Raw genomic sequence first — 55,163 nt, 5'->3', positions numbered from 1 at the left:
GGTGATCCGGTGATCGTCGCCGACGCGGCACGCCTGAGGCAGGCTCTCGGCAACCTGGTGTCGAACGCGCTGCGGCACACTCCCGTCACCGGCGAGGTGACGGTGACCGCGTTCGTTGAGGGCAGCGAAGCGGTGATCACGGTGCGCGACACCGGCCCCGGTATCGACCCCGGCGACCTGCCGCACGTCTTCGACCGGTTCTGGCGAGCGGATCGATCGCGGGCACGGCACACTGGCGGCAGCGGACTCGGCCTGCCCGTCGTGCGGCACCTCGTCGAGGCCCACGGCGGCAGCGTGACCGCCGAGTCGCCGGGCGGGGCGCTGTTCACCGTTCGTCTCCCAGGAGCGGCGGAGCTGTGAGCACGACCCAACGTCGTGATCATGACGCATGAGGTCGGTAGCCGGCGACAATCTATGTTCCCTTGCCAATCCACCGCACGTGCAGCTCGATCTGGGACCGTCTTGCTGCCAGTGGTGCGAGCTCGCGCTCATGGCGCCGGGCAAGAAGATCCGATTCCGAGTGTGACCGCGAGATACCGGTGTAGCGGCCGAGGTGAGCCAGGGCCCAGTCGCAACCTCGTGTCGCTCTGGTCTGAAGGCTCCACGGCCTCTCGGGCTGAGCACGGACGCGTCGAACACCCACACCGCCTGGCGGCAGGTGAGTGCCGCCCCTGCCGCAGGCCGACGTCGGCCGCTTCGACCACTGCGGAGAAGTGCCGACTGGAATCGGTGGCACTGTTCGAGGAACTGGGCGAGCCCAAGCCGGACGAGGTTTGCGCCCGGCTCCGGCCCTTGATCAAGTGGAGCGCGATCCCTGCCCGCCCAGCGCTCCCACCACGGCCCGAACCACCAGCTCGGCCTTGGACCTCCCGGCCTCGACCAGATCGGCGGCGTCCTCCGGCAGCTGGTCGGCCTCCTGAAGCAGCGCCAGGTAGACCTGGCGGCACCAGTCCGCGCCCGTCGCGGTGATCTCACCCGCCTCGCGCAGCAGGGCGAAGACCTCCTCGAGCCCGTCCGCGACCTCGGGGGTCAGCCCGCCGTGGCATCCGGCTTCGTCACTCATGAGCTCCATGGCGAACCGGTGGCCGGCCTTGAGCTCGAAGACGATCTCGGTGAGGCGCCGGAAGACCACGAGTGGAGGTGCCCCGTCCGCCCGCGACTGGTCGAGTGCCGTGAGGTAGCGCTGGTTGAGCTGCTCGGTCAACGCCTCCAGCAACGCCCGGCGCGAGGCGAACCGCCGGTGCACGGTGGCACGGGTGAGCCCGGCCGCCTCACCGATGCGTTCCAGCGACGCCGCCGGATCGGCGGCCAGCACCTCCTCGGCGGCAGCGAGAATCCGCGCGGTGTTGTGCTCCGCGTCCGCTCGCAATCGCCGCCCTGTGTCTCTGTCCACCGTAGCCACTCGGAAATGATACACCCCAGTATCACTTATTGCGCTAACTGTGACAGGTGTGTATCACTTAAGGGGAGGAGGTACCACAACATGGACCTGCAGTTGGAAGGCAAGCGAGTGCTGGTCACCGGAGCCAGCAAGGGAATCGGACTGGCGATCGTCAAGGCCTTCATCGCGGAGGGCGCGTCGGTCGTGGCCACCGCCCGCCGCTCGACGTCCGAACTGGAGCACACCGGGGCCGTCTTCATCCCGGCCGATCTGTCCACACCAGACGGACCGTCGCAGGTGGTCGAGACCGCGCTGGCCCAGAACCCGCAGCTCGACGTGCTGGTGAACAACGCGGGAGGGGGCAACCCGTCGGACGAACTTCCCGAAGATCCGTTCAGCGGCGACGACGACACCTGGGCGACCGTGTTCGCGTTGAACCTCAACGCGGCTGTCCGCACCACGCGGGCCGCGCTGCCGGCGCTCGCGAAGGCGCGGGGCGCCGTGGTGAACATCAGCTCCAGCAGTGCCCGCGACCCGCACAACGCGCCGTTGCCCTACGCGGCGGCCAAAGCCGCGCTCAACACCTTCACCCGCGGCCTCGCCGAGGCGACGGCACGGATGGGTGTTCGGGTCAACGCCGTCACCCCCAGTGGCACGCGGACCGAACTGCTGGTGGGCGAGGACGGGTACGTCGCACAGATGGCGGCACAGATGGGCGTGGAGTTCAGCGACCTGGTCGCGACACTGCCCCAGCAGATCGGCATGCTGACCGACGAGCTGATCGACCCGGACGAGATCGCCCGTGCGGTGGTGCTGCTCGCCTCTCCCACCATGCCGAGTGCCATCGGGTCGAACTGGACCGTCCACGGTGGAGCGATGAAGACCGCCTGACTCCGGCAGGGGAGGCCGGGCCCCGGCCTCCCCGCACGATGCCGCGTCCGCTGTGCATGGGATGGATTCGTCGCATGTGGACTGTCAGGTTCGGGCCGTCGCCAGGGTGCGTTGCCGGCTGGTGTGGGCCTCGCGCAGTTCGGCCAGGTGGTGCAGGCCGGTCAGCACCGCGTCCGCGTCGGGCACGAAGTCGATGAGACAGGCGACTTCGTCGACCTCGATCTCCGTCAGGCGCTCCAGCACCTTGAGGCCTTCGTCGACCGTGCCGAACAGCCCACCGGTGCGGTAGTAGCGGTCGAACGAGTGGTCCACGAGGAAGTCGATGTCCTCCGGGTCCAGGGTGTCCGGGTCGATACCGGGCAGCAGCTCCCGAGCCGCCTGGGTGATCAGGCCTATCGAGGATCGCAGATAGGCGCGGAACGGCTCGCGCACCACCTCCAGGACCGTGTCGCTGTCGGGGCCGATGAAGGTGTGCAGCATCAGCACCACGTGGCCGCGGGTTCCGTGGCACCGTTCGTGGTTCGCCCGGTAGTCCGCGATCTTGCCGGCGAGCTCGTCCAGCGACTGCCCGAGCAGGTGCGTCAGAACGCCGGTGCCGAGCTCGCCCGCCTGCTTGAACGTTCCCGCGCTGCCGGAGCTGGTGAGCCAGATCGGCAGCTCCGGTTGCACCGGCCTCGGATGGATGCGCACGGACGACAGGTCGCCGTTGCCGTCGGGCAGTTCGATCGACTCGCCCCGCCACAGCTTCCGGATGGTGTGCAGGCTCTCGGTGAGCACCTCGCGCCGCGACTGGTAGTTCTCCGGGCACAGCGTGAAGTCGACGACGTGCCAGCCGGGGGCCAGTGACACGCCTGCCCGGCCGCCGGACAGGTTGTCCACCACGGACCACTCCTCGGCGACCCGCACCGGGTTGTGCAACGGCGCCACCACGCTGCCGGCGCGCACCGCCACGTTGCGGGTGGTCGCGGCCACGGCCGCGCCGGTCAGCGACGGGTTGGGGTAACGGCCGCCGAAAGCGTGGAAGTGCCGTTCGGGTGTCCACACGGCCGTGAAGCCGTGCGTGTCCGCGAAGCGCGCGCCTTCCAGCAGCAACCGGTAACCGTCCTCCGCGGCGTCGTCCGCGAAGTAGAAGAGACTCATGTCCATCAGGCTGCACCCAGCTTCTGGTCGACCGCGGTCGCGAGGTCCGCGAGCACGGGAGTGTGGAACAGGGTTCGAATGCCGAGCTTCACGCCGAGCACCGTCTGGATCTCCCGCATGACCCTGATGGCCAGCAGCGAATGCCCGCCGGACTGGAAGAAGTGGGATCCGGGGCCGATGTCGTCGCAGCCGAGCACGCTTTCCCAGATCTGGCACAGCGCTCGCTGGGTCGCCGTCCGCGGGCCTTCCTCGGCACGCGGGACGGCCGCAGGTGCCGGCAGTGCGGAGCGGTCCACCTTTCCGGTAGGGGACAACGGGATGGTGTCGATCCGCATGAACACCGACGGCACGAGGAAGCTCGGCAGGCGGTCCTGGGCGTGCGCCCGCAGCAGGTCCAGGTCCAGCGCCTCGGTGCGGCCCACGACGTGGGCGACCAGCTCCTGGCGTTCGGTCACCGACACCACGACCGCTGCGACGCCGTGGTGTTCGCCGAGCGTCGCCTCGATCTCGCCGAGCTCGATGCGCACGCCGCGCACCTTCACCTGGTTGTCCTTGCGGCCGAGGAACTCGATCTCGCCGTCGAAGTTCCACCTGCCGATGTCGCCGCTGCGGTACATCAGCTCACCCGGCACGAGCGCGTACGGATTGGGCAGGAACCGTTCCGAGGTGAGCTCCGGCCGGTCGAGGTAGCCGTCGGCCACGCCGGGACCGCCGATGTGGATCTCGCCGGGCGCACCGACCGGCACCCGAGCGCCGTGCTCGTCGAGGATGTCGATGCGGCTGCTGTGGATCGCGCGTCCCAGCGTCACGTGCTGCCCGTCGCCGCGCACGAGGTGCTGCGCGGTGACGAACACCGTGGTCTCGGTGGGGCCGTAGAGGTGGAAGACGTCGCGGACCTCGGAACGCTCGAACAGGTCGGCCACGAGCTTCGGGCTGAGCTGCTCGCCGCCGATCGTGACGGTGTGCACCGACGCGGGCAACCGGTTGGCCCGCAGGTACTCGGCGAGCACCGACGGGACGAGGTTCATCATCGTGACGTCCCGCAGCTCCGGCGAGCCTTCCGGCACCGCGAGCAGACCGTCGCTGAACCGGACCGTGCCGCCGGTGAGCAGCGGTGGCCAGATGTCCATCGCGGACACGTCGAACGAGAACGCGATCGTGGCGAACACCGTCGTGAACGCCTCGTTCGGCACCGTGTCGAGGAACCAGTCGAGGTACCAGTTCAGGTTGCGGTGCAGGGTCCGCACGCCCTTGGGCCGGCCGGTGGAGCCGGAGGTGTACATGAGGTAGACGAGGTTCTCCGGCGTGACACCGGACTCCACGGGCGTCGCCGGCGCCCGTGCGATCAACTCGCGGTCGCGGTCCATCAGCACGACGGGGATCGTCGGTGAGTCGAAGAGCTCCGCCTGAGCCCGTGCCGTCACCAGCGCCCGCGCACCGGAGTCGGTGAGCACGTACCGCAGCCGCTCCTGCGGATAGGTCGGGTCGAGCGGAACGTAGGCACCGCCGGCCTTCAGCACGCCCAGCACCGCCGTGACCGCGTCGATGCCGCGTTCCAGCGCGACGCCCACCGGGACGTCCGGTCCGACGCCGAGGCCGCGCAGGTGGTGCGCGAGCCGCGTGGACAGCTCGTCCAGCTCGGCGAAGGTGACTCGGCGCCGCGGTTCCTCGACGGCGATCGCGTCCGGTGTGCGGGACGCCTGCCGGGCGAACCGCTCGTGCATCATCGCCGGGTCGACCGGCCGCGGCTCGCCCTGCCACTCGACGTCGAGCGCGCGCAGCTCCCGTTCGCCGAGCATCGCGAGCTCTTCCGGGTGCCGCTCCGGGTGCGCGAGGAGGTCCGCCAGCAACGTGGTCACGTGCTCGGCGAGGTGCTCGATCCGGCGCCGGTCGAACAGGTCGGCCGCGTAGTCCAGCCGCAGCTCGATCCCCTCGTCCCGGCAGATGAACCGGAAGCACAGGTCGAGCCGCTGGTCGACGCCCGTGAAGTCGAGCGGGACCACGTCGAGGTCGCCCACCCGCTGACCCGCTGGGGCCGTGATCACCTCGACCGCGTGCTGGAACACCGGATGCCTGCTGGCTTCGCGGGCCAGCCCGAGCCGTTCCACCAGCTGCGCGACGGACAGGCTCCCGTGCGCCACCGAGGTCTCGATCGCCTGCCGGCAGTGTTCGACGACGGCCGCCGCGGGCATCCCGGCGAGATCGAGCACGACCGGCACGGTGTCCGCGTGGGCTCCGATGGCCCGCTCGTGGCCGGCGGGCCTGCCGGAGTGACCCAGGCCCAGCACCATCCGGTGCGTGGCGCCGTGCCTGCCCAGCACCAGGGCCACCGCCGCCAGCAGCACGGCCTCGACGCCGGCCGGTTCACGCCGCGCCGCCGTGACGACATCGGCCGGCAGCACCGAGATCACCCGATCGCTGCGGAACGACATGGTGGTCGGCCGCACCGCGTCGGCGGGCAGGTCGAGCAGCGGCACGCCGTCGAGCATCCGCCGCCAGTGTTCGAGCGCCGCCGCCGTCTGCGGTTCCCAGTCGACCGGTGGCGGAGCGAGCATGCCGCCCCGGTAGGCGACCACGAGCTTGTCCAGCAGCAGCACCAGTGATCGTTCGTCGGCCACGCAGCGGTGGGCGACGAACTCGAGCATGTGCTCCCGCGGACCGATCCGCCGCAGCAGCACCGTGAAGAGGTCGCCGTGCTCGCGCCGGACCTGCTGGGCCACGTCGAGTGCCGCGACCTCGGGGCCGACGACGACGAGCACGTCCTCCCTGGGCGGCAGGACGAACCGGCACACCCGGCCGCGTTGCAGCTCGAACCTGCTCCGCAGCACGTCGTGGAGGGCCAGCACCGTGTCGGCCGCGGCCCGCAGCCGGTCGACGTCGAGCGGCCCGCTCAACCGCACCGGCAGGGTGACGAAGGTGTTGGTGTGCTCAGCCGACCAGTGGTCGAGGAACCACCACTGCTCCTGCAGCGGTGTCGCCCACGTGCGCCGCACGTCCACGAGGTCGTTCGAAATGGTCATGGCAAGTCCTCCGGTGCGGAGATCGTTCGGGTTACGGCTGCCAGTACTCGAGGACGACGGTCGCGCGGTCGAACCGGCCGCCCGCGGTGACCTCGCCGATGCTGTGCCACGTCGACGCGTGCGGTGCGAACAGCACGCTCGTCCCGCCCAGCGGTGGGATGGAGAGCGCGGGCGCGGCCGCACTCTCGCTCTCCCACAGGTGCAGCTCGCCGCCGAAGCTGGGTCGCCAGTCCTCGTTGAGGTGCAGCACCCAGTGCAGTGCCTTGGTGGCTTTGGCGGTGTGCACCGTCTGGTGATCGCCCTCGCCGTAGCGGAAGACGCCCACCGTGACCGGCAACGACGTCACATCCCGATCCAGACCCTCGCTCGCCCACGCGGTGAACTCGGGTGACAGCAGGTCGTCCAGCAGCTCGGTCCACGGTTCGGACAGCAGGCCGGCGGCCGGAGTGCGCTCGCCGTGCTCGAACAGGGTGAGCAGCCACGCCCGGTAGTTCTTGACGTGCCAGGAGCCCTGCTTCACCAGCCGCCGGTAGAGCTCGGCGGCCGGTGGAGCAGCGGCGAGCCGCGCCAGGTCCGCGGACTCGATCATCTTGTCCACGGTGTGGTGGGTGAACGGCGTCCGGTGCCTGAGGAACTCGGCTTCAGTTCGGATCATCGCCGGGTTCAGGTCAATCGCCGTGGCGCGTGGCCCAGTCCTCGAACCAGTACTCGAGCTGGACCGTGAGCCGGGTGAGCGTTCCTCCGGTGTCCACCTTGGACACGGCGTGCCACGAGGTGTCGGTGGGAGGGAACGCGAGCAGCTGGCCGGGAGCCGGCGGGATGCGGCGCGCGGGCTCCTGCGCGGGATCCCCGCTCAGCCGCACCTCGTACTCGCCGCCGACACCGGCCGGCCACTCGGGGTTGAGGTAGAGGATCGCGGTCAGCTGCTTGTTCGGCTTGTCCTTGTGCACCGAGATGAAGTCGCCGTCGACGTGGGTGTAGACGCCCATGTCGAACGGCAGCCCCGCCAGCTTCAGACCCGTGCCCTCCTCCAGCCACCTGGTGAACTCGTCGGACATCAGGTCGGCGACGAGTGAGGACCACAGCCCGGACAGCCCCAGCGTGCCCTCGGCGAGAACACCGTCCCGCACCAGGTACAGCAGGTTCATCCGGTACTGCTTCTCGTGCGCCGGGTCGGTCCGCGCGATCTGCTGCGCGCCCAGCAGCGGGGCCTGCTCGAACAGCTTCTCCACCACGTCCGGCGCGACCACGCCGGTGGAGAGGTGGATCTCGAACGGGTCGGTGATGTGCTCGAAACCGGCTTCCTTGTTCGTCAACACGATGAACGTGCCCCCAATGATCAGTGAGCGGACATGACGTGCTTGATGCGGGTGTATTCCTCGACCGCGTATGCGGACAGGTCCTTGCCGTAGCCGGAGGCCTTGAACCCGCCGTGCGGCATCTCGGCGGCGAAACGCAGGTGCGTGTTGATCCACACGCACCCGAAGTCGAGTTCGGCGGTGATCGAGTTCGCCCTGGCGTGGTCGCGCGTCCACACGCTGGCGGCCAAGCCCTGCGGCACGCCGTTGGCGAGCCGCACCGCCTCCTCCTCCGTCGTGAACGACTGGACGGTGAGCACCGGTCCGAAGAGCTCCTCCTGCACGATCTCGTCGTCCTGGCGCACTCCGGTGATCACCGTCGGTGCGAAGAAGTAGCCGCGATCACCGACGCGCGTGCCGCCGGTGCGCACGACGGCGTGCGCGGGCAGCCGGTCCACCAGCCCGGTCAGCCGGGCGAGCTGGTCGGCGTTGTTGAGCGGGCCGTAGAAGGCGTTCTCGTCGTCGGGCGGTCCGGTCCGCGTGAGGTGCGCCTGTTTGACGAGTGCCTCGACGAGCTCGTCGGCGATGTCCTCGTGCGCCAGCACGCGGGCCGCCGCGACGCAGTCCTGGCCCGCGTTGAAGAACGCGGCCTCGGCGATTCCGGCGGCGGCCGCCGTCACGTCGGTGTCGGGAAAGACCAGAACCGGCGCGTTGCCGCCGAGTTCCAGGTGCAGGCGCTTGAGCGAGGCACCCGCGGCCGTGGCGAGCTCGCGGCCGGCGCGAGTGCTCCCGGTCAGCGAGATGTGCGCGACGTCCGGGTGCGCGGCGAGCAGTCTCCCGGTCTCCCGGTCTCCGCACAGCACGGTGAGCACGCCGGGTGGCAGGAAGGGTGCCGCGATCTCGGCCAGTCGCACCGCGGTCAGCGGCGTGGTCTCGGCCGGCTTGAGCACCACCGTGTTGCCGGCCGCGATCGCCGGGGCGAACTTCCACACCGCCATCTGCAGCGGGTAGTTCCACGGCAGCAGCTGCGCGCAGACCCCGATGGGTTCCCTGCGCACCGAGGAGGTGTGCCCGGCCAGGTACTCGCCCGCGGCCTTGCCCTCCGGCAGTCGCGCCGCTCCCGCGAAGAACCTGAGCTGGTCCACGGCGGGCTCGATCTCGTCGGCGACGGCGCTGCGCCGGGGTTTGCCGGTGTTCGCGCATTCGAGGTCGGCGAACTCGTCCGCCCTGTCCTCCAGCGCCTGCGCGATCCGCAGCAGCGCGAGACCGCGTTCGGCCGGAGTCGTGCGGCGCCACGTCCCGAACGCGGTCGCGGCGGCTCGCACGGCGGCGTCGACCTCGGTCTCCCTGGCCAGCGGCACCTCGGCGAACGGCAGCCCGGTCGCGGGGTCGAGCAGTTGCGTCGTCGGTGACATCACGGCGCTCCGTGGACGATGTAGCTGACCAGCTGCCGGACGGCCGCTGTCGCGTAGCAGCCCGAGGGGAGGAAGAACCCGAGGGTCGCCTGGAACCTGCCGGGGAACTCCGTGTCGGGACCGAACCCGCTGACCGACACGACGGTCTGCACCACCGACGCCCGCGTGGACGTCTTCGCGGTGATCAGTCCGTTGTGGAGGCTCCGCTTGACGAACGGGATCTCCCGGCAGTTGCCGAGCAGCTCCGCCGCCGCGGCGCCGCACCGCGCGTAGCGGTAGGGGATCGTGTCGATCTCGACGTCGAGCGCCGCGTCCCCGAACACCTCGCCCGCGCGTGCGGCCAGCGCCGTGTTCCACTCGTGCGAGCTGTGCGCCGCGAGGAAGAACGACGCCGCCCGCGGGTCGAGAGAATCGAAGAACCGCTTGGCCTGTCCCGTCCACGCACCGGCCGCGTCGCTCTCCGGCGCGCCGAGCCCCGCCAGTTCGCGCAGGGCGAGCGACCAGTCGCCGGCCAGCATCGCCTCGCCGACCAGGTGACTCCGCTTCGGCCCTCCCGGCACGCCGAAGCGCTGGGTGTCGTAGTAGTTGAGGAACAACAGGTTCACCTTGCGCAGTGCGGAGAACCGTTCCGCGGGTGAGCCGCCGAGGTCGCGCACGACGACGCGGAACGCGTTGCCCTCCAGCTCGCCGATCGCGATGGGATCGGCGCCGTAACCGTGATGCCACAGCGACAGCCTGCGGTCGTCGGCCTCGGTGAGGCTCAGCACGCAACCGGTGTCCTCATCGGACAGTGCGGTGGCCGGCAACGCGATCAGCTGCTCGGTGACGCCGTCCTCGTCCTTCAGCCCGCCGAAGGTGATGTCGGCTGTGCGCAGGCCGAGCTTCGCGGCGATCCAGCCGATCGCCTCGGTGGTGGTGTAGCCGCACTTGCGCAGCACCAGGTAGCGGTGTGCGGGGCCGGGTTCGTCCTGCACCGGCAAAGCCATCGCCTCACGCACGATGAAGTCGGACGGCCGGTGCTTGAGCACTGCTTCTGCGAACAACTCCGGTCACCTCCGGCTCGGCACGGCGACGATGTCGGCGCCCAGTGCGGTCAGGGCACCGGGCAGGTCCGCGTATCCGCGGGCGAGGTGGTGGGTCCCGCTCAGCACGGTCGGGCCCGGCACCGTGAGCGCGGCGAGCAGCGCCACGGCGGCGCCGCGCAGGTCCGGGGCGACGAGCTCACGGCCGGGCGCCGACGGCGGGCACCGCCCGTCGACCACGGCGGAGCGGCCGGTCCTGCCCACCCGCATGCCGAGCTCCTCGAGCAGCGCGAGGTAGGAGAACCTGTTGGCCCACACGGTTTCGGTGAAGCGGGACCGGCCTTCGGCGAGGCCGGCGAGCAGCACCAGGAACGGCTGGCTGTCGCTGTAGACGCCGTGCGAGGCTATCGTCAGCTCGATCGGCCGCAGCCGCTCGGCGGGGTGCACGACGACGGTCCTGTCACCGGTCTCGAAGTCGACTCCCATGACGCGCAGCGCGTCCAGCTCTGGGGTGAGCGCGGTGAGCGCGCGCCCCAGGTGGTCGGCGCGCACCACGAGAGGTTCGGCCGCAGCGGTCGCGCCCGCGCAGATCCAGGTGACGACCTCGATGAGATCGGGCACCAGCGCGTGGGACACCGGCGTGCGCAGGTCCGCGCCGCCGCGGCCGTGCACCACGACCGTGCCTTCCGCGGGGCGTTCGATCTCGGCGCCGAGCTGCTGCAGGACGCCGACCAGATCGGTGACGTCCGGCTTGGGGTAGAGGTTGCGCAGCGTGCTGGTTCCCGTGGACACCGCCGCCAGCAACAGCGCCATCTTCGACGCGCCCGAGTAGTGCGGGCCGGTCTTGAGCTGCCGGTCTGTGGTGTGGTCGAGCAGGTCGATCTCGCAGCCGCGCAGCCTGGTCGCGCTCACCTGGAGATCACCGTTCCGTGCGGTGACCGCGGTGGCCCCGAAGGACCGCAGCACGCTCAGGTACTGGCTGACGGGCCGCGCCAGGCCGGGGCCGTCCCCGATCTGGCAGCCGCCGTTGGCGGGCACGACGACGTGGCCGGTGCGGTGCAGCAGCGCGGGGATCAGGTAGACCACGCCGTGGATGCGCGCGGCGAGTCCCGCGTCGAGCGTGGCGTCGCTGATCCCGCTCGCGTCGAGTTCCAGCACGTCACCGTCGACGGTGACGCGGGCGCCCGCGTCCCGCAGCAACGAGGTCAGCACCCCGGTCTCGACGATGTCCGGCACGTTCGTGATGCGCACCAGCGCGTCCGCCGACGCCGCGGCCGCGAGCACGGTGACCATTGAGTGCTTGAACCCCGGCACCGTCACCTCGCCCCGCAGGCGCCGGCCGCCGCCTCTGACGAGCAGGTCGGGGTGGCCGTCGGGGCACTGCGCGAGACGTGCCGCGGGCACGACCGCAGCGCTCGTGAGAGTCATCGAATTCCCCCAAAGAAAAGACTTCGCACGCAGCAGGAAGTGTCGCGGCGAAACGCCGATGAGGTTATTTGTGAATGTCCAGAAAATCCGGAACCTCGTTGGCCCGGCCCCCAACCGACATCCATTCGGACTCTTACACGATCGCCGGGAGGCGTCAACCCGGTCGGTTGCCGTCACTCGAACGGGCTAACCCGGGGAATGCTTGCCACGATCTCCGAGACGCTGCTACGGTCGGCGGCGATCGGCCTTGAGGGGGGCTCGATCGTTGCTTTCAGCGGACTTCGCCAGGGGGCACAGTCCACTTCGACCAGGTGCGTCCGGCCGTTTAGCGCGGCCTGACAGCCCTGTGTGCCTCCCTTGCCGATGAGCCCGTCGCCGGGCTTTGTCTGGGGGTTCGAGGCAGTGCAAAACGTACATTCCAGCCGTCGACGACAGGACGGCCGGATCAATCTCAGCAGCAATGAGCTGATCAGTTCCCGCGTGGCGGACGTCCACCGGGTCGTCATGTGCGACCTGGTGCCGGAATCGCTCGTGCGGTACCCCGTGACGGCGAGTCGTGCCGTGCGCGTGGCGCAGTACCTGGGGCTGCCGCCGGACGAGATGGCGCTGACGCCGGGATCCGACTCCGCCCTGCGGCTGATCTGTCAGCACCACGCTCGCCGCGGCGGTGCGGCGGTGCTGCTCCAGGACCCGAACTACGTCGCGGTCGCCCAGTCCGCCGCCGCGCTCGGCCTCACCGTGGAGCGGGTGACCGCACCGCGGGCCGATCCCGCCGCGCAGGGCGCCGCGCTGGTCGACCTGGCCGCGCGCACCACGGGCGCGCTGATCGCGGTGAGCGTGCCGAACGGTCTCTCCGGCGGCTCCATGGATGACTCCTACCTGGGCAAACTCGCCGATCTGGCCTACGAGCGCGAGCACCTGCTGATCATCGACTCGTGCTATCAGGCCTTCGCCGGGCCGCTCGGCGCGCACTTCGCCCGCCGGGGCGACGCGGTGTTCGTCGTGCAGTCGATGTCCAAGTCGCACGGTCTGGCCGGCGCGCGGGTCGCGGTCACGGCCGCGTCCGCGTCCGCGATCGCGGCACTGGGCACGGCCCCGCTCGAGCACGCGGTGTCCGAGGTGGCGCTGCGGGCGCTGCTGAACGCGATCGACCACCACGACGAGTTCGTGTCCATTTGGGCAGAGGTGCGCCGGTGCCGGGAGCGCGCGATCGAGCGCACGCGTGCCGCGGGGTGGGAGGTGCTGGACTCGGACGCCAACTTCGTCGCCGCCGCGCCGCCGCACGGTCTCGCGAGCGCCCGGCTCGTCGAGGAGCTCTCCCGCGCGGGATATCGCGTGAAAGATCTCGGCGAGCTGGCCGGCCTCGCGAACTGCATTCGTTTCACGGTCGGCGACGACGCGACGACGGACGCGTTCCTCGATGTTCTTCTGAATGTCGCCGACGAGTTGCGGAACGTACCTGGGGATGCCTGTGCAACCGAGTTGTGAACTGATTGCGGAAACGTCTCAACTGGCGGCGTGTGCACGTGCGCGGAGAACGAAAAGGGCAACCTTCAGCTCGTTCGCCGAAAAATGCGTGCACGGCCGCGAGACCTGTGCGGCAGTGCGATGACGGCGAGCGTTTCGCCGGTGTCGAGAATTCTCGTGCTCGGTTGTCCCGGTACGGGCAAGACCCGGCTGGCCCGAATGCTCGCCGCGTGCACCGGCCTGCCGTTGCACCACCTCGACGACGAGCACTGGGGGCCGTCGTGGACTCGCCCGAGTGACGCCGACTGGCGGGCGCGCCAGGCGGAGCTGGTGGCCGGGGACGCGTGGATCGTCGAGGGCAACTACGCGCCGACGATCCCGGTCCGGGCGGCCCGCGCTCAGCTCGCGGTCGTCATCGACGCGCCGACGGCGACGTGCCTCGTGCGGGTGGTGCGCCGCGCGTGGCGGATCCGCCGCGGTGCGCTGGACGGCCTGCCCGCCCGGATCCGCGAGCAGGCCGCGGCCGGCCTCCGGGTCCGGGCGACCAAGGACTTCCGCGCTCTGCTGAAGAAGGTCTTCTTCTTCCGCGGCCGCGACTTCTGGGACGTGATCGACAGGGCGGCCGCAGGCGGCGCGACCGTCCTGGTCGTCTCCGCCTCCGGCCGCCCGCCTCGGCGGCGCGACCCGGGCCCGGTGCCCCGGCACCTGCCGCTGACCGAACTCGAACCACTCGTCACCGCACTGTGCCGAGGGGTTTCCCACCACCGTTTCTGAGAGGGGATCGCGTGATGAGGACTCTGGTCGTCTGGCCACCCCACGTGCCCAGCTACTTCAACGCCGGTCATCACCTGCCGACCTTCACCATCGCCGCGTACCTGCGCGGCCGGGGCCACGAGGTCACCGCGATCGACGCGGGCGCGCTCAACTGCACCTGGAAGGAGTTCGGCGACACGGTCTTCCGCGGCGGGTACGACGCGGTCGTCCTGGTCAACGAGTACGACGTCGTCGAGGGTGTCCGGCGGGCCGCCGACTACACCCGCCAGCTCGCACCGGGCGCGTTGATCGTGACCGTGGGCCGCCTGAGCTATCAGAACCCCGAGTTCATGCAGTCGATGGCGGTCGACGCGGTGGTGAGCAGCGGTGACTACGAGGCGGGCGTCGCGGCGGCGCTGGGCTGGGCCGCGCGCGGCAGGCAGCCGAACGAGTCACTGCCGGGCGTGTGGCTGCGCACGGTGGGCGGCTGGCGCGCGCCGAGCGGACCGGGCACGTGGCTGCCCGCGGCCGAGTGGGTGCTGCCCGACGTCGACGAAATCCCTTACCCCGCTTACGAGAGCCTGTACAAGAACGACGACAACCGGTTCTGCGGCATCCCGAGCCGGCGTGAGCTGGTCGTGCAGGTGGCGCGCGGCTGCCCGGTCGGCTGCGACTTCTGCGACGTGCCGCCGATGCAGGGCCTGCGGGAACGGCGGATCACGGTGGAGCGGACCATCGGCTACATCCGGGAGTGCTTCGCTCGCCACCCGTTCGAGTACGTCGCGTTCTACGCGCCGACGTTCACGCTGGACAAGCGTTGGATCAGGCAGCTCTGCGACGGGCTGGCGGCCGAGCCCCGCACGTACCGCTGGAAGTGCGCCACGACGTTGTTCCACCTCGACGAGGACATGGTCCGGCGCATGGGAGAGGCGGGCTGCATCCGGATCAGCGTCGGCGTCGAGACGCTCGACGAGGACGCGTCCGGCCAGCTGCCCAAGCTCAAGGAGCGGGCGAACCAGCGGCTGCACGACGTGATCGCCTGGTGCGAGAAGGCGGGCATCGAGCTGAACTGCTTCGTGATCGTGGGCCTGCCCGGCACCACGCCCGCCGGCACCCAGCGCACCGTCGACCTCCTGACCGCGGCGGGCGCACGTGTCCGGCCCACGCTTTACACGCCCTACCAGCACATGCACGGCGCCATGTCGGAACGCGAGGTGAGCGCGTTCAACCGCCAGGTGTTCACCGGTTCGGAAGAGGTGCTCCAGTCCGGGCACGCGCCGACCGAGTTCCTGCGGTTCATCTTCGGCGGGCACCAGTACCGGACCGAGGTCATGCGGAACATCCCGCTGGCGCAGCGGCAGCCGGCGGAGCTGTCGTGACGCCCGAACACCGGCGGTTGCTGCCAGGGCTGCTGCCGAACCTGCGGGACGTAGGTGGACTGTCCACTGTGGACGGACGGGTGCTCGCGGCCGGGGTGTTGCTGCGGACGTCCGCGCTCGTGTCGCTGAGCGAGGACGCGAGAGCAGGGTTGCGCGCCGCCTTGCCTCCCGCTGTCTACGTCGATCTGCGCACGGACGCGGACATCCGGCACGACGGCGAGCCCACCGAGCTCGTGCGGGACGGATGGACGTGGGTGCGGATGCCGGTGCAGGACCGCGAACCCGGTGAAGGCGACGGGCCGGAGGACGCGCTGCGCCGGTACCGCCGGGCGTTGCCCCGCTATCTGGATCTCGCGGCACAGGTCGCCGAACTGCTCGGCGACCGGCCCGTCGTGGTCGGGTGCAGCCTCGGCAAGGACCGCACCGGCCTGCTGATCGCGATCCTGCTGAGCTGGGCGGGCGTCGGGCAGGACGACGTGGTGGCCGATTTCGCCTACAGCAACCGGGCGCTGGCCAGGGGCCGTCAGCTGTTGCCGCCCCGGTGGCACGACCGCCGCCTGCGGATCACCGAGTGCAGCGCGGCGGTGTGCCGCACGGTGCTGACCGAGATCCCCGGTCCCGGTGACGCCCACTCCGCGGCGCTGGACCGGCTGCTCGCGTCACGTGCGCGGGAAAAGACGACAGGAGGAGCGGTGCGATGACACCGACATCATCGGACGAACGGATGCGCCACGCCGCCGTCCTGCTGCACCAGGTGGCCACCGAGTTCACCGCGGCCGGTGCCACCGCGGACGACCTGTTCACCGACTGGCTGCACGACGTGCCGGCGGCACTGCGCGACGCGTTGGACGCGGTGGTCGAACTGCCCGACCGCACCAGCGGCTGGCGGGTGCTCTCCGGGCTGCTCAACGAGTTCGGCGCGCCCGGTCCGACCCCGGAGCACTGGCGCAAGGCGTCCTCGCGCCTGACCGAACCGCTCGACGTCGCACTGGTGCTGCTCGCGGGCGCGATCGGCAGGGTGTTCGGCTGGGAGGGGCAGCAGGACGGCAGGCTGGTGCACAACATCGTGCCCAGCAAGGGCTACGAGCACCTGCAGGTCGGTGCGAGCAGCACCACGCCGCTCGCCTGGCACACCGAGGACGCGTTCCACCCGCAGCGCGCGGAGCTGATCATGCTCGCCTGCGTGCGCAACGACGACCGGATCGGCAGCCAGGTGTCGAGCGTCCGCCGGATCGGGCTCACCGATCACGAGGTCGACGTGCTGAGCCGGCCGGGACTGCGGATCGCGCCGGACGACTCGTACCCCGAACAGTCCACTCCGGACGGTGTGCGGGACAACGGGATCCCGACGGTCTGGATCGCCGAGGACGGGCCGTGCCTGCGGTACGACCCGTCCTACACCACTTTCCTCGGTGAGGACGAGGAACTGCGCACCCTGCACGGCACGCTCGAGCAGCGGCTGACCGCGTGCCGCGAGGTCGTGCCCGTGGTGGCGGGGGACGTGCTGCTGATCGACAACGACATCGCCGTGCACGGGCGGGCGGCCTTCGAGCCGCGCTACGACGGCACCGACCGGTGGCTGAAGCGGACCATGGTGCGCCTGGATCGTCCCCGCCCGGAGGCGGAGTCGGCGGAGCACGGGTTCGGTCAGCTGCTCGTCGGCCCGCAGCCGGCTCTGGAGGTGCGCTCGTGAACGTCGACGACTTCCTCGGCCCCCTGCTCGACGAGTGCACGGCGGGACCGCTGCCGGGACAGTTCCCCGGCAGGCGCGACGACGACCACCGGTTCGACGGCCCCGGCGGCACGCTCGTGCACGGTGCGGTCGTGGCGGCGGTCGCGCGCCATCTCGGCAGCGGCCTGGTGGCGAACGACCACGGCGGTTTCCCGGCGAGCGACTTCTCCGACGCGATCGTGAGCTGGAGCGCGGCACGGCTGCGCGAGCTGCTGGGCGCGCCGGACGGTGACTTCGTGTTCGGTCCCAACATGACCGGGCTCACCACGACGTTCGTCAGGTCCGTCGCGCCGGGGCTGCGGCCAGGTGACGAGATCGTGGTGACGAAGCTCGACCACGAGGCCAACCGCGCGCCCTGGCTGGCGCTCACCGACCGCGGGGTCGTGATCCGGGAGGCGGTGCTCGAACCGTCCGGCGCGTTGCCGGTCCAGGCCGTGACGGAGCTCATCGGTGCCAGGACCAGGTGGGTGGCCGTCACCGCCGCGTCGAACGCGCTCGGGTTCGTGCCGGACGTGCGCGCGATCGCCGCTGCCGCGCATGCCGTGGGCGCCAAGGTGTTCGTGGACGGCGTGCAGGCTGTCGCGCACCGCCGGACCGAGATGAGCGAGCTCGGGTGCGACGCGTTCGTCACCGCCTCCTACAAGTGGTACGGCCCCCACGCGGGGGTGCTGTGGCTGGCGCCCGGTGTGCCGGCCGGTGCCAGGCTGGCCGAGCAGGTGCCGTCGGCTGAGCCGGACGGACCGGGCCACCTCCAGCTCGGCACGACGAACTTCGAGGCCGTGCTCGGCGCGGGCGTCGCCGCGGCGGTGCTGTCGCGGTGGGACCGCGCCGTGGTGGCCGAACGGGAGCAGCGGCTCGGTGACGCGCTGCGAGCCGGCGTCGCCGAACTGCCCGGTGTCCGCGTCCTGAGCGCGGGCCCCGAGCACGAACGGGTGCCGCTGGTGACCTTCCAGGTCGACGGCATGCCCGCCGAGGTCGTCGCCAAACACCTCACCGAGCAGCGGATCTCGGTGTGGCACGGCACGTTCTACGCGTCCGCGGCGATGCGCTCGGTGGCCGAAGGGGACGCCGTGCGGGCCGGAATCGCCTGTTATACCGGCGAATCCGACGTCGACGCGCTGGTGCGCGCGCTCGCCGGGGTCGTGCGGGCATGACGCATCCCGGCATCGTCCGCTGGCCGCCGCGCCCGGATGCGCGGCGGCGGTTGATCTGTTGCGGCTTCAGCGGCGGTGGCACCGTGCCGTTCCGGGACTGGGCCGATGTGGTGTCCGCCGACGTCGAGCTGGTGCTGCTGTGCCTGCCCGGCAGGGAGGACCGGTTCCCCGAACCCGCCGCCGAGGACTGGGCCGGTCTGTTCGGCGACGCGCTCGCCGCGGTGTCCACCGTGCTGGACAAGCCGTACGACCTGTTCGGCCACAGCATGGGCGCGCTCGTCGCGTACGAGCTGACGGCTCATTTCGAGCGAACGGGTTCGCGCACCCCGGACGCCTTGATCGTGTCCTCGTGCGAAGCCCCCAGCAACTGGGCGCACCACCTCACCGTGCCGCCGACGGCCGGCGACACCGACGCCGAGCTGGAGCAGTGGATCACCAGCAGCGGCAAGCTCGACCCGGTCCTGCGCGAGGAGCCCGAACTGCTCGAGCTGGCACTGGAACTGCTGCGTGCCGACCTGTGCGCGGCGGCCACCTACCGGTACGCGGCAGGTCCGCCGCTGCGCACGCCGGTCGAGTTCGTCCACGGCGTGGACGACCCGGACGTCGACGACGAGGTGGTGGCCCGGTGGCGGGCGGCCACCTCCGGCGGCTTCACGGCGACCCGCCTGCCCGGCGGCCACTTCTACACCGAGCGGGACTGGTCGCGGCTGCCCGCCGCGTTCGTCAGCCTCGCCTTCGACGGAAAGATCGGAGCACACGCATGACCGGCATAGTCGACTTCGACTTCGCGTTCCCCCGCGGCAGCGTCTCGGTGCAGGAGATGTCCGAGGCGTCCGGCCTGCCGCGCGAGGAGATCCTGAAGATCACCCACTGCGAGAGCTTCCCCGCGCTGGGTGAGGACGAACACGCGTGGGAGCTGGCGGTGCGCGCGGGTGCCGCGGTGCTCGAGCGCACCGGCACGTCGCCCGATCGCGTGAGCCACGTGCTGTACTGCGGCTCCGGCGCGTGGGACACGCCGTTCTGGTCGCCGGCCGCGAAGGTCGCCCACGAGCTCGGCATCGAGAACGCGCACTGCTTCGAGGTCACGAACTTCTGCAACGCCTCGATGACCGCGGTGCAGGTGGCCTGCGACAAGATCGCGCTCGGCAGGGCCGACCACGTGCTGGTGCTCATCGGCGACCGGTTGAGCCGGATGCTCGACTACACCGATCCGCACAGCAAGGACCTGTTCAACTTCGGTGACAGCTCGGCCGCGATCCTGGTCTCCTCGTCGGACGTGCGGTTCCGGCACCTGCACTCGGCGATGCGCACCGAGCCGCACTGGTCGGACTACTACACCGGCGCGTACCGCGACGGCCGGATCCTGATCCAGCGCAACGGTCATCGGGAAGGCCTGACCAGCGCCTACGTCGACAACTTCCTGCGGCTGACCAAGGAGACGCTGGCGGCGGTCGGCAAGAACCTCGACGACGTCGCGTACCTGCTGATCAACCACGGCGACCGGCGCATGCACGAGCGGTTGCTCCGCGAGCTGGAGCTGCCGGAGTCCAGGAGCGTGTTCAACTACCACCGCTTCGGCCACATGGGCGGGGCGGACACACTGATCGCCATCCGCGACCTCGTCGAGGCGGGTGACCTGAAGGCCGGCGACCTCGTCCTGCTCGCGACCAGCGCGATGGGATTCAGCTGGGGTATCACTGCGCTCGAATTTCGCGGATAGCGTTTTCTCGGAAACGGCCGATGTCCTACTCTGTCGGCGTGACGAACACCGATGAGCTGTTCAGGCGCCAGGCTGCTCTGCAAACCGAGGCCGATGCGGTGGCCGATGATCTGCTGCTGGCGGAATTGGCCGAACTGGGTGATCCGGTCCGCGTGGGCAGTTCCGCTCTGGGGTTGATGGTCAAACGCGATGTGGACGTCACGGTGGTCTGCAAGTCGCTGGACGAGCAGACCGCCGAGGCCGTCGGGCGGGTGGGGCAGCGGCTGTTCCTGCACCCGCGCGTGCGGGTCGTGACCATGCGCGACGACACCGGCCACTGGAACGTCGATCCGGCCTACCCGGACGGCCTCTACCTGGGGGTGAAGTACCGCACCCTGGCTGGCGCCGACTGGACGCTCGACATCTGGTTCGTCGACGAGCCGGACCGCCAGCCCGACCTCGCGCACATCAGGTCGCTGCCGCCGAGGCTCGACGACGAGACCAGGGCCGCGATTCTCGCGATCAAGGAAGCGTGGGCGGACAATCCGGCCTACGGCTCCTCGGTGTCGAGCTACGACATCTACAGTTCGGTTCTCGACCACGGTGTGCGTTCGCCGGAGCAATTCCTGGAATGGCGCGCCAAGAACAAATAGCACGCGCAAAGCCGGCCGAGGTGAGTGCATTCCTCGGTCGGCTTTTTCGTGCGCGCGGAGAAGTCAGGCCACGGCGGCTCCGAACGCGGGCAGTTTGCCCCGGACCAGCAGCACCAGCGGGACGGTCAGCAGCGCGAGCCCGGCCAGCGTCGACCACAGCACGGCGTAGCCCGCGGTGAGCAGTCCGGACATGATCGCCGGGGAGCAGGCGCCCGCGGCGCCCCAGATCGTCTGGAGCAACGCGCTGTACCTGCCCTTGGCGGTCTCCGGCGCCGACTGGTTCGCCGCGGCCACCACCAGCGGCACGGACATGGTCTCGCCGATCACGCCGATCACCGACGTGGCGAGCACGATGCCGACCGCGTGTGCCGGGCCCAGCGGAGGGCCGGCCAGCATGACCAGGAATCCGGCGCAGAACACCACGCCCGCGCAGGCCACCACCCGGCTGCGGCTGGTTCGCCTGGCGAGGCGCAGCACCGGTTTCTGGATCAGGGCGAGCACCACGTTTCCCGCCACGACCGAGGTGCCCGCGAGCCACTGCGGCCCGTGCAGTTCGGTCACCGAGACCAGCGGAAGGATCACCACGAGGCTGGACGTCATCAACGACAGGATCGCCTGGATCAGGCACAGCACGACGTACGGCCGGTCACGCAGCACCGTCGCCCACCCGGTGCCCGCCGCGTCGGCCGCCTTGCGCCGCTCGCCCCGCAGCCTGCCGAGCCTGCGGATCACCGGGAACAGGATGACCGCGGTGAGCGCGAACGTCGCCGCGTTGAAGTACGCGAAGAAGTGCAGGCCCGTGACGCTGCCGCTGAGCGGTGTGGCCAGCGCGGCGCCGGCGCCGAGTCCGACGATCCGCACCACGCTCTGCGTGCCCAGCAGGTCGTCGAGCTCGCGCCCCTGCGCGACGAGCCCCAGCAGGGGAGCGTTGGAGGTCCAGAACATCCGGTCGGCCGCGCTGGTGGCGGCCGCGAGCACCGCGACGTGCCACATCTGGCCGGTCAACGGGTAGAGGCTGAACGTCACCGCGCGCACGACGTTGCTCGCGAGCAACACGACGCCGGGACCCCTGCTGTCGACCAGGTTGCCCGCGAACGGCCCGGACACGAGTCCGAGAACTGCCCCGGTGGTCAGTGCGATCCCGACCTCGGCGACGGGCAGTCCCTGCGCGGTGGTGAAGAAGATGAGGCCGAACGGCATCCAGAAGCCGCTGCCCAGCGAGTCGAGGAGAAACCCCGCCAGCAGCTGGTTCCGCGTCGCCCGGCTCACCCCCGCGGACCGCTCCCGCGCGCCGCTGTCGACCGTCACTCCGGCTTCCAGTACTCGAGCATGATCGTCAGGCGTTCGACCTGGCCGCCCGTGGTGACCTTGCCGATGTTGTGCCACGTGTGCTCGGTCGGCGCGAACATGGCGCAGGTGCCACCCGCCGGCGTGATCTCGACCGCCGGTTCCGCGGCGTCCCTGGCGGACCACAGGTTGAGCCTGCCGCCGAACTCGGGCGCCCAGTCCTCGTTGAGGTACAGGGCCCAGTGCATGGCCTTGGTCAGCTTCGCGGTGGACACCGTGGTGTAGTCGCGGTCGCCGTAGCGGTAGAGGCCGAGCGTGAGCGGGCACGCCGCCAGGTCGATCCCCAGCCCGTCACTGGCCCACTCGGTGAACTCCTTCGACAGCAGGCTGTCCACGAGCTCGGACCACGCCTGCGGCAGGCGTTCGGTGGCCGGCAGGCGCAAGCTGTCCTCGGCGAGGTCGAAGAGCCACATCTGGTAGTTCTTGTCGAACTCCCGGCCCTCCTTGACCTGCCGGCGGTAGAGGTCCTCCGCGGGCAGTTCGGCGTTCAACCGCTTCAGGTCCTGGCTCGGGATGACCGGGCCGGTCGTGTAGTGCGTGAACGGCTCGTCGAACCGGTCGAACCGGACATTGGTATCAATCATTGAAAAGTGACCCCCTCGGTCGTCGACGGGCGAGTCCGGCGTGGGAGGACCGCATTCGTGTGCTGCTGCGGCGGAAGTGCTCGATCGGCACTGGATCCGCTGTGCGACAACAAATGCGCAGACCCCCAGGCGGCGCCATCGTGGCATGGGCACCAGGGGTCGTCAACTGTCAGCCAAACGCGACAAGCCATTTGTGACAAGTGCTTGCCGGGTCTTGAGGGTGCATGTACGTTCGGTCTTGTCGGGCGATCGACGGGGACGCCCGGAACTGGGGGAACAGCCCGTTGAGGCTGGGGGCCTGCCGGATTCGCACGTTGGCGCATCCGTGTCGTCGTGCCCTATTCAAGCTTCTGACCAGGGCTTTCCTCTGTCCCGCGACCTGGGGGTTGAGCGATGGACAGACTGCCGGCGACGATCGGCTGACCGCACTCTGCGGACATTCACACATTCGAGTGAATACCTCACTCTTGACCGTTGACGTTCACGGCAGGTTTGGGAACCGATTCCCTCGTCGGGGCCCGGGCCTGCCCTCGACCAGCACCAGTCCGAATACAAGCGTTGTCATCGGAGCGTCCGGAAAATGTCTTTGCTTCCTGACGCCTGGCCGCAGGTGGAAGTGCACCACGAGCCCTTCACCTGGCTCACCACGGGCGTTGGCGAGCTGTTCGACCAGGCCACCGAATCGGCGTTGGCCGACAATTTCCCGACCGAGTCCTTCGAGCGGCGCACCGCCGACTCGCGGACCTCGGACAAGTCCTACCGCAACTATTCGCGGGTGTTGCACGGGCCGGGCGTGGACACGGCGTCCGGCCTGCCGGAGATCTGGGCCGATCTGCTCAGCGATCTGCTCGATCCCGGCTATCGCAAGACCGTGGCCGACGTCCTCGGCGTGGCGCCGCCGGCGGAGCTGGAGATCAGGCTCGCGCGGCACGCACCGGGTGACTGGCTCGGTCCGCACACCGACCGCGCTGACAAGCTCTTCAGCCACGTCTTCTACCTCAACCCGGGCTGGCGCGCCGACTGGGGCGGCTGCCTGCAGGTGCTCGGCAGCGACGACCCGCAAGACGTGGTCGCCGAGGTCGTGCCCGAACTCGGTGCCACCGCGTTGATCCTGCGGTCGGACACCTCGTGGCACCAGGTCAGCAAGGTCGCTCCCGGTGTGGACCGGGAACGCGCCTCGTTGCTGGTGCACGGCCTGAACTGACCGCACGTCCCCTGATCTCGGCACGTCCGCTGGACGTGGCCGGGTTGCGGCGGCGCGGCGGGCGCCCAGCGAGGAGCCTGCAATGGGACAAAACACTGCCGGCAGTGACGACTCGCTCCGCCGCGCTGCTCAGCAGCCATGACCAAGGACACGATGTCATTGACTGAAACCTCTGTGCCGCAACGGATCGCGCTCGACGCCACCGGGCTGGCCGGCCTCGTCGACCACGGGCTGCGCGGCCACTGGGCCGGCCGCCCGGTGTTCGTGCTCACCCAGTTCGTCGACGGGGGAGTGGCCAGGCTGGCGGCCGAACTGTCCCAAGTGGATGCCCACGTCGTCGGCGTGCTGAGCGCGGTGCCGCCGGGGCCAGGTGCTCCGGCCATCGCGCCGGTGTGGTTCCCGGACGACGGAAGCGACGCGGACACCTGGCTCGCCGACCCTCCCGCGCGGTTGTCGGCGTGGCTCGACCGCATCGACCCGGAACGCCGCGCGGTGATCGCCGGCGGCAACTTCACCGCGGTCGGATCGGTGTGCGGGCGGCCGGTGCACGGCTGGCGGCGGCCCGAGTGGGTGCGGCTGGAGGACAAGACCGCGATCGACCGGCTGTGGCAGCACGTCGGCGTTCCGGCACCGGCGCACGTCGTGCTGCCCGTCGGCGACACCACCGCCGCCGAGCGGGTCCGCGAGCTCGACCGGGGTGCCGGTGTCGTGGTCGCGCTGGACGCGACCACCGGAAACCGGGGCGACGCCAAGGGGTTGCGCTGGGTCCGGGCCGGCGAGGAGCTCGCCGGTGCCTTGCGCTGGGCCGAGGGCAAGGCGGACCGGGTGCGAATCGCCGAGTTCGTGCCCGGCGTGCCGTGCAGCGTGCTCGCGATGGTGCTCGGGGACGGCGTAGCCGTCTTCGACCCGATCGAGATCGTGACCCTGCGCGATCCGCGGACGGCGGACCTCGTGTTCTGCGGGTCCTCCACGTGGTGGCGGCCGGACGCGGCCGTGCGCGACGAGATCCGCGAGCACGTGCGCCGGGTCGGCAGGCACATCGGCCAGGAGCTCGGCTACCGCGGCCTGTTCAGCGTCGACGGCGTGCTCGGTGCGGACGGTTTCCGCGCCACGGAGCTGAACCCGCGGCACGCGTCGGGGCTGGGCCTGCGCCAGGGATGGCCGGACTTCCCGCTCTACCTCGTGCAGCGCGCGGTCCAGGAGTCGGTGCCCGGCATCGCCGGCCTGCCGTCCGCCGACATCGAGTCGATCTTCCGGCAGATCGTCGCCGACCACCCCTCGCTCTCGGTCGTCGTGCCGCTGGAGGACGTGGCGGACGGCGAAGGCGTGTGGCAGGGCACCGTCCGCTACCGCGTTCGTGGCGGCCGCGCGCACGTGCTCGACGCCGGCCCGCCGCGTGAGGACGGCGCGGTGGCTCCTGTCGTGGCCGCGTTCGCCACCGCCACCGGTGCCCGGAGGCTGGCCGCCTTCGACACCCCCGTGCCACTGACCGACTTCCGGAGGTTCCCGTGATTTCCGCTCTCTCAACGGGGTTGCACCCGATCACCGGCGAAGGCGAGAAGGTCTGCGTGATCGTCGACGAGCTCGCCGGTTTCCTCGCCGAGCAGGCTCAGCACAACGACTCCGCCGGCCGGTTCGCGGCCGAGAGCGTGGCAGCACTGGCGGAGGCGGGTGTGCTCGCCGCCTGTGTACCGGTGGAGGACGGCGGTTTCGGCGTGCGGTCCCTCCACGACCTCGCGGTGATCGTCAACCGGCTGGCCAGGGCCGACGCGTCGGTCGCCGTCGCCGCCACGATGCACCTCGCGCTCACCTGGTACTACGCCCGGACGGTGCGCAGCACTCCGCCGGAGCAGCTCGAACTGCCGATGCCGGAGTGGCTGCGCGCGGTCGGCGCGCGCGAGATGATCGTCTGCTCGTCGGTGGCCGAGCCGGGCGCCAAACCGTGGGAGCTGGCCACGACGGCCACCAGGACGACCGACGGCTGGGTGATCAACGGACGCAAGGTGCTCGCGTCGATCTGCCCGGCGGCCACCCACTTCTACAGCCGGGTGAAGGGGGAGACCGCGGACGGCCCGCTGCAGGCGTCGGCGATGATCCCGTTGTCGGCGCGGGGAGTTGAGGTCAAGGACAACTGGAACGGCCTCGGCCTGCGCGGATCCGGCAGCGGCGAGGTGCTGTTCCGCGACGTCGTGGTGCCGGAGGGCGCGGTGGTGCCGCGCGGCCCGTGGGGCAAACCGCTCGCGCCGGGCTACGACGGCCGTGCCGCGAACACCGCGCCGACCGTGGCGGTCTACCTCGGCATCGCTGAAGCCGCACGGGACACCGCGCTCGCCGCGGTGACGGGCTCGGCCTCCGGGCGCACGCGCGTGACGTCGGCCGGCGCCAAGTCGCTCGTCGCCGAGCTCGAACTGCGAGTCGCCGCCGCCCGAGGCGCACTGCACACCGCGCTGGTCGTGCTGGACGACCACATCACCGACACCAAGCCGCGAGCGATGAACGTGCACCTCGGTCGCACTCTGCTGAAGGAGTGCGTGAGCGCCGGCATGATCGTCGAACGTTCCGGTGTCGAGGCGGTCGACCTCGCGATGCAGCTCTGCGGCGGACGCAGCTACGGCAACGGCCACCCGCTGGGCCGGATGTACCGGGACATCCGGGCGGCGGCGTTCATGCGCCCGTGGGCACCGGCGGAGGAGTGGGTGGACTTCATCGCCGAGGCGACGCTGGACCGCGACTCATGACCTGTCTGCTGCTCAACCGCAGGCGCATCCTCGCGGACCTGCCCACCTGGTTCCCGGACAGCGCGGACGAACTGGTCGTGTTCACCGCGCGCGGCGCGGCGCGTCCCGGCGAGATCGAGGCGCTGCACCCGCGTGTACGTCACCTCGAAGTCGTCGACGACTACGAAGGCGTCGCCGCGGACGAGCGCATCCGTGAGCTGGCCAAGGAGTTCCAGGTCGAAGCCGTGCTGCTGACGGCGGAGATCGACGTGTTGCGCGCAGCACGACTGCGAGAAGAGCTGGACCTGCCCGGTCAACGTCCGGCCAGCGCCAAGGCCTACCGCGACAAGCACGTCATGAAGAGCCACGCGGCGGCGGCAGGCCTGACCGTGGCGGCCATGCGCCCGATCGGCCACCCCGGCGACCTGGCCGCCTTCGCAGCTGAGCAGGGCTTTCCCGTGGTGGTCAAGCGAACCGCCGGCGCCGCCTCCCTGGGCATGCGCGTGGTGGAAGACCACGCCGCCCTCGCCGGGCTCGTCTCCACCTGGCAGGACGGCCCGCCCGAGCCGATGCTCGCCGAGCGGTGGATCGAGGGTGACCTGTTCCACGTGGACGGCATCATGCGTGCCGGGGAAGTCCTGCTGAGCTGGCCATCCCGTTACCTGCACACCCAGTGGGCGTCGGCCAGCCGGTCGGCGAACGAACTCGGCGGCATGCTGGCCAGGTCCGACCCGCTGTTCGAACGGCTGCGCCACCACACCGCACAGGTGATCACCGCGTTGCCGCCCGCGCCGGAAGAGCTCCCGTTCCACGCCGAGTTCTTCCACACCCCGGAAGACGAGATCGTGCTGTGCGAGATCGCGTGCCGCCCGGGCGGAGGCGAGATCGTCGCGATGTTCGAGCACGCCTTCGGCTTCAACCTCTACGAAGCGGCCCTGAAGGGTCAAGCCGGGCGCTATGCCGAGATCGGCATCCGCGCCGAACCGCGGCGGCACGGCTGGGGCTGGCTGCCCCGGCAACGCGGGACACTGGAGGAGATCCCGACGTCAGCACCGTTCCCTTCAGTGTGCTGGTACACGGCCACCGGTGAGGTGGGCGCCTGGTACGAGGCGCCGCGGTCGATGGCGGACATCATCGCCCGCATGGTGTTCAAAGTGGACGGTGACGACGTGGTGCCCGAGCTGGAGTTGCTGGACGAGTGGTGGAAGGGCGCCGTGAGGTGGAGGACTGACGACAACCAGTGCTCCAGTAGTTGACCACCGTCTCCGCGACACCATCTGCAGAAGAGGTTGTGACGGTGCAAGTGACCAGTTCAAAATGAGCTGGCGTGTCGGCTTTGCCTGCGGGACAGGACATTCCAAGATCGCGGTGTGCGTGAGGAGGTCCTGACCGACGAGCTGTGGGCTCGGCTGGAACCGTTGATTCCGGTGTCTCCGAGGCGTTTTCGCTATCCGGGGCGCGGACGTGCCGACGACCGGGCCGCGTTGGAGGGGATCCTGCACGCGGCACGTACCGGGATCGGCTGGAACCGGCTGCCCACTGCGTTGTGCGACATCCTCGACTGCCGACGGAACAACCTTGAAGTCGAGGTTCGTGGTTGTGACGAGAGGTGGCGTGTCCCTGATCATCTGAGGTTGGTGATCTTCATCGCCGGGGAGGTGATTGGAGGTATCGGAGGACGGCTTGGACGCGCCGGTTGTAGTCAGGGGCTTCGGGGAGGTCGAGTTTGACGAAGATATTGCGGATGTGGGCTTCGACGCCGCGTTGTTCGAGCTGCAGTCGCTTGCCGATCGCGGCGTTGGAGAGGCCTTCGGCCATGACGGCAAGCACTTCGACTTCTCGTGGGGTGAGGTGTGTGATGCGCGAACTGCGGTTGGCGACCATGGCCGACACGACGTCGCGGTCCACGACGTACCGGCCTGCGGCGACGTCGCGGACCGCGGCGGCGAACTCCGCGACCTTGGAGACGCGGTCCTTGAGCAGGTAGCCGACGCTTCGGGCTCGTCCTCTGTCGAGCAGCGCGGCGAGGTGCGCGGTCTCCTTGTGGGCGGAGAGCACCAAGGTCGCGAGGTGCGGTCTTCGTGCTCGCAGTTCCACGGCGGCTTCGAGGCCGTCGGTGGTGCCGTTGGGAGGCATCCGCACATCTATCACAGCGACGTCGGGTTCGTGGCGGGCGACAGCGTCGTTCAGGGAGGGAACGTCGCCAGCCTCTGCGACGACGTCGATGCCCTCCTCGCGCAACGATCTGGCGAGCATCTCGCGGAAGAACGCATGATCGTCAGCCACTACGACTCTGAGCATGGGAGATGTTCTCCTCTCGGTCAGATGGGATGGGTAGGATCGCTTCGATGACGGTGCCGGAACCGACTGGGCTGTGTACCCGCAGAGTGCCGCCGATCGCGGCGACCCGGTCCGCGATCCCGATCATGCCTTTGCGCGCTGGATCCGCTCCGCCGCGACCGTCGTCGATGATCCGGACGGTCAACAGGTCCCGTTCCCTGGCCGCGTCAATCGTGATGGTCTTGGCGGCGGCGTGTTTGAGCGCGTTCGTCACGGCTTCGGCGGTCACGTAATAGGCGGTCACCGCGATGTGTTCGTCGAGCCGGTCCAGCTGCGGCGCGTTCAGCACGAGGAGGGTGTCCTGGTCGGCGGCGAGTCGCTGCTCCGCGACCAGTGCCTCGAGCGCGGCGACCAGGCCGGCGTTGGTGATGATCGCCGGATGAAGGCCTTTGGCCAGTTCCCTGACCTTCTCGTGCGCTTCGGTCAGTTTCGCGGCGACCTCGTCGAGAACGTCATTCGCCGCCTGCGGGTCGACGGGCAGTCTGCGCTGGGCCACGCGGATGCCCGTGATCGCACCGAGGAAGTACTGCTGGGCCCCGTCGTGCAGATTCTTCTCGATGTGCTTGCGCTCGGCGTCGGCGGCCTCGACGATCCGGGTGCGGGACGACTCCACTTCCTTGAGCTGCCTGGCGAGGCGGGTGGCCATCTCCTGGTTCCTGAGATGTAGATCGGCGGCGGTGGCGACGGCGTCGAGCACCTCCTGGTTCACGTGCAGGAGCGGATCGTGCACGAGTACGGCCGGGTCGAAGTCGGCTGGAGTCTTCAGCGGTGTGATCGACCGTGAGTCGGGATCGAGCGGCAGGTCGTTCACGTCCACCAGGCCGTCGCCGGTCCGGACGGCGATCTGCAGCGACGGATCGTGCATGGTGCGGATGAGCAGGTTCTGCAGCTGCTTGGGTGTCTCGGCCTCGGGCACCTGCTGCAGCAACCGCATGACGGCACTTCGTCCGAGGTGGAGCCGCACCATCCCGGTCAGGAACCCGATCGGCAGCAGAAGGAACACCACGTCGTACACGCGCAGCAACGAGTCGTGCAGCGCCATGTCGACGTTGAGGGTCGTTCCCAGGACCGACACGAATGCGACCGCGAGCATCAGGATGATCACGGGCATCAGCAGCGACCGCAGCAGCGGCCGGGCGTGCCGCCACCGGTGCAGCAGGACCAGCAGCATCGCACCGGCGACCAGCACGGTCACGGCGTGGGCGCCGTTTTTGGAGATCGTGCTGATCGTGTCGCTGTGCACGATCAGCAGCAGGCCGGCCGCGTTCTCCGCGGCATGCCGCTGCCAGTCGGTGAACAGCGCGTTGAGCACACCTCGGACCACCATCGTGGTGTAGGCCACCCACATCAGCACCCGGCCGACCGTCGAGCTGATCCGCCCGGTCGGGAACGCGAGCGCCAGGTGCACGAGGAACCCGCTGGAACCCGCGATCGTCAGCTCGCCGATCGTGTGGATCCACGGCACCGGTGACAACTGGAGGTCTTCGGCGAAGAACCCCGCGCTCACCGCGATCATGAGCAGTCCGATCGCGCTGGTGGGCCGCCTCGAATGAGTGATGAGTCCTGCAGCCAGATACAGCGCTCCGGAGGCCGCGTGCAAGGTCAACCGGACCGGGTCGGCGTTCGGCGCGCCGGCTGCGATGCCCGTGGTGACCACACCCAATGCCGCGACTGCTGCGGCGAGGAGCACCACCCACAGCGAACCGACCCTGCTGGTCACGATTCTCCCGAATTCTCGCAGGACGTCAGAACTCGATTATGCGGGTCAGTTCTTGCGGGGACAGCACTGTTTTGGAGATGAAACCGCGAGCACCCGATTGCGCTACCAAGGGCCCGTATACGGACGCCTCGCGCGCCGAGCACAGCACGACCTGAAAGCCGGCGTCGACCAGGATCCGGCACACCTCCAGCCCGCTGAGATCGGGCAGCTGGATGTCCAGCAGCACCACGTCCGGCCGCAGCCGACGTGCCTGCTCCACACCCGTCGCACCGTCCGCGGCCTGGCCGACGACGATCACCCCTGGGCCATCCAGCAGCGCCGCGGCCATCTCCCGGAAGAACTGGTCGTCATCGACGATCAGCACCCTCAGCTCTGACCCACTGATGTCGTGCTCCGCTCTACCTCGCGAATTCTCCGTCGACTGGAACAGCACCCAGTGTGGCGCCTCAAGCGTCGGAACACATGCGTGCTAGCCCGCTGGGCGCTTCCGGTTCGGACGCACACCATGAACTGACATAAAACGAATGCACGGCCCTCGTGCGCTGACCGTGTTGAGGAGACAAGCTATGCGGTCCCGCTCTTTTCTGTTCGTGGCGGTGCTCGCCGCGGCGATCGTGATGGTCGGCCTGCCGGCCCAGGCCGCACCAGGCGGATTCGACACCTGCCCGCAAGGTTACGTGTGGCGCGAGGCCGGGCCCGGCGATCACGTGTGCGTCTACCCGGTGCGGCGCCAGCAGGCCCGCGACGACAACGCCCAGGCGAGGTTCCGCGTCGATCCGCGCGGCCCCTACGGCCCCGACACCTGCGTCAGGCCCTACGTGTGGCGTGAGGCCTTCCGCGGCGACCACGTCTGCGTCGTGCCGGAGCGCCGCGCCCAGGCGTGGGACGACAACACCTGGGCGGCCGGGAGGGTGCAGGAGGCGTGGCTCGACGCGACCGCCCCCGCCGCGGTGCTGGGGGCTACGCCGCTCAAGGGCGCCATCTCCACGATGTTCACCAGGAAGGTCCGCGAGAAGGACTCGCGTGTCGGCATCTACGGCGGCCGCGAAACGCTCACGGTCGTCAGCGACACCAGCGACGGGTTCGCCGGACCGCACAACAGGGTCCTGCGGTTCGGCACCCATGGGTTCGTGAGCGTCCCGGTCGTCACCGATCCCACGTTCTACGTCGAGCTCGACCTCAGGTTGCAGAAGGCGGCCGGACCGAACGGCACAACCGCCATCGTCGCCGCGCTGACCCACTGGCGGGTCCACACCTCCGGCGTTGGGAACGGGCAACTGCTGTCCCAGCTCCGGGACGGGATCCTCAGCGCGTTCGCCCAGCCCGTCTCCTTCGCCACCATCCCGGCGGGCGCGGACTTCATCACCGCCGGAGTGCCGCTGGACGGCAGCCTGAAGCTCTACTTCCAGAACACCGTCAGCGGACGCGTCGCGAAAGTGATCGCACAGCGGCGACTCGACGACTACTGACCGACGATCCCGACTCGGTACAGGGGAGCAGGGCTCGTGGAACCCATCACCATGATCATCCTAGCTGCGCTCGGAGGCATTCTGGGTGGAGCGGCCGCGGCCGGCGCGGTCCACGTCGCGGTGCTCACCCTGCCGGCGGTGCTGGCCTGGTTCCGGGTCCGTCGCGCCGTGTTCGTCGACCGCAATCTGGTCGCCGCCACGATGGTCGACCTGTTGGCGTCCGGTTCCTACCGGACCGTGCAGGGCGTCTTCAACACCCGGACGAACTACTGGGTCGAGTACCGCACCGTTGACTCCAGTCGCCTCGACTGGGACCTCACCCAGCTGCACCGCACCAACCAGGTCGTGATCCACGACTTGTGAGCACGACAGCCCACCACCCCCGACCAGAAGAAGGTGCCCGTGAGCCGAAGCGACCGGCGCGACACACCCGCCGAAACGGTCTCCCCGCCGAAAACCGATCCGAGAATCCAGAGACTCGTCCAGCGGCTGGCTGCCTTCCAGAGCCTCCTCCGCGGCTCCCTGCCTCCTCACCCGCATCGGCGCCTGGGGTACGCCGAGGCCATCGCCTGGTTCGTCGCCCACCGGCCCCAGGGGAACACCGCGAGCCAGGGCGCCATCCTGCGCACACCCCGCTCCCAAGGCGGCACGGAGATCACGCTGATGTTCCTGAGCTCCGCCGGTGAGCTGGTCTGCACCGAGGACGGCACGCCGTGCGCAACCAAGTTCTTCGTGGACGAGCTCGACGAGGAACTCACCGACGCCTTCGGCGGCACCCCACTCCTGATAGTCAGCTGAGCCGGAGGACCCGAGCATGGTCATCGAAACCATCCTGCTCATGGCAGTGGCCGCACTCACCGCCGTGGACCTGGTGGTGGAACTGATCCTGAAGTTCCGCCAGATCGTCGAATGGTTCCGCGAGCGTCGCAGCCGCCTGTACGGCAGCTACCTGAACACCGCCGACCGGAACCGGGTCGGGTTCACGCTGCAGGACCTCATCGCCAACAACCAGTACCGGACCGTTCAAGGCGTTTTCAACACCGCCACAAACCAGGTCGAGAGCGACGCCCGCCAGATCACGTCCCAGGACGTCGACGACGAACTCGCCGCCCACCACCGAGGCAGGCGCCTCGTGATCTACCCCTGACGTCTCACAGGAGAAACCTATGTCACCGCACATGTTCTTCGACGGCATCCCCGGCGACGTGCCCGAACCGGTCGCGGCGGTCGCCAGGACCCGGCTCGCCCGCGCCTTCGACGACCTCGCCCAGCACACCCGCACCGAGCAACTGGTCCTGCGAGTCGGCAGGAACCCGCCCCGACTGCACGTCCCCGCGAACAACGGAGACCACCCCGACACCGAGACGGCGGAGAAACGGGCCAGGCAGTACGTCGCGGAGCCGTCGCGGTACCGGTTCGACCAGCTCGTCATTCCCGCTGCCCAGGCCGACGAACTGATGACCGCGGTGGCCGCCATCAGGCTCCGCTCTCGGATCTACGGGCAGTGGGGGCTGCGGGAGATCGAACCTTCGCCGAGCGTCGCGCTCAACCTGCACGGCCCGCCCGGCACCGGAAAGACCCTCGCCGCCCACGCAATCGCAGCCCAGTTGGGCATGCCGATCATCATGGCCGGCTACGCCGAGATCGAAAGCAAGTTCCACGGCGACGGCCCCAAGAACGTCAAGGCTGCCTTCCAGGCCGCCGAGAGCCAGGGAGCCGTGCTCTTCATCGACGAAGCCGACTCTCTGCTCTCCCGGCGCCTCACCGACGTCACCCAGGGATCGGAGCAGGCCATCAACTCCATGCGCAGTCAGATCGTGCTGTGCCTCGACCAGTTCACCGGCGTCGTGGTCTTCTCCACCAACCTCGTCACCAACTACGACCGGGCTTTCGAGTCACGCGTCCGCCACTTCCACTTCACCCTGCCCGACGCGGAAGCACGCATCGCCATCTGGCGGAAACTCCTCGTCCCCGACCTCCCTCTCGACCCTGACGTGGACGTCGCCCGGCTCTGTGCCGCGACCGACGGATTCAGCGGCCGCGAGATCAAGCTCGCCATCCTCGTTGCCGCCGAACGCGCAGCCGTCGGAGACCGCCAAGCCGTCACCCACTCCGACCTCGACACCGCGATCGCCCAGATCAAGAAAGCCCAGGAGCAACTCAGCGCCCCTCAAGGACGCCCCGCCACTCCCGAAGAACGCCAAGCAATCGAAGCAAGCCTCACCGCGCAAAACCCAGCTCAACCAAACAACCAGAATTGAGCCCGGACTTCGGAAGAAGGGTCTGCTGCACGAGCAGGTGACAGTTGTAGTCACGCAGCCTGGCTGGCTGGCCATGATTGCTTCGTAGTCGATGGGGTCAACCGGCCGAGAGCTGCCTGGCGTCGACGACGGTGCAGGTGCGCTCGATCCGAGTGACGATCGCGATCCTGAGTTCGTCGCGGGCGGACCAGACACGTCGGTCGAGAACATCGTTCTGCAGCAACGCGAAGAAGCCGGGAGGCACTTTCGGCCCACTGCGGTTCGGCCGAACGTGCCTCCCGTCAGCCTGCCGCTCAGCTCGGCGAGACGGTGAACAGCCGGCCGTAGGAGGTGATCTCCGAGGCCAGGTGTGCCGCGTCGGCGAGGTGCAGTGCGTGCCAGAGCAGCACCTGGTTGGCGGTCAGGACCGCGAAACCGCAGTCGCGCTCCAGCTCGTCGATCACGCCTACCGCCCTGATGCCGTTGCCCGCCACGAGGACCGCGTCCGGCTCGGCCTCGGCCACCGTGGTGCGGATCCAGTCGGTCAGCGCCTCCGGTGTGATCAGCTTCTGGTTGCTCGGCAACCCGCACGGGCCGTGCTGGACGACCTCGAAACCGAACTCGGTGAAGTAGTCGGCTCCCAGGCCGGACAGCTCGTCGTCGAACCACGGCGGGTTGACGATGGCGACGCGGCGGGCGCCGAGAGCGTCGAAGCCCGCCACCGCCGCCTTGGTGGTGCCCGTGATCGGCAACCCGCGGGTGTAGCCCCTCAACCGGTTGTACAGCTCCTTCTCACCGGCCGGGCCGAGCACGTACGCCGAGCTGGTGAAGCCGAGTGCGATCGCGTCGAGGGGCGCGGCCGCGAGCAGTTCGACGGCGGTGTCGACGTGCGGTGGCTCGATGAACGCCCGGATCGGCGCGTGCGGGATCTTCGGATCCATCTCGCCCCCGGCGCGCATCGCGCCGAAGTGGACGCGGGAGCCGTGCACGACAACGTCGCGCGGTGCGAGGGCCTGCAGTTCCGATTCCGGCCCGACGTCGGCGTGGGGCACGACCACGCCGATCCGGGCGCGGGCGCCCCAGCCGTCCGGGGCAGGGGTGGGTTCGGTCATGGCGATGTCCTCCTTCCGTGCGGTCACCTGGCGGCCTCGGCGGCAAGGGAACCACCGGACACGGTGCCCGTGCCGTCCGAGTTCAGGAAGTCGGGGTGGTTGGTCCTCATCTGGTCCATCACGAACTCGTACGGCAGGTCGTCGAACCCGCCGTAGTCGACCAGGAACTCCATGTTCTTGCGCCCGTCGGCGTCGAACGGGTGGTACAGGCTGTCGCTGGTGCCGTCGAACTCCAACGGCGTGAGCCCGTACAGCTTGCACAGCAGGCCGTTGAACACCGGTGTCGCCTTCACCCACTTCCCGTCGAGGTGGACGGCGGTCAGCCCGTGGAAGAAGACGTCGCCACCGATGTGCTTGCGCAGCCGGTCGGACGCCAGGTGGTTGCGGACCTTCCCGTAGTGCAGCCGCGCGGGGATGCCCACCGCCCGGCAGCACGCCGCGTAGAGCACCGACTTGTGCAGACAGAAGCCCTGCCTGCGGGTCGCGACGTGGCTGGCCTTGAGCCCGTCACGGGACAGGTCCGCGTCGTAGACCTCGTAGAAGACGTCGTCGCGGACCGCGTAGTACAGCGCTGTCGCCAGTTGCCGCTTGTCGGCGCCGCGGTCGGGCACCACGCCGTCGATGAACTCCTGGACGGGCACGGACTCGTGGTCGAGGAACTCCGTGGGCTCGGTCAGCCGTGTGAGATCAGCCATGGCGCACCCCCTGGCCGGCTGAGGAACCGAGGCCGAGCAGCGACGCGATCCGGTTGCGCTGCACCTCGTTGGTCCCGGAGTAGATCGTGCCGCCGACCGCGTTGCGCACGTCCGCCTCCACGCCAGTCGCGGTGAGGTAGCCGGAGCCGCCGAAGATCTGGACCGCGTCCAGCGCGGTGCGCACGTTGGCCTCGCTCACCACGGTCTTGGTGGCGGCCACGTCGATCGACGCGTCCTCGCCCGCCTCGACCTTGGCCCCGGTGTCGTACAGCCACTTGCGGGCCGTCTCCACCGCGATCTTCATGTCGGCGATCTTGTGGCTGACGGCCTGGTACGCGCCGATCGGCTGACCGAACTGCGTGCGCGTCCTGGCCTGTCGCACGCACCGCTCCAGCCGGTGCGTCATCTCGCCGAGGGTGATCGAGAACGACAGCAGGATCTCCCGCTTCATGATGTGGTCCAGGATGAGGAAGCCCGCGCCCTCCTGGCCGACTCGGCGGGATGCGGGTACCCGCACGCCGTCGAGGGTGACCGCGCCGAGAGGCGAGGTGCGCAGGCCCATCTTGTCCAGCGGTTCGCCGATGCGCAGGCCCGGCGTGTCGCGCTCGACCAGGAAGCAGCTCAGCCCGAACGGACCTGGGGACCCGGTGCGGACGTAGAGCAGGAACAGGTCCGCGATCGGCGCGTTGGTGATGAACATCTTCTCGCCGTCGAGGACGTAGTCGTCGCCGTCCCGGCGGGCTGTCGTGGTGATACCGGTGGCGTCAGAGCCGTTCGTCGGCTCGGTGATCGCGTGCGCGGTGATCAGCTCACCGGAGATGATCTTCGGCAGGTAGGTTGTTCTCAGTTCCTCGTTGCCGAACGCCTGCAGGACCAGGCCGACGCTGACGATCTGCGTGGAGGTGGAGAAGTTGAGCCCCGCGTCCCGACTGGTGTAGCCGAGCCCTTCCAGCGCCCGCATGGTTTCGGTGAGCGGTCGACCCTCGCCGCCGTACCGCCGTTCGAACGGAACGGCCAGGATGCCGCTGTGCTGGATGGTTTTCCACTTCTCCCAAGGGAACTCGCCGCGGTCATCCAACGTCGCGTTGTCACGGTTGAGGTCCTCTGCCCAGGCGGCGACGGTGTCGAAGGTGTCGATGGTCGCAGTCATGGTGTTTTCAGTCCCTCGCTGGTGCCGTGGCTGGGGCCGCCCGACCGGCGGGCGGCCCCAGCGTGAACGGATCAGTACTGGGAGAACCCGTCCTCGGACAAGTCGTGCTTCTCGTCGCCGCGCAGCGGCGGATTGAACACCGAGATGAGCCGGAGGTCCTCGTCGTCGGAGGCGACGAGGTAGTGCGCGTCGTGCTTGTCGAGGGCGTAGAGGGTGCCCTCCATGATCTTGTGATGTTCCCCGTCGGCGGTGACGACCTCACCGGAACCGCCGATGCAGTAGCACGCCTCCAGATGACGGCGGTACTGCAGGGCGCTGGTGGTGCCTCGGCGCACCAGCGTCTCGCAGACGGTGAAGCCCATGCCGTCGGACTCGGTGAGCAGGCGGTGACTCGTGCCGTTGCCCCACTCGACAGGGGCGATCTCGTCATAGCTGCGGACGATCACGTTTCTCTCCTGGGTGAATGGGTTTTCGATGGTTGCGGGTTTCGCGGTCAGCCCGACGCGGCGACGGGCGACTGCCGGATCAAGGCGCAGATGCGCTCGATGTCGCGGAAGTTCGACGGTTCGAGCGGGAGGTCGTCGACCGGGATGGCGTAGGTCGTGCTGATGTGCGAGATCAATCGGACGAGCCCGAGACTGTCGACGACGCCGTTCTCGATGAGGTCGAAGTCGTCGGTGAGGTCGGGAACGTCCTCGCCGGACAGGAACTCGGAGACGATGTAGTCGCGGATCTGGGTTTCCAGGTCCATCAGTCAGCCCTTCATGACGGTTTCTTTGATCAACTTGCGATCCGGTTTGCCGGTGGAGGTGCGGGGCAGGGGCGCGTCGCCGATCCGGATCGTGGACGGGATGGCGTGGCGGGGCAGGGTGCGCGCGCCGTGGCCACGCAGTTTGAGCGAGGTCAGGCCCGATCCCGGCTTCCGCTCGACCTCCGCGTGCAGGCGGTGCCCCGCCGCGTCGTCGGGGACGGCGACGACCGCGGCCGCCTCGACCTCCGGGTGGGAGGCCAGCACGGCCTCGACCTCCAGCACGTTCGTGCGGATGCCGCGCACCTTCACCTGGAAGTCGCGGCGTCCTTCCAGGACGAACGTGCCGTCGGCGCTCCGGGTCGCCATGTCGCCGGTCCGGTAGAACGGTCCGCCGACGCCGTCCGGAGCCGGACGGAACACCTTGTCGTTGAGCGCGCTCTGCACGTACCCGCTCGTTTGGAACGGTGTGCGGACCAGCAGTTCACCGGTTCCCGGCCCCTCGATGACGGCGCCGTCGTCGCCGATGAGCACAGCCTCAACACCGTCGACCGGCCGGCCGATGGGGATGCGCGCTCCCGCGGTCGCCGGGTCGACCTCGTGGATGAAGCTGTCGTTGGTCTCGGTGCACCCGAAGACGTTGTACAGCCGGGCTTCCGGGAACGCGCGAACCAGGCGCGGCAGGAGCCGGTGGGGGAGCGCCTCGCCGGTGAAGACGACCGTCCTGGTGCGGAAGGTCGCGGTCTCGTCCTCGGTGAGCAGTCGGTAGAGCAGCGGTACACCTTGGACGAACGTGACGCCGTGGTCGGCGACCAGGCGACGCAGCCGGCCACCGTCCGCGCTCGCTGCCGGTTCCACCAGGACGACCCGGCCGCCCAGACGCAGGATGACCCACACGTCCAGCAGCGACAGGTCGAAGTTGAACGGCGCGTAGCTGAGCGAGACGTCGTCGGCGGTGAGGGCGAACTGCTTCGTCGCCCACTCCGCGAAGTTGTCGAACGCGGACTCCGGGACGGGGACGATCTTCGGTGTCCCGGTGGAGCCGGACGTGGTGAACATCACCTTGGTACGGCTCGGGTCGACGGGCTCGAAGCCCTCGGGCGCGGCGCCGTCAACGACCGTCCACTTCGGCCGTCCATTCGCGCCTGCGGTGAGGACGTGCGAGCACCTCGCCTGTTCGCAGATGGTGCGCAGCGCCGACGGGCCCAGTTCGGACGATGGCACGAGAGCGCTGGTGCCCGCGGAGAAGCAGGCGATCAGCAGTGCGATGGTGTCGATCGACTTGTGCGCGGGAACGCACACCGGTCGGTCAGGGGTCACGCCGAGCGCGGTCAGTTCGGCCGCGTACCGCTCGGCGAGCCCGGACAACTCGCCGTAGGTCACTTCCCGGTCCCCGCAGACGAGGGCGACCGACCGGGAACGGTTCACCGCGTGTTCGGCGAGGTGACCGAGCAAACGTGACGAAGGCACGGTTCCTCCTCGGGAGCAAGCAGTGCTGCCAAAAAGGTGGGGGCTTCGCTGAGCGAAGGACCGGCGCCGTGTGGCGCCGAAAGGTCGAGGTGCCCGCTGAAGCGGCAGGGTTCGCCCCGGCTGATCTCTCAGCGGTCCCGACCGTCCTGTCGCTGTGCGTCTACAAAGTTAACGAAAGAAGCATGCACGGTCAAGCAAATAACTTCGTGCCCGACGCGGATCACAGATCACCGCGCCCGGTTGCGGCGAATGGCGGACCGCTTTCTTACTTCGGTGTTCGCTCGCACTGCTGCGAGAGGAGTACGCCGACGTCAGGTGGCGCTGCGGATGGCCTGGACGAGGCGGGCCAGCCCCTGGTCGGCGCCCGCGGTGTTCAACGCGGAGCTGAGCGCCTCGGCGTAGGTGGCGCTGGCGGCGATGTGCAACTGCCTGCCCTCGTCGGTGATGACGGCGTAGACGCCCCGCTTGTCGTCGGGGCACAGGTCGCGGCGGGCGAGGCCGAGCGCGTCCAACCGCGCGACCAGGCGGGTCACCGAGCTCTGGCCCAGGCCGATCCGGTCGGCCAGTTCCTGCATCCGCCACTCGCCGGCTGCCGACTGCGACAGTTCGGCGAGTGCCCGGTACTCCGACAGCCCGACGCCGTGGCGCCGCTGCAGGACCTGTGCGAGCTGGCGTTCCACGAAGACGTGCAAGGTCAGCACCCGATTCCAGGCGGCCTGGTCGGAGGCGCCCAGGTTGGAGGCGGCGGCTTCGGTGGTTCGACTGGGTGCTGCGCTCATCTCGTCACCTGCGGTTCTCTGATCGGCCAGTCAAGTACATGCTTGTGCAACATTCTAGCCGCCATCGTCGGGTAACTCAGCGGTAATCCTGCTGGTGCCTGCCCCCAATCGGGCGACGCGGCGCCGGTCGAACCGGCTCGGTGGCGCTGTTCCGGCTGGCGCGGGCGTTGACATCCTCGGAAATTCTCCATGTACGAGCATAGACCTTGCCGGTCTGCCCTCTGGTGACAGCGCCGAGAGGGCTTGACAAGAGCTTGTACATGCATGCAAATAGTAGGTGCAGCATCCCTCGTGAGGATCGGGAGAGGAGACATGAACCCACGCGAAGTCGTCGTCTACTTCGACTACGTGTGTCCCTACTGCCTGCTCGCTGAAGACATCATCGAGAAGGCAGCGGCCGAGGCGGGGGCCACGGTCACGTGGCGGCCCTACGAGCTGCGGCCCCACCCGAACCCCACCCTGCGCCCGGAGGACGAGTACCTGCCCCGGGTCTGGCGGAGCTCGGTCTACCCGATGGCCGAGCGGCTCGGGGTGCCGATCAAGTTGCCCACCGTGTCACCGCAGCCCTACACGCATCTGCCGTTCGAGGGATCGTTGTTGGCCGAGGAGCACGGTCGGGCCAAGGAGTACCACGGTGCGGTGCTGCGGGCGTTCTTCCAGCAGGACCGCGACATCGGGCAGCCCGAGGTGCTGAAGGAGATCGCCGCCGAGGTGGGGCTTCCCGCGGAGGAGTTCGCTGCCGCGCTGGCCGAGCGCCGGTACGCCGAGCGGCACCAGGCCGGCTTGGCGCAGGCCAGGGCGGCGGACGTGCGGGCCGTCCCGACCATCGACATCGGCTCGCACCGCTTCGAGGGCGTGCCGAACCCCGAGGACTTGCGCAAAGCGTTGAGCTAGCACGGAAAGGAAAGCGAGATGCACTGGGTTTACCTGGCGATCGCCACCGTCTTCGAGATCGCCTTCGCGCTGTGCGCGAACGCCGCCAAGGGCTTCACCCGGCTGTGGCCGTCCATCCTCACGCTCGTCATCGGCGCGCTCGGCACGTTCTTCCTGAGCCTGGCGCTCATCACCCTGGACGTCGGCGTGGGCTACGCGATCTGGACCGGCCTGGGCTCGGTCGGCATCGTGCTGCTGGGTGCCCTGCTGTTCAAGGAGCGCCTGAACTGGCGCAAGGTCGTCGGCATCGCCGTCGTCATCATCGGCGTGGTGGGCCTGGAACTGTCCGGCGCGGCCGTCTGACCCGACGCGCCACCGAAAGACCTGACACGGAGACCATCGCAAAGGAAGCACACGAGATGACCACCACGAACCAACCCGAAACGATTCGACACGAGGACACCACCGCCGCCGCTGGCGCGAGCCGCCGCGCCTGGATCACCCTGTTGATCGCGGGCTTGGTCGAGATCGGCTACGCGGTGAGCGTCGGCGGCAGCAAGGGGTTCACCGACCTGGGCTGGTCGATCTCCGCGGCGGTGTTCTTCTTCCTCACCGTTTTTGCCCTCAGCCTGGCACTGAAGAACATCGACGTCGGCATCGGCTACGCGGTCTGGACCGGCATCGGCGCCTCCGGCGCGGCCGTGGTCAGCGCGTTCCTGCTGGACCAGGCCCTCACGCCGGTGCGCGTCTTCTGGCTGGCGGTGATCATCGGCGGAGTGGTGTGGCTGAAGCTGGCCTCCAGCCCGAAGTACGCCTCGGACCAAGCGTGATGACCGCGCTGCACACCGACCGGATCACCGGCCACATGCGGGAGGCCGTCGCGATCGCGCTGGCCGAGGTCGAGCGCGGCGGCATCCCGTTCGCGGGGGTGGTCCTGCACCCCACCGCAGGGGTCCTCGGAACCGGCGTCAACCGCGTGCTGGCCGAGCGCGATCCCACCGCGCACGCCGAGATCGTGGCGCTGCGTGCCGCCACGCGGAAGGCCGGACCGGCGCTGGTCGCCGAGTCCGTGCTGCTGGCCTCGGGCGAGCCCTGCGGCATGTGCTACCGGGCCGCGTTCGACCACGGCATCACGACCGTGTACTACGCCGTCAGCGCGGACGAGGCCGCGAGCTACGGCTTCGACTACCGCGCCTCCTACCGCGGCTTGGACCGCAGCGGCCGCACGATCGAGCCGTACCGGGTCGAGGAAGCGCTGGACCCGTTCACGGCATGGGCGCGAGGCGCAGGCTGACGATCACCACCAGGGGCACGGCCTTCGGTGGCCTTGCCCCTGGTCGTTTTCTTCGGAAGACCGCCGAGCGGGCGATGGTGCGGCCTTCACCGCACACCGGCTGCGCAACCGGCTCCGCGCCGGACAACCGTTGCGTGGGCCGATTTCCTGCGCTCGCAGGCTGAGGCGATCCGGCGGTTCGGAATCTCCTGATGAACCTCGAGGACGCCGGCAGCCTCGCACGAGTCAGGTTTCTCATCCGTGATCGTGACGGCAAGTATCCCGGACTGATCGACGAGATCCTCGGCGGCGCCGGGATCGCGACGATCCTGACCGGCGTCCGGGTGCCCCGCATGAACGCGATCATGGAACGCTCCCTCGCCGCCGCAGCACCCTGGCGAGCCCGACTCCAACCTCTTGGGCCTGACCGGATCGAACGCCTCGTGGTACTCCGACGGGACCGTCTCGGTGGAGTCCTCCACGAGTATCGGCATGCCGCTTGACTTGTGCGGACGTAATTTTCGGCACGCACAGCATCGGCCCGCGGCGAAGTCACTCTCGTTGTCTCATTGATGGGCTACGGGTACGACGACACTCCCCAGTCGCCACTGCACCCCTGTGCCGGGGCGACGGCGCCCCGACGTCGGCAGCTCTCGCAGCTGCTGGTTGACCACCACCGTCGGCCACGGGCGTCCCGGCGCGTCCTCGAACAACAGGCCGTCGTCGACGGGAGGCTCATCCCGTTCAGCCACCTCGCAGGGCGGTACCAGGCAACGTCGGTCGCAGGAGGACGAATCGAACCGCTGCCGACGGGAACCAACCCCTAGCCTCGCTGGCTGGCCTACCGTGCGAGCTGGTCTGGGCCACTGCGCGGACACGCGATCCCGACGAATGCAGTGCGCACTCGGATCGGGGTTGCCGCTGTTGGCGGTGGTGTCTGGCCAGAGCCGTCTGGCCTTGACGAGTGAAACGCACGCGGGCCGTGGTGGAAGACGCGCTCACTCATCGACGGGCGGCAGGACGCTCAGGAACCGTTTGAAGATCATTTCGGTTGGTTGGCGGATTCGGCATCCCGAGGTGGCTGGTCAGCGTCGTGGTGCGGGTTGAGGCCGTCGAGTTGTCGCTGTACGCGGGTGGCGTCGTCTTCGCGGCCTTGCTGCCGGTACAGCTCCAGCGCCTCCTGCCACACCTGGCGGGCCTGATCGTGTTGTCCGAGCGCGGCGTGGGGGTGGCCCACGTGGTCGAGGGTGTCCGCAACCACGTAGGCATAGCCGAGGGTGCGGTACAGGGTGAGGGCCTGGTGGTAGTGGTCGAGGGCCTGCTGGTGGTCGCCGGTGCGGTGGGCGATGAACCCTAGGCTGTCCAGGGTGTTCGCCTCGCCCTCGGGGTTGTGGTGGTGTCGGTGCAGAGTGAGGGCGGCGTGGCAGTGGTCGCGGGCGGTGTCGAAGTCGCCCAGATGCGCGGCGTACCAGCCCACCGTGTTGAGTGCGACGGCTTCCCACACTGGCTGGTCGAGGGTGCGGTAGAGGTCGAGGACGTGTCGGGCGTGACCTAGCGCCCGGTGGCCGTCCCCCCGTTTTTCCCAGGCCTGCGCGAGCATCCGGTGGGTGTGTGCCTGTTCGGTGGGGTCGTGGTGGCGTACGGCTAGGTCAAGCGCCCGGTCCAGGTGCCCGTTGGCCTCCTCGTGTAAACCCAGCTGGGAGCAGGCGCCGCCGAGGAGCCGGTGGGCGCGGCTGCGGGTGGTGGGGTCGGGCAGGTGTGCGGCGGCGTTCAGCGCGGCCCGCCACGCGGTGAGCCTGTCGTGCCGATGCCCCCCTCGGATGTGGAAGGTGTCCAGTGCCTGGGCGAGGTGCCAGACGACATGGTGGCGGCCAAAGGAGACGGCGGCACGCTGGGTGGCCGGCAGGGTGGCGTGCTCGGCTTCCAGCCAGGCCAGCGCGGCCGCGGCGTCGGGCAGCGGGAGCGGATGCACGCCGGGCGCGGGCGGGTCGGGTTGCAGGAGTTGGCGGGTGGGGTCCAGGAGGCGGTCTGCGGCGAAAGCGGTGTGCAGGTGGAAGTCCATCACTCGCGCCAGGGCTGTCTCCCGCAGATCGTCGGGCAGTTGGTGGGCGGTGGTGGCGGCGTAGGCGCGGACCAGGTCGTGCATCGCGTACCGGCCGCCAGGTCGCCGTTCGAGCAGGGACGCGTCCTCCAGTGCCGAGAGCGCTTTGCGGGCGCGGGCCGGGGGCAGGGCGGTGAGGGCGGTCACGGCGGGCAGGGTGGTGTCGGGTCCGGGGGCGATGCCCAGCAACCCGAACACGGTGCCGTGTTCGTCGGTGAGCCGGCGCAGGGACCAGGACAGGACGGCGGGCAGGCTGGCGGCGGGGTCGCTGTCGTGATCGAGCATCTCCAATCCCAGCTCGCGCAGCTCGGCGGCCACCTCGGCGAGCGGGAGGCCGGGGCGGGTGGCGGCGTCGCGGGCGATGATCGACAGGGCCAGCGGGTAGCCCCCGCACAGTTCGATCAGCTCGTCGACGGCGTCGGGTTCAGCGGCGACGCGGTCTGTGCCCAGGCGTGCGGCCAGCAAGGCGCGCGCCTCGTCACGGATCAGAACGTCCAGTTGCAGGTGGCGGGCGCCGTGCCGGTCGATCAACGAGGCGAGCCTGATGCGGCTGGTGATCAGCACGGTGCAGGCCGGGCTGCCGGGCAGCAGCGGGACGACTTGGTCGGCGGTGGCGGCGTTGTCCAGCATGATCAGCATCCGCTTCCCGGCGCCCAGGCTGCGGTACAGCGCGGCTTGGGCGTCCAGGTCGGTCGGGATCCGGCTGGGATCGACCCGCAGGGCGTCGAGGAACCTGCGCACCGCGACCTCTGGGGCCATTGGTTCTTCCGCGGGGCTGAATCCGTGCAGATCGACGAACAGCTGCCCGTCGGGGAACTGCTCGGCGTGCTGGTGCGCCCAGGCCAGGGCCAGCCAGGTCTTGCCGATCCCGCCGGCGCCGCCGATCGCCGAGATCACCACCGCGGCGGCACGGATCCCCGACTGCTGCGGGTCGCCGTCGGGTTCGGCGGTCAGTGCCTCGTCGAGGCGGGCCAGTTCGGTGTCGCGGCCGGTGAACCACCGCGGCGGCGCGGGCAGCTGCCGGGGCACCGGCGCCCCTGCCACCTCGTCGGGAAGCGGTACCGGGGATGGGGTGAGGGCGGGGTCGGTGTCGAGGATGCGCTGATGCAACTCCTGCAGCGCGGTGCCGGGGTCGGTGCCCAGCTCCTCGACCAGCCGGTCCCGCAGCTGCCGGTAGCAGGCCAGGGCGTCCGCGGTGCGCCCGGCCTGGTGCAGCGCCAGCATGTGCTGGCCTGCCACCCGTTCGTCCAGCGGATGCCGCGCGGCCCGCGCCGACAGCCGTGCCACCAGTTCCTCGCCCCGGCCCAGGCGCAGCAGCACCTCGGTCAGGTCCTGCTCGGCCGCATCCCGCTCCTGCCGCCACTGGTCCCGCTCGCTCTCCACCCACTCGCTGCTCACACCTGTGAGCGGCTCGCCGCACCACAACGCCAACGCCTCGGTCAACGGTCCCACCCGGCGCATGTCGTCGTCCGCGCGGCGGGCACGGTCACGCAAAGCGCGAAACCGCACCAGATCCACGGTCTGATCCGCTTGATCGGCCACCAGCATGTAGCCGTCGGAGCGGTGCACGATGGTCAGCGCGCCGGCGAAGGCCTTGCGTAGCCGTGAGATGTGGCTGTGCAGCGTCGCCCGTCCCCGCCGGGGCGTGTCAGTGCCCCACACCCGCTCGACCAGTCGGTCCGCCGGCACCAGCCGGCCGGCGTCCACCGCCAGCGCCGCCAGCACACACCGCTGCCGCGCAGGCCCGAGGTCCACCTGCTGCCTGTCGACCTGTGCGGTTACCTCGCCCAGCAGCGCGATCTCCACTGCCATGTCCGCCTCCCCGGCGCGACATCTCCGAGCCACAGGGATAGCCCAGTCACCAGGGCAATGCAGAAAGTTGGCAAGCGGTTCACACGAACGGCCGCCCACTCTGACACCCCGAGGCGGCCCGAGCGAGATCGCAAGGGGGGCGGGCCGCCTCATCACAACCAGCCGAACAGAACTGCGGGAGAAAACATGCGACAGCCAACCATTCACTTCGCCAAGGTCGTGGCCGCACTCGTGGTGGTGTTAGCCGCTTTCGCGTTACCGGCCAACGCCGCGCCGGGTACCGGCGGGGCTCAGTCGGGTATCCATCAGAGCGCGCAACCCGTTCCACAGGTCCGGGCTTACTCGCCGACCCCGTCGCGATCGGGATCCGGTACGACGAAGCCGGCGGGCTTGAAGCCCATCAGCCCTCTTGCGGCAGCCCAGGGCGACATACCGGTTGTTCTCTACAACTACAATTCGGGCTGGTGTCTCGGCGTGTGGGGGAACAGCCGAACGGCAGGCGCTTCGGTCACGACCTGGGACTGTGACGGTGGTGCGGACAAGATTTGGCACCTGCAGAGCCTGGGCCAAGGTTTCTTCAGCGTCAGGAACCACAACTCCGGCATGTGTCTCGGCGTGCTCGGCGGAAGCACCACACCAGGCGCGCACCTGGTGCAGTGGCCCTGCGCTGGTGGCATCAACGACCAGGCGTGGAGCCAGCCCTACACGGGCTACTACGGCGGGGACGGCAACCCTCTCTGGTATGTGCAGAACTATGACTCGCAGGTGATGGGTGTCCTCGGAGGTTCGACAGCGAAGGCGGCGACGATCGTGCAGTGGCCGGCGGCGTACCCGAAGGCTCCTGGCGATCAGGGATGGGAGTTCTGGGCCGCCTGACCACACGTTGCGGAGGTGGCAGGGGCCACTGGCCCTGCCACCGCCACAGCCGTGGATCAAGCCCAGCGATATCCGACTTCCTCGCTCGCCACCTGGCATTAGCAGAACCCGGCCGCAACAACGGCAGAGGCCAAGCTGACCAGATTCCAGAACGCGATCATGGCCGGCGTGGACCCTGCGGCGCTGGTCGAGGCGATCAACGAGGCACAAGCCGAGAGGCTCGCGTCACGGGCAGCCCTGGACAACGTCCCAGCACTGGTGGAGGTGGACGTTGCCGAGATCTACGCGGCGATTGACTCGATAGGAGACGTCAGCGCGGCACTGAGAGGCAGCGCGCAACGAGGTTGGAAGAGCTATACGAAGCGATTGACCTGCAAGTCCGGTACAAGCAAAACCCCCACGAAGCTGATGTCTCCATCAACCCCGTGGGGGTGAATAACGCTCGTGTCCGAGGGGGATTTCGACACTCATCGGTGGCAAGCTTGCGCGGTTTGTGTGTTCACGCGCTATTGGATAGCTCGACTCTTGTGTAGAGGGTCAGCCGACACGATTCAATCTTTTGTTGCGCAAGCTTCGCCGCAGGGAGTGTAGTGGCCGTTTTCGGCCGCCGCAGCACCCCCGTGGATCTCGCCCAACGTGCTTGAAGCCGTCCAGATCAAACATCTCACGGTAGATCGCAGGGCCATCTCGGCGCGTTCATCCACGACGACTCCCATGCTGCCTGACCTCCACGGATGCGGTTTCCGCACGCACAGGGTGTGCTCGGAGGCGGGCCTGGCGGCTGGCTGGGTGGCAAGCTGGTCGAACGGCTCGGCATCAGCGTGGAGGAGGGGGCACACCCCGACGCGTCCAGCTCGCTGAGCGGAACGGCCGCGTCAGGACGGTGGCCGAGCCGTGCACGTGGTGGTGCTGTTTCCGCCTGAGCATCTGACGTTGGCCCCAAGGCGACGGTGATTCCGTTGTGCCGTAGGCGTTTCGTTCGGACTGCTGCCCGCGTTCGTCACGCTCGGCGGACCGGGCCGCGAACGGGCGCCGCTGTGGCTCACGGCGGCGGCCGCCACGCTGGGCAGCGCCGCGCACCTCGCCAACGCGTTGCCGCACCGAGCGCGGCACAACCCCACCACGACCGGATCGCAGTTCGCAGTTCTGCTGTAGGTCCACACGTGGCCGGTGAGTACTCGGCGGCCTGATCAACAAGCATGACCTGCAACGGCTTTATGTGCAGCTCAAGCGTATTGGCCGTGTTTGGCATCCCGCGCGCTGCGGACATCAGTCCACCGTGAGGACGATTTGCCCGTGCAGCTCGCCGGACTCCAACTGCCGGTGCACCTGGTCGGCGTCGGACATCGGCGCGACGGTGTACGGCCGCAGCCGTAGTTGCTGGTCCGCGAGCAGTGCGATGACTTCGGCCAACGCGGTTGTGGCGCGTTGGGCATCGGGACCGGACAGGCGTACGCCGAACTGGGCGGCGGCTGGATCGGACAGCGTGATGACCCGGTCGGGCTGCCCGGCCAGGGTGATCGCGTCGCCAAGCACGCCCGCACCTGCCGCGTCGAACACCGCGTCGACCCCGCCGAGTGCGCGGATTCGTTCCACGACGCCGTCGCCGTACCGCACCGGGATCGCGCCGAGTTCGCGTGCGAAGTCCAGGTCGCGGTTCCCCACAGCGCTGATCACGGTGACTCCCTGCCGCACGGCGAGCTGCGTGGCGATCGTGCCCACCGCGCCCGCGCCACCGAACAGCACGAGGCGTTCTCCATCACGGACATCCAGTTCGCGCAGCACCCGCACTGCGGCTTCCGCGGCACTGGGCAAGGCGGCGGCGTCCGTCCACGACACCGTGGCGGGCTTCGGCGTCCAGATCGAGGCGATCGCGTACTCGGCATAGCCGCCAAGCTGAAGGAGGAACGCCACGACCTCGTCTCCGACGTTCGCACCCGTGGTGGAGGGGTCGACCGCGTCGACCGTCCCGGCCACCTGGAACCCCAGGACGGCGTTCTCGGGCAGCGGAAACGCCTTCAACCGGCCCGAGCGCAGGGCGAGGTCCGTCGGGCTGATCCCGGCTGCCCGCACCTTGATCCTGACCTGACCGGCGGCAGGCTCCGTCGGCGGGACGTCCGTCCACTTGAGAACATCTGGTGCGCCGGCTCCGGTCATCACCACGGCCTTGGGCATGACTGCTCCTCGAGGTTCAGAAATTACGTGATATGTCATGCGAACGCCGGGGTTGCTCAGGATGTTCCCGGAAGACGGCGTTATAGTGACGCCGATGGCAGGAAAAGCCCGGGACCAGCAGTGGCTCGACGACGAGCAAGCGCGCGCCTGGCTCGCGTACATGCGTGTGCAGCTGCGTCTCGCCTACGAGATGAACCGCCAGTTGCAGGCGGACAGCGGGTTGTCGCTGTCCGACTACGACGTGCTCAACGCGCTGAGCAGTGCTCCTGGGGGCTGCATGCAGATCACCTCACTGGCCGCGACGATCGGCTGGGAGCGCAGCCGCCTGTCGCACCACGTCAAACGGATGAGCCGCCGAGGCCTGGTCACCAGCGACCTCGCGCCGTCCGACCGGCGGGTCACCGAGGTGAGCCTCACGGTGCAAGGGCGGCACACGCTGGCCGGCGCGGCGCCGGGCCACGTGGCGCTCGTTCGGCGCCTGTTCTTCGACGGCCTGTCCAAGGAATCGCTGCCGCAGCTCAGCAAGGCGCTCGAGACCATCTACGAGAACATCCTCGCAAACGGCACCCTGCCGCGGCCGGACGTCGACCGAGAGCGCTGAGCCCTGCGGCGAGCATCCTCACGATCAGTGGAATGAAACCGTGCCCGCGCCGGTTACGTGACATATCACTTAATTGCACTGAGCGGAGATAGACAGTCATGGGCATGTTCGAAGGCAAGATGGCGGTCGTCACGGGCGGCACCAGCGGCATCGGGCTGGCGGTGGCGAAGCGGTTCGCGAGCGAGGGTGCTCACGTCGTCGTCACGGGCCGTCGCAAGGAGGTTCTCGACGAGGCGGTCGAGCAGATCGGAGGCGGTGCGACCGGTTTCCAGGTCGACAGCGCCGACCTCAGCGACCTGGACCGGCTCTACGCGGCGATCGGGGAGCAGGGGCGCGGAATCGACGTGCTGCACGTCAACGCGGGAGGCGGCGAGTTCGCGACGCTGGAGCAGGTGACCGAACAGCACTTCGACGAGACCTTCGGCACGAACGTCAAGGGGACGGTGTTCACCGTCCAGAAGGCATTGCCCCACCTCAACGAAGGGGCCTCGGTGGTGCTGACCGGTTCGACGGCCGGCTCCCGCGGAGATGCCGCGTTCGGGATCTACGCAGCGACCAAGGCCGCGATTCGTTCCCTGGGAAGGACTTGGGCGAACGAGCTCGCCGCCAGGGGCGTGCGGGTGAACACGATCAGCCCCGGCCCCATCGGCACGCCTGGGCTCGAGGGACTGGCCGCAGACGGGGAGAGCGAGGAGCTGAAGAACACGCTCGTAGCCGGGGTGCCGATCGGCCGGCTGGGATCACCGGACGAGGTCGCCGAGGTGGTCTTGTTCCTCGCCTCCGAACGGAGCTCCTTCGTCACGGGCGTCGAGCTGTTCGTCGACGGCGGCATGAACCAGGTCTGACGCAGGCTGGCAACTGCTAGCCCCGTCTTTCGCACATGAGGTCGGTTGGGGCCGCAACAGCGATTCGCCTTGATCATCTTATCGTGGCGGGATGAGGGAACGACGGTCTCGGCAGCCGATGGCCTATGGCGGGCCGAGTGTGGAGAAGGTGCTGGGTGCGTTGCCGGTGGTGGCCGAGTACTGCCACCGGCTGGACCTCGCGGGGATCGTCGACCGGGCGTGTCCGATCCGGGAGGCTGTGGCGATCCTGACGCACGGGCAGGTGATCGAGGCGCTGGTGGCGAACCGGCTGACCTCGCCGTCACCGTTGTACCGGGTTCAGGACTGGGCGTGGACTTGGGCGGTCGGGGAGACGCTCGGCATCGCCCCGGCCACGCTGGGCGATGACCGGATCGCCCGCGCCTTGGACGCGATCGCGCCGGAACTCGACAGGATCGTCGGATCGGTTGGGGCGCAAGCGATCGCCGCGTTCGGGCGGATGTGTCCCGGCTGCACTGGGACATGACCTCGATGTCGATGTTGGCGCCTACGAGCATGCCGATGACCAGTTCACGACTCCGAAGTTCGGTCATCCGAAGGACCGCCGCCCGGATCTGAAGCAGGTCCAGGCCGGGCTGGCGGCGACCGGGGATGGCGGGATCCCGCTGTGGCACCGCGCCTACGACGGCAACGCCGGCGAGGTGGCCCAGGTCGTGGGCGCGATGACCGCGTTGAAAGACGTTGCCGGGCCGAGGAGTTTCGTGCTCGTCGGCGACTCCAAACTCGTCTCCTACGGCAACCTGCACGCGATGATCACAGCCGGGTGCGGTTCATCGCCCCGGCGTCCAAGCTCTACGTCGGTGCCGCCGAGCTGGCCGGGCTCGACACCGGCGCGGCCGCGGACTACACCGCGGACCGTGACGCGGGCAAGCCCGCCGATCGCACCGGCGCCTGGCGGGTGCTCGAAGACGAACTCGTCGTGCTCGGCAAGAAGAAGACCGATCCCGCGCTGCGGTTGCGGCGGGTGTTCGTGCACTCCAGTGCTCGGGCCGCGGCGGCGGCCACGGCCCGGGCCAAGAAGCTCGACCGCGCCCGCGATGACCTGGAACGGCTGGCCCGCGGACTCGGGTCACCGTACTACCCGACCGAGCAGACCGTGACCGACCGGATCACCGCCATCGCCCGCGACCGCCGGGTCAAGGCCTATCTGCGCAGCGAGACCGGCACCGACCCAGCCACCGGCAAACCCACCCTGAGCTGATGGTTCGACCAGGATGCCCTGGACACGGAAGCAGCTACCGACGGCTGGTACGCCCTGCTCACCAACCTGCCTGCCACCATCGACGCCACGACAGTGCTGATCCGCTACAAAGGCCAGGAAGTGGTGGAACGCCGTTACAGCGCGTTCAAGGGCCCGCTCGCGGTCGCGCCGATGTTCCTCAAGACCAATCGGCGCATCGAAGCCCTGATCACCGTGATCTGCCTGGCATTGCTGATCTTCTGCCTCGTCGAGCGTTCGGTGCGCCGAGCCCTCGCCGGGACACCACCATGACCGGGCTGTAGCCCGGCCAGAAAGCCAAGCCCACCGGCACGCTCATCTTCCAGGCACTGGCCGGGCTACGGCTGATCCCGGCTATCGATGGGCAACCCGCGACCATCCCGCAACCCGGCCCTGTCCAGGCCAGACTGCTCGACCTTCTTGCCGTCGACCCGACTCAACCACCATGATCAATAAATCCCCGATTCTGGGGACCATCTCACTCATCGCCATGGGCGAAAGACCGGGCTAGCGGTGCACGGTGGCGCGGCGGGGGTCCGGCGCCTGGGACACTGGACCCCCGACCACCCGCGAGACCAGGAGTGCACCGTGCAGCAGGGAACCGTCCGCTGGTACGACCTCGAGCGCGGCTTCGGCTTCCTCGCCCCCGACGACGGCAGCGCCGACATCTTCGTGCACGTCTCGCAGGTGCGGGGCGAGGGCGCGGCCCGGGCGCTGCGTGAGGGTCAGACGGTGGAGTTCGAGGCCGGTGAGGGACCCCGCGGTCCGCAGGCGCTGCGCGTCGCCGTCACCGGGGACGCCTCGCCCGATGCGACCCTGGGCGTGCTCGCTACCGTTTCCTGGTATGAGCCGGCCAAGGGCTACGGGTTCGCCGTGCCGGACGGCGGGGGTGCGGAGGTGTTCGTGCACTCCTCCGCCATCGTCACCGGGGGCGTTCTGGCGGCCGGGCAGCGGGTGGCCTTCGTCGTTACCGCGGGGGAGAAGGGGCCGCAGGCCCAGCACCTGGTGCCGCTGAGCTTCGACGCCGGGGTCCGCAGGGGCCCTCTGGTCGCGCCCGGCGACGGCGCCGACGGCTCCGTCCTGTGGTTTGACGAGGAGAAGTCGTTCGGCTTCGTGGCCGCCGATGACGGGGCGGGTGACGTCTTCCTGCACGTGCGCGCCCTGGTCGACGAGGGGTATCTGCCGGTCGAGGGTGACCGGGTCTCGTTCACCACGGTCACCGTGGACCAGGGTCGTCAGGCGCGCGAGGTGCGGTTCGTGGCCACCGGCGAGCCGGTGGAGGCCGCCGCGGCCCCCAGCCAGGCCCGTTCGGCCACCCGGCCGGCAGCCCGTGCCGGCGACGGCACGGTGGCCCGCTATGACGCGGACCGCGGTTTCGGTTTCATCACCCCCGACGCGGGCGGGCCCGACCTCTTCGTGCACGTCTCGGTGGTCTCCGGCGAGCCCCTGGTGGCCGGCGAGCGGGTGCGTTTCCGCATCCGGCAGAGCGACCGGGGCCCGCAGGCCGATGCCGTCGAGCGCGCCTGACCGTCCGGGACGGTCCTACGACGCCTCGAAGCGGGCGACGTAGCAGCGGACGACCGGGGACCACAGCGGCTGCGCGAGGCGCTGGAGTTGTGGCGCGGCCCGGTGATGCAGGACGTCGGCCTGCCGGACAGCGAGGCGCGACGCGGCGGCCACCCGGCTCGAAGCGCTGCGCCTGACGGCGACGAAGGACCGGTTCGACGCGGAGATCGAGCTCGGGCACGGAGCCGATCTCGTCACCGAACTGGCCGACCTGGTGGCCGCGCATCCGTTGCGGGAGAAGCTGGTCGCCGCACTGATGCGCGCACTTGCCGCCGCGGGCCGCAACAGTGAGGCGTTGCAGGCGTACCAGCGCACGCGGGAGGCCCTCGCGGACGAGCTGGGCGTCGATCCGTCGCCGGAGTTGTCCGCGTTGCACGTGGCGTTGTTGCGGGACGAGGTCGGGCGTCGCGAGGAGACCCGCAAGACCAACCTGCGCGCCGAGCTGACCAGTTACGTCGGCAAGGAGGACGACGTCGCCGCGGTCCGCGACCTCGTCACCGGCCACCGGCTCACCACGTTGACCGGGCCCGGTGGCTCGGGAAAGACGAGGCTGGCAACGGAAACCGCCCGCACGGTGCTCGCGGACCTGCCGCACGGCGCGTGGCTGGTGGAGCTGGCGGCGATCGGCACGGACGGGGACGTGGCCCAGGCGACGCTCTCCGCGTTCGGCCTGCGGGACGCACTCCTCGGTGAACCGGCGAACACAAAGCCCGTGGACCGCCTCGTGAGCGCGATCCGCGACCGGGACACGTTGCTGGTACTGGACAACTGCGAGCACGTCATTGAGGCCGCCGCCGCGCTCGCCCATCGCCTGCTGGGGGAGTGCCCGCGGCTGCGGATCCTCGCGACGAGCCGGGAACCGCTCGGCATCACCGGCGAGGCGCTGTGGCCAGTCGAGCCGCTCGCCCCGGCGGAGGCGATCCAGTTCCTGACGGACCGTGCGGCCGTGGTGCGCAAGGACTTCGCCGCCGACGCCACGACGCTGGAGCGGGTTTGCCGGGCACTGGACGGCATGCCCCTGGCGATCGAGCTGGCCGCGGCCAGGTTGTGCACGATGTCGATCGACCAGCTCGCCGACCGGCTGGACGACCGGTTCAGGTTGCTCACTGGTGGCAGTCGGACCGCGCTGCCCCGGCGCCGGACGTTGCGCGCGAGGGTCGACTGGAGCTGGGAGCTGCTGGCCGACACCGAACGGGTCCGTGCTGCGCAGGCTGTCCGTGTTCGCGGGCGGGGCGAGCCTGGAGGCGGCCGAACGGGCCTGCGCGGGCGATCTCGTCGAGGGGGCGGGCCCGAAGGGCAGGGGGTGGGAGAGACACCGAGCACGAGGTTCTGGACCTGCTGACCGCGTTGACCGAGAAGTCGCTGCTCGTGGCTTCGCACGACGGCGCACCGCGGTACCGGATGCTCGGCACGATCAAGGAGTACGTCGCCGAACGTCTCGCGGAGGCGGGCGAGACGGACCTGGCCCGGCAGACCCATGCGGCTCGCCGCTGCCTGCGGCTGGTACTGGTGGCTCGTGGACCGCAAGGCCGAGGGCATGGAGCTGATCACCGCGGCCATCCACACCCCCCGGTGAGGTGCCCGACGAGATCCGCGCGGTCGTGTACGCCCTCACGTCGATGTTCGTCACCACCGGGCCGGGCGACGTGCCGGAAGCCGCGGAGTGGGTGCACAAGGCGCACTGACCGGCGAGGCCGGCCGCGAGCGCATCCGCAAGACCTTCCGCGGCTACCGGCTGCTGCTGCCGATCGCCGCCCGGTTCGGCCTGGGCGCCCG

58 protein-coding genes and 4 pseudogenes (1 of these 62 running past the window's edge) are annotated in these 55,163 nt (G+C 69.5%); 38 read left to right on the top strand and 24 right to left on the bottom strand.

Going from position 1 to position 55,163, the window contains the following annotated elements; translation table 11 throughout:
• A protein-coding gene (locus tag ABZV40_RS22810) for a HAMP domain-containing sensor histidine kinase (RefSeq protein WP_355444815.1) crosses the window boundary here: on the top strand, positions 1–360 show its final stretch. 1,383 nt of this gene lie to the left of the window's left edge; only the last 360 of its 1,743 coding nucleotides appear in the window; its start codon lies off the left edge, out of view; it ends in the stop codon at positions 358–360.
• Between the two features lie 436 nt (positions 361–796).
• Here ABZV40_RS22810 and ABZV40_RS22805 read toward each other — a convergent pair whose 3' ends face one another.
• Complete coding sequence (locus ABZV40_RS22805) at positions 797–1,393, bottom strand: helix-turn-helix domain-containing protein (RefSeq protein ID WP_355444812.1); 597 nt, start codon at positions 1,391–1,393, stop codon at positions 797–799.
• A gap of 90 nt (positions 1,394–1,483) precedes the next feature.
• Here ABZV40_RS22805 and ABZV40_RS22800 point away from each other — a divergent pair, with 90 nt between their 5' ends.
• Entirely contained in the window at positions 1,484–2,272 is a 789-nt protein-coding gene (locus ABZV40_RS22800; protein WP_355444809.1) for an SDR family NAD(P)-dependent oxidoreductase, read from the top strand.
• Positions 2,273–2,356: 84 nt separating this feature from the next.
• Here the strand turns inward: ABZV40_RS22800 and ABZV40_RS22795 are convergent, their stop codons facing one another.
• Genes ABZV40_RS22795 through ABZV40_RS22765 form a run of 7 tightly spaced genes read right to left on the bottom strand, consistent with a single transcriptional unit; the run spans position 2,357 to position 11,595 of the window.
• Entirely contained in the window at positions 2,357–3,412 is a 1,056-nt protein-coding gene (locus tag ABZV40_RS22795) for a MupA/Atu3671 family FMN-dependent luciferase-like monooxygenase (protein WP_355444806.1), read from the bottom strand.
• Positions 3,413–3,417: 5 nt separating this feature from the next.
• Positions 3,418–6,432, bottom strand: a complete 3,015-nt coding sequence (locus ABZV40_RS22790) for an amino acid adenylation domain-containing protein (RefSeq protein WP_355444803.1) — start codon at positions 6,430–6,432, stop codon at positions 3,418–3,420.
• Between the two features lie 31 nt (positions 6,433–6,463).
• Positions 6,464–7,087, bottom strand: coding sequence for a 2OG-Fe(II) oxygenase (locus ABZV40_RS22785; RefSeq protein ID WP_355444800.1), 624 nt, complete (start codon positions 7,085–7,087; stop codon positions 6,464–6,466).
• A gap of 13 nt (positions 7,088–7,100) precedes the next feature.
• Positions 7,101–7,748 (bottom strand): 2OG-Fe(II) oxygenase, encoded by a 648-nt coding sequence (locus ABZV40_RS22780; protein WP_355444798.1) that lies wholly within the window; start codon positions 7,746–7,748, stop codon positions 7,101–7,103.
• Between the two features lie 23 nt (positions 7,749–7,771).
• A complete protein-coding gene (locus ABZV40_RS22775; RefSeq protein ID WP_355444795.1) occupies positions 7,772–9,145 on the bottom strand; it encodes an aminobutyraldehyde dehydrogenase in 1,374 nt (457 codons plus the stop codon).
• Complete coding sequence (gene truD, locus ABZV40_RS22770; RefSeq protein WP_355444792.1) at positions 9,145–10,188, bottom strand: tRNA pseudouridine(13) synthase TruD; 1,044 nt, start codon at positions 10,186–10,188, stop codon at positions 9,145–9,147. Before truD ends, ABZV40_RS22775 begins: the two co-directional genes overlap by 1 nt.
• 6 nt (positions 10,189–10,194) lie before the next feature.
• Entirely contained in the window at positions 10,195–11,595 is a 1,401-nt protein-coding gene (locus tag ABZV40_RS22765) for a hypothetical protein (RefSeq protein WP_355444789.1), read from the bottom strand.
• Positions 11,596–12,075: 480 nt separating this feature from the next.
• Here ABZV40_RS22765 and ABZV40_RS22760 point away from each other — a divergent pair, with 480 nt between their 5' ends.
• From ABZV40_RS22760 to ABZV40_RS22720, 9 genes are all read left to right on the top strand, one after another.
• A complete protein-coding gene (locus ABZV40_RS22760) occupies positions 12,076–13,083 on the top strand; it encodes an aminotransferase class I/II-fold pyridoxal phosphate-dependent enzyme (RefSeq protein WP_355444786.1) in 1,008 nt (335 codons plus the stop codon).
• Between the two features lie 141 nt (positions 13,084–13,224).
• Entirely contained in the window at positions 13,225–13,836 is a 612-nt protein-coding gene (locus ABZV40_RS22755; protein WP_355444784.1) for a hypothetical protein, read from the top strand.
• Positions 13,837–13,850: 14 nt separating this feature from the next.
• Positions 13,851–15,194 (top strand): radical SAM protein, encoded by a 1,344-nt coding sequence (locus ABZV40_RS22750; protein WP_355444781.1) that lies wholly within the window; start codon positions 13,851–13,853, stop codon positions 15,192–15,194.
• Positions 15,191–15,895 (top strand): tyrosine-protein phosphatase, encoded by a 705-nt coding sequence (locus ABZV40_RS22745; RefSeq protein ID WP_355444779.1) that lies wholly within the window; start codon positions 15,191–15,193, stop codon positions 15,893–15,895. Before ABZV40_RS22750 ends, ABZV40_RS22745 begins: the two co-directional genes overlap by 4 nt.
• Positions 15,892–16,887, top strand: a complete 996-nt coding sequence (locus ABZV40_RS22740; protein ID WP_355444776.1) for a TauD/TfdA family dioxygenase — start codon at positions 15,892–15,894, stop codon at positions 16,885–16,887. The genes ABZV40_RS22745 and ABZV40_RS22740 overlap by 4 nt, the downstream gene beginning before the upstream one ends.
• Positions 16,884–18,080: an aminotransferase class V-fold PLP-dependent enzyme gene (locus tag ABZV40_RS22735; protein WP_355444773.1), complete on the top strand. Its 1,197-nt coding sequence runs from the start codon at positions 16,884–16,886 to the stop codon at positions 18,078–18,080. Before ABZV40_RS22740 ends, ABZV40_RS22735 begins: the two co-directional genes overlap by 4 nt.
• Positions 18,077–18,844, top strand: coding sequence for an alpha/beta fold hydrolase (locus ABZV40_RS22730; protein WP_355444770.1), 768 nt, complete (start codon positions 18,077–18,079; stop codon positions 18,842–18,844). Before ABZV40_RS22735 ends, ABZV40_RS22730 begins: the two co-directional genes overlap by 4 nt.
• On the top strand, positions 18,841–19,800 hold the full coding sequence (locus ABZV40_RS22725; protein WP_355444767.1) for a 3-oxoacyl-[acyl-carrier-protein] synthase III C-terminal domain-containing protein: 960 nt from the start codon (positions 18,841–18,843) through the stop codon (positions 19,798–19,800). Before ABZV40_RS22730 ends, ABZV40_RS22725 begins: the two co-directional genes overlap by 4 nt.
• 38 nt (positions 19,801–19,838) lie before the next feature.
• Positions 19,839–20,432, top strand: a complete 594-nt coding sequence (locus ABZV40_RS22720) for a hypothetical protein (RefSeq protein WP_355444764.1) — start codon at positions 19,839–19,841, stop codon at positions 20,430–20,432.
• A gap of 63 nt (positions 20,433–20,495) precedes the next feature.
• On the opposite strand, the gene ABZV40_RS22715 is transcribed toward ABZV40_RS22720, so the two are convergent.
• Both ABZV40_RS22715 and ABZV40_RS22710 read right to left on the bottom strand, forming a co-directional pair.
• Positions 20,496–21,740 (bottom strand): MFS transporter, encoded by a 1,245-nt coding sequence (locus ABZV40_RS22715; protein ID WP_355444761.1) that lies wholly within the window; start codon positions 21,738–21,740, stop codon positions 20,496–20,498.
• Entirely contained in the window at positions 21,737–22,363 is a 627-nt protein-coding gene (locus ABZV40_RS22710) for a 2OG-Fe(II) oxygenase (RefSeq protein WP_355444758.1), read from the bottom strand. The genes ABZV40_RS22715 and ABZV40_RS22710 overlap by 4 nt, the downstream gene beginning before the upstream one ends.
• Positions 22,364–22,943: 580 nt before the next feature.
• Between ABZV40_RS22710 and ABZV40_RS22705 the strand changes: the two genes are divergently transcribed.
• From ABZV40_RS22705 to ABZV40_RS22685, 5 genes are all read left to right on the top strand, one after another.
• Positions 22,944–23,567 carry a 2OG-Fe(II) oxygenase family protein gene (locus ABZV40_RS22705; RefSeq protein ID WP_355444755.1) on the top strand — a complete coding sequence of 208 codons (624 nt, stop codon included), beginning with the start codon at positions 22,944–22,946 and terminating at the stop codon, positions 23,565–23,567.
• A 153-nt stretch (positions 23,568–23,720) separates the two neighbouring features.
• Positions 23,721–25,079 carry a hypothetical protein gene (locus ABZV40_RS22700; protein ID WP_355444752.1) on the top strand — a complete coding sequence of 453 codons (1,359 nt, stop codon included), beginning with the start codon at positions 23,721–23,723 and terminating at the stop codon, positions 25,077–25,079.
• Entirely contained in the window at positions 25,076–26,305 is a 1,230-nt protein-coding gene (locus ABZV40_RS22695) for an acyl-CoA dehydrogenase family protein (protein WP_355444749.1), read from the top strand. The genes ABZV40_RS22700 and ABZV40_RS22695 overlap by 4 nt, the downstream gene beginning before the upstream one ends.
• The gene (locus ABZV40_RS22690; RefSeq protein ID WP_355444746.1) at positions 26,302–27,540 is read left to right on the top strand and encodes a hypothetical protein; all 1,239 of its coding nucleotides are present in this window, start codon (positions 26,302–26,304) and stop codon (positions 27,538–27,540) included. Before ABZV40_RS22695 ends, ABZV40_RS22690 begins: the two co-directional genes overlap by 4 nt.
• A 114-nt stretch (positions 27,541–27,654) precedes the next feature.
• Positions 27,655–28,014: a transposase gene (locus ABZV40_RS22685; RefSeq protein WP_355444743.1), complete on the top strand. Its 360-nt coding sequence runs from the start codon at positions 27,655–27,657 to the stop codon at positions 28,012–28,014.
• On the opposite strand, the gene ABZV40_RS22680 is transcribed toward ABZV40_RS22685, so the two are convergent.
• From ABZV40_RS22680 to ABZV40_RS22670, 3 genes are read right to left on the bottom strand one after another with little or no spacing between them, the layout of a single operon-like run.
• Positions 27,929–28,585 (bottom strand): response regulator transcription factor, encoded by a 657-nt coding sequence (locus tag ABZV40_RS22680; RefSeq protein ID WP_355444741.1) that lies wholly within the window; start codon positions 28,583–28,585, stop codon positions 27,929–27,931. The two genes, ABZV40_RS22685 and ABZV40_RS22680, sit on opposite strands and share 86 nt — an antisense overlap.
• Positions 28,563–30,344 (bottom strand): histidine kinase, encoded by a 1,782-nt coding sequence (locus tag ABZV40_RS22675; protein WP_355444738.1) that lies wholly within the window; start codon positions 30,342–30,344, stop codon positions 28,563–28,565. Before ABZV40_RS22675 ends, ABZV40_RS22680 begins: the two co-directional genes overlap by 23 nt.
• 25 nt (positions 30,345–30,369) lie before the next feature.
• On the bottom strand, positions 30,370–30,708 hold the full coding sequence (locus ABZV40_RS22670) for a response regulator transcription factor (RefSeq protein ID WP_355444735.1): 339 nt from the start codon (positions 30,706–30,708) through the stop codon (positions 30,370–30,372).
• 202 nt (positions 30,709–30,910) lie between these two features.
• Between ABZV40_RS22670 and ABZV40_RS22665 the strand changes: the two genes are divergently transcribed.
• The 5 genes from ABZV40_RS22665 to ABZV40_RS22645 are packed head-to-tail and all read left to right on the top strand — an operon-like array spanning position 30,911 to position 34,074.
• On the top strand, positions 30,911–31,813 hold the full coding sequence (locus ABZV40_RS22665; RefSeq protein WP_355444733.1) for a hypothetical protein: 903 nt from the start codon (positions 30,911–30,913) through the stop codon (positions 31,811–31,813).
• A 51-nt stretch (positions 31,814–31,864) separates the two neighbouring features.
• Entirely contained in the window at positions 31,865–32,176 is a 312-nt protein-coding gene (locus ABZV40_RS22660) for a hypothetical protein (protein WP_355444730.1), read from the top strand.
• A 39-nt stretch (positions 32,177–32,215) separates the two neighbouring features.
• On the top strand, positions 32,216–32,611 hold the full coding sequence (locus tag ABZV40_RS22655) for a hypothetical protein (protein ID WP_355444727.1): 396 nt from the start codon (positions 32,216–32,218) through the stop codon (positions 32,609–32,611).
• A gap of 16 nt (positions 32,612–32,627) precedes the next feature.
• The gene (locus ABZV40_RS22650) at positions 32,628–32,960 is read left to right on the top strand and encodes a hypothetical protein (protein ID WP_355444724.1); all 333 of its coding nucleotides are present in this window, start codon (positions 32,628–32,630) and stop codon (positions 32,958–32,960) included.
• Positions 32,961–32,991: 31 nt separating this feature from the next.
• Entirely contained in the window at positions 32,992–34,074 is a 1,083-nt protein-coding gene (locus ABZV40_RS22645; RefSeq protein ID WP_355444721.1) for an ATP-binding protein, read from the top strand.
• Between the two features lie 50 nt (positions 34,075–34,124).
• Here ABZV40_RS22645 and ABZV40_RS22640 read toward each other — a convergent pair.
• From ABZV40_RS22640 to ABZV40_RS22605, 8 genes and pseudogenes are all read right to left on the bottom strand, one after another.
• Positions 34,125–34,306: pseudogene (locus ABZV40_RS22640) on the bottom strand (hypothetical protein); the annotation flags it as partial.
• Positions 34,307–34,367: 61 nt separating this feature from the next.
• Positions 34,368–35,165: a maleate cis-trans isomerase gene (locus tag ABZV40_RS22635; RefSeq protein ID WP_355444718.1), complete on the bottom strand. Its 798-nt coding sequence runs from the start codon at positions 35,163–35,165 to the stop codon at positions 34,368–34,370.
• 23 nt (positions 35,166–35,188) lie between these two features.
• The gene (locus ABZV40_RS22630; protein WP_355444715.1) at positions 35,189–35,860 is read right to left on the bottom strand and encodes a transglutaminase-like domain-containing protein; all 672 of its coding nucleotides are present in this window, start codon (positions 35,858–35,860) and stop codon (positions 35,189–35,191) included.
• Positions 35,853–37,010 carry an acyl-CoA dehydrogenase family protein gene (locus ABZV40_RS22625; protein ID WP_355444712.1) on the bottom strand — a complete coding sequence of 386 codons (1,158 nt, stop codon included), beginning with the start codon at positions 37,008–37,010 and terminating at the stop codon, positions 35,853–35,855. The genes ABZV40_RS22630 and ABZV40_RS22625 overlap by 8 nt, the downstream gene beginning before the upstream one ends.
• Positions 37,011–37,081: 71 nt before the next feature.
• Complete coding sequence (locus ABZV40_RS22620) at positions 37,082–37,456, bottom strand: ectoine synthase (RefSeq protein ID WP_355444710.1); 375 nt, start codon at positions 37,454–37,456, stop codon at positions 37,082–37,084.
• 47 nt (positions 37,457–37,503) lie between these two features.
• Complete coding sequence (locus ABZV40_RS22615) at positions 37,504–37,761, bottom strand: acyl carrier protein (protein WP_355444707.1); 258 nt, start codon at positions 37,759–37,761, stop codon at positions 37,504–37,506.
• A gap of 3 nt (positions 37,762–37,764) precedes the next feature.
• Entirely contained in the window at positions 37,765–39,228 is a 1,464-nt protein-coding gene (locus tag ABZV40_RS22610; protein ID WP_355444705.1) for an AMP-binding protein, read from the bottom strand.
• 311 nt (positions 39,229–39,539) lie between these two features.
• Positions 39,540–40,007, bottom strand: a complete 468-nt coding sequence (locus tag ABZV40_RS22605; RefSeq protein ID WP_355444702.1) for a MarR family transcriptional regulator — start codon at positions 40,005–40,007, stop codon at positions 39,540–39,542.
• Between the two features lie 312 nt (positions 40,008–40,319).
• Between ABZV40_RS22605 and ABZV40_RS22600 the strand changes: the two genes are divergently transcribed.
• The 5 genes from ABZV40_RS22600 to ABZV40_RS22580 all read left to right on the top strand — a co-directional run bounded on the left by ABZV40_RS22600 (position 40,320) and on the right by ABZV40_RS22580 (position 42,656).
• Positions 40,320–40,901, top strand: coding sequence for a DsbA family protein (locus ABZV40_RS22600; RefSeq protein WP_355444699.1), 582 nt, complete (start codon positions 40,320–40,322; stop codon positions 40,899–40,901).
• A gap of 18 nt (positions 40,902–40,919) precedes the next feature.
• A complete protein-coding gene (locus ABZV40_RS22595; RefSeq protein WP_355444696.1) occupies positions 40,920–41,243 on the top strand; it encodes a multidrug efflux SMR transporter in 324 nt (107 codons plus the stop codon).
• Positions 41,244–41,299: 56 nt separating this feature from the next.
• Complete coding sequence (locus tag ABZV40_RS22590; RefSeq protein WP_355444693.1) at positions 41,300–41,710, top strand: multidrug efflux SMR transporter; 411 nt, start codon at positions 41,300–41,302, stop codon at positions 41,708–41,710.
• Positions 41,710–42,174, top strand: a complete 465-nt coding sequence (locus ABZV40_RS22585) for a nucleoside deaminase (RefSeq protein ID WP_355444690.1) — start codon at positions 41,710–41,712, stop codon at positions 42,172–42,174. Before ABZV40_RS22590 ends, ABZV40_RS22585 begins: the two co-directional genes overlap by 1 nt.
• Before the next feature lie 191 nt (positions 42,175–42,365).
• Positions 42,366–42,656 (top strand): hypothetical protein, encoded by a 291-nt coding sequence (locus ABZV40_RS22580; RefSeq protein WP_355444687.1) that lies wholly within the window; start codon positions 42,366–42,368, stop codon positions 42,654–42,656.
• A 63-nt stretch (positions 42,657–42,719) separates the two neighbouring features.
• Here the strand turns inward: ABZV40_RS22580 and ABZV40_RS22575 are convergent, their stop codons facing one another.
• Together ABZV40_RS22575 and ABZV40_RS22570 are read right to left on the bottom strand one after the other, a co-directional pair.
• Positions 42,720–42,905, bottom strand: coding sequence for a hypothetical protein (locus ABZV40_RS22575; RefSeq protein WP_355444684.1), 186 nt, complete (start codon positions 42,903–42,905; stop codon positions 42,720–42,722).
• Positions 42,906–43,195: 290 nt separating this feature from the next.
• Positions 43,196–46,066 (bottom strand): BTAD domain-containing putative transcriptional regulator, encoded by a 2,871-nt coding sequence (locus tag ABZV40_RS22570; RefSeq protein ID WP_355444681.1) that lies wholly within the window; start codon positions 46,064–46,066, stop codon positions 43,196–43,198.
• A 186-nt stretch (positions 46,067–46,252) separates the two neighbouring features.
• On the opposite strand from ABZV40_RS22570, the gene ABZV40_RS22565 reads away from it, so the two are divergent.
• The 3 genes from ABZV40_RS22565 (at position 46,253) to ABZV40_RS22555 (ending at position 47,865) form a co-directional block, all read left to right on the top strand.
• Complete coding sequence (locus tag ABZV40_RS22565) at positions 46,253–46,942, top strand: RICIN domain-containing protein (RefSeq protein ID WP_355444678.1); 690 nt, start codon at positions 46,253–46,255, stop codon at positions 46,940–46,942.
• Between the two features lie 159 nt (positions 46,943–47,101).
• Entirely contained in the window at positions 47,102–47,377 is a 276-nt protein-coding gene (locus tag ABZV40_RS22560; protein ID WP_355444675.1) for a hypothetical protein, read from the top strand.
• A gap of 299 nt (positions 47,378–47,676) precedes the next feature.
• A complete protein-coding gene (locus ABZV40_RS22555) occupies positions 47,677–47,865 on the top strand; it encodes a hypothetical protein (protein ID WP_355444672.1) in 189 nt (62 codons plus the stop codon).
• 346 nt (positions 47,866–48,211) lie between these two features.
• On the opposite strand, the gene ABZV40_RS22550 is transcribed toward ABZV40_RS22555, so the two are convergent.
• A complete protein-coding gene (locus ABZV40_RS22550; RefSeq protein WP_355444669.1) occupies positions 48,212–49,117 on the bottom strand; it encodes an NADP-dependent oxidoreductase in 906 nt (301 codons plus the stop codon).
• A gap of 94 nt (positions 49,118–49,211) precedes the next feature.
• On the opposite strand from ABZV40_RS22550, the gene ABZV40_RS22545 reads away from it, so the two are divergent.
• The 9 genes and pseudogenes from ABZV40_RS22545 to ABZV40_RS22505 all read left to right on the top strand — a co-directional run.
• A complete protein-coding gene (locus ABZV40_RS22545; RefSeq protein ID WP_355444667.1) occupies positions 49,212–49,718 on the top strand; it encodes a MarR family winged helix-turn-helix transcriptional regulator in 507 nt (168 codons plus the stop codon).
• Between the two features lie 98 nt (positions 49,719–49,816).
• Positions 49,817–50,563, top strand: a complete 747-nt coding sequence (locus ABZV40_RS22540) for an SDR family oxidoreductase (protein ID WP_355444664.1) — start codon at positions 49,817–49,819, stop codon at positions 50,561–50,563.
• Positions 50,564–50,654: 91 nt separating this feature from the next.
• Positions 50,655–51,068 (top strand): DUF4277 domain-containing protein, encoded by a 414-nt coding sequence (locus ABZV40_RS22535; RefSeq protein ID WP_355444661.1) that lies wholly within the window; start codon positions 50,655–50,657, stop codon positions 51,066–51,068.
• Between the two features lie 297 nt (positions 51,069–51,365).
• Entirely contained in the window at positions 51,366–51,803 is a 438-nt protein-coding gene (locus tag ABZV40_RS22530; protein WP_355444658.1) for a hypothetical protein, read from the top strand.
• 93 nt (positions 51,804–51,896) lie between these two features.
• Positions 51,897–52,094 (top strand): hypothetical protein, encoded by a 198-nt coding sequence (locus ABZV40_RS22525; protein ID WP_355444655.1) that lies wholly within the window; start codon positions 51,897–51,899, stop codon positions 52,092–52,094.
• 315 nt (positions 52,095–52,409) lie between these two features.
• A pseudogene (locus ABZV40_RS22520) lies at positions 52,410–52,595 on the top strand (cold-shock protein); the annotation flags it as partial.
• A gap of 42 nt (positions 52,596–52,637) precedes the next feature.
• A pseudogene (locus ABZV40_RS22515) lies at positions 52,638–52,817 on the top strand (cold shock domain-containing protein); the annotation flags it as partial.
• A gap of 9 nt (positions 52,818–52,826) precedes the next feature.
• On the top strand, positions 52,827–53,348 hold the full coding sequence (locus ABZV40_RS22510; RefSeq protein WP_355445036.1) for a cold shock domain-containing protein: 522 nt from the start codon (positions 52,827–52,829) through the stop codon (positions 53,346–53,348).
• Positions 53,349–53,396: 48 nt separating this feature from the next.
• Positions 53,397–55,069: pseudogene (locus ABZV40_RS22505) on the top strand (BTAD domain-containing putative transcriptional regulator); the annotation flags it as partial.
• Positions 55,070–55,163: the final 94 nt, after the last annotated feature.

Source organism: Lentzea sp. NPDC004782 (assembly GCF_040609115.1).
GTDB lineage: Bacteria > Actinomycetota > Actinomycetes > Mycobacteriales > Pseudonocardiaceae > Lentzea.
The sequence above is the reverse complement of the archived record's forward strand: the minus strand, read 5'-3'. Positions and strand labels throughout refer to the sequence as shown.

Bases quoted from the DNA above. Each gene is read 5' to 3' on its own strand.
- ABZV40_RS22800 (WP_355444809.1), top strand. From the start codon at position 1,484: ATGGACCTGCAGTTGGAAGGCAAGCGAGTGCTGGTCACCGGAGCCAGC.
- ABZV40_RS22795 (WP_355444806.1), bottom strand. From the start codon at position 3,412: ATGAGTCTCTTCTACTTCGCGGACGACGCCGCGGAGGACGGTTACCGG.
- ABZV40_RS22790 (WP_355444803.1), bottom strand. From the start codon at position 6,432: ATGACCATTTCGAACGACCTCGTGGACGTGCGGCGCACGTGGGCGACA.
- ABZV40_RS22785 (WP_355444800.1), bottom strand. From the start codon at position 7,087: ATGATCCGAACTGAAGCCGAGTTCCTCAGGCACCGGACGCCGTTCACC.
- ABZV40_RS22775 (WP_355444795.1), bottom strand. From the start codon at position 9,145: ATGTCACCGACGACGCAACTGCTCGACCCCGCGACCGGGCTGCCGTTC.
- ABZV40_RS22765 (WP_355444789.1), bottom strand. From the start codon at position 11,595: ATGACTCTCACGAGCGCTGCGGTCGTGCCCGCGGCACGTCTCGCGCAG.
- ABZV40_RS22750 (WP_355444781.1), top strand. From the start codon at position 13,851: ATGAGGACTCTGGTCGTCTGGCCACCCCACGTGCCCAGCTACTTCAAC.
- ABZV40_RS22740 (WP_355444776.1), top strand. From the start codon at position 15,892: ATGACACCGACATCATCGGACGAACGGATGCGCCACGCCGCCGTCCTG.
- ABZV40_RS22730 (WP_355444770.1), top strand. From the start codon at position 18,077: ATGACGCATCCCGGCATCGTCCGCTGGCCGCCGCGCCCGGATGCGCGG.
- ABZV40_RS22725 (WP_355444767.1), top strand. From the start codon at position 18,841: ATGACCGGCATAGTCGACTTCGACTTCGCGTTCCCCCGCGGCAGCGTC.
- ABZV40_RS22710 (WP_355444758.1), bottom strand. From the start codon at position 22,363: ATGATTGATACCAATGTCCGGTTCGACCGGTTCGACGAGCCGTTCACG.
- ABZV40_RS22705 (WP_355444755.1), top strand. From the start codon at position 22,944: ATGTCTTTGCTTCCTGACGCCTGGCCGCAGGTGGAAGTGCACCACGAG.
- ABZV40_RS22700 (WP_355444752.1), top strand. From the start codon at position 23,721: ATGTCATTGACTGAAACCTCTGTGCCGCAACGGATCGCGCTCGACGCC.
- ABZV40_RS22690 (WP_355444746.1), top strand. From the start codon at position 26,302: ATGACCTGTCTGCTGCTCAACCGCAGGCGCATCCTCGCGGACCTGCCC.
- ABZV40_RS22680 (WP_355444741.1), bottom strand. From the start codon at position 28,585: ATGCTCAGAGTCGTAGTGGCTGACGATCATGCGTTCTTCCGCGAGATG.
- ABZV40_RS22665 (WP_355444733.1), top strand. From the start codon at position 30,911: ATGCGGTCCCGCTCTTTTCTGTTCGTGGCGGTGCTCGCCGCGGCGATC.
- ABZV40_RS22660 (WP_355444730.1), top strand. From the start codon at position 31,865: ATGATCATCCTAGCTGCGCTCGGAGGCATTCTGGGTGGAGCGGCCGCG.
- ABZV40_RS22650 (WP_355444724.1), top strand. From the start codon at position 32,628: ATGGTCATCGAAACCATCCTGCTCATGGCAGTGGCCGCACTCACCGCC.
- ABZV40_RS22645 (WP_355444721.1), top strand. From the start codon at position 32,992: ATGTTCTTCGACGGCATCCCCGGCGACGTGCCCGAACCGGTCGCGGCG.
- ABZV40_RS22635 (WP_355444718.1), bottom strand. From the start codon at position 35,165: ATGACCGAACCCACCCCTGCCCCGGACGGCTGGGGCGCCCGCGCCCGG.
- ABZV40_RS22630 (WP_355444715.1), bottom strand. From the start codon at position 35,860: ATGGCTGATCTCACACGGCTGACCGAGCCCACGGAGTTCCTCGACCAC.
- ABZV40_RS22625 (WP_355444712.1), bottom strand. From the start codon at position 37,010: ATGACTGCGACCATCGACACCTTCGACACCGTCGCCGCCTGGGCAGAG.
- ABZV40_RS22615 (WP_355444707.1), bottom strand. From the start codon at position 37,761: ATGGACCTGGAAACCCAGATCCGCGACTACATCGTCTCCGAGTTCCTG.
- ABZV40_RS22605 (WP_355444702.1), bottom strand. From the start codon at position 40,007: ATGAGCGCAGCACCCAGTCGAACCACCGAAGCCGCCGCCTCCAACCTG.
- ABZV40_RS22600 (WP_355444699.1), top strand. From the start codon at position 40,320: ATGAACCCACGCGAAGTCGTCGTCTACTTCGACTACGTGTGTCCCTAC.
- ABZV40_RS22595 (WP_355444696.1), top strand. From the start codon at position 40,920: ATGCACTGGGTTTACCTGGCGATCGCCACCGTCTTCGAGATCGCCTTC.
- ABZV40_RS22590 (WP_355444693.1), top strand. From the start codon at position 41,300: ATGACCACCACGAACCAACCCGAAACGATTCGACACGAGGACACCACC.
- ABZV40_RS22585 (WP_355444690.1), top strand. From the start codon at position 41,710: ATGACCGCGCTGCACACCGACCGGATCACCGGCCACATGCGGGAGGCC.
- ABZV40_RS22580 (WP_355444687.1), top strand. From the start codon at position 42,366: ATGAACCTCGAGGACGCCGGCAGCCTCGCACGAGTCAGGTTTCTCATC.
- ABZV40_RS22570 (WP_355444681.1), bottom strand. From the start codon at position 46,066: ATGGCAGTGGAGATCGCGCTGCTGGGCGAGGTAACCGCACAGGTCGAC.
- ABZV40_RS22565 (WP_355444678.1), top strand. From the start codon at position 46,253: ATGCGACAGCCAACCATTCACTTCGCCAAGGTCGTGGCCGCACTCGTG.
- ABZV40_RS22560 (WP_355444675.1), top strand. From the start codon at position 47,102: ATGGCCGGCGTGGACCCTGCGGCGCTGGTCGAGGCGATCAACGAGGCA.
- ABZV40_RS22555 (WP_355444672.1), top strand. From the start codon at position 47,677: ATGCGGTTTCCGCACGCACAGGGTGTGCTCGGAGGCGGGCCTGGCGGC.
- ABZV40_RS22550 (WP_355444669.1), bottom strand. From the start codon at position 49,117: ATGCCCAAGGCCGTGGTGATGACCGGAGCCGGCGCACCAGATGTTCTC.
- ABZV40_RS22545 (WP_355444667.1), top strand. From the start codon at position 49,212: ATGGCAGGAAAAGCCCGGGACCAGCAGTGGCTCGACGACGAGCAAGCG.
- ABZV40_RS22540 (WP_355444664.1), top strand. From the start codon at position 49,817: ATGGGCATGTTCGAAGGCAAGATGGCGGTCGTCACGGGCGGCACCAGC.
- ABZV40_RS22535 (WP_355444661.1), top strand. From the start codon at position 50,655: ATGAGGGAACGACGGTCTCGGCAGCCGATGGCCTATGGCGGGCCGAGT.